The 57,671-nt window shown below is 43.8% G+C and carries 50 protein-coding genes and 2 tRNA genes (2 of these 52 cut by a window edge); 33 read left to right on the top strand and 19 right to left on the bottom strand.

All coding sequences use genetic code 11. The features are described 5' to 3' along the window. Positions 1–1,052 carry the 5' portion of a hypothetical protein gene (locus HY807_04470; protein ID MBI4825657.1) on the bottom strand. Its footprint begins 235 nt before the window's first position, so only the first 1,052 of its 1,287 coding nucleotides appear in the window; the start codon lies at positions 1,050–1,052; the stop codon falls past the left edge of the window. Between the two features lie 379 nt (positions 1,053–1,431). On the opposite strand from HY807_04470, the gene HY807_04465 reads away from it, so the two are divergent. From HY807_04465 to folP, 3 genes are read left to right on the top strand one after another with little or no spacing between them, the layout of a single operon-like run. Further along, complete coding sequence (locus HY807_04465; GenBank protein MBI4825656.1) at positions 1,432–2,475, top strand: radical SAM protein; 1,044 nt, start codon at positions 1,432–1,434, stop codon at positions 2,473–2,475. A gap of 56 nt (positions 2,476–2,531) precedes the next feature. Next, positions 2,532–3,059, top strand: coding sequence for a YceI family protein (locus HY807_04460; protein ID MBI4825655.1), 528 nt, complete (start codon positions 2,532–2,534; stop codon positions 3,057–3,059). Beyond that, on the top strand, positions 3,013–3,915 hold the full coding sequence (folP, locus tag HY807_04455) for a dihydropteroate synthase (protein MBI4825654.1): 903 nt from the start codon (positions 3,013–3,015) through the stop codon (positions 3,913–3,915). The genes HY807_04460 and folP overlap by 47 nt, the downstream gene beginning before the upstream one ends. Before the next feature lie 13 nt (positions 3,916–3,928). Here folP and secG read toward each other — a convergent pair whose 3' ends face one another. After that, on the bottom strand, positions 3,929–4,282 hold the full coding sequence (gene secG, locus HY807_04450; protein MBI4825653.1) for a preprotein translocase subunit SecG: 354 nt from the start codon (positions 4,280–4,282) through the stop codon (positions 3,929–3,931). Position 4,283: 1 nt separating this feature from the next. Then, on the bottom strand, positions 4,284–5,027 hold the full coding sequence (locus HY807_04445) for a triose-phosphate isomerase (GenBank protein ID MBI4825652.1): 744 nt from the start codon (positions 5,025–5,027) through the stop codon (positions 4,284–4,286). Positions 5,028–5,842: 815 nt separating this feature from the next. On the opposite strand from HY807_04445, the gene tsaD reads away from it, so the two are divergent. Then, a complete protein-coding gene (gene tsaD / locus HY807_04440; protein MBI4825651.1) occupies positions 5,843–6,829 on the top strand; it encodes a tRNA (adenosine(37)-N6)-threonylcarbamoyltransferase complex transferase subunit TsaD in 987 nt (328 codons plus the stop codon). Positions 6,830–6,832: 3 nt separating this feature from the next. Here the strand turns inward: tsaD and HY807_04435 are convergent, their stop codons facing one another. The 3 genes from HY807_04435 to ileS form a co-directional block, all read right to left on the bottom strand. Beyond that, a complete protein-coding gene (locus HY807_04435; GenBank protein MBI4825650.1) occupies positions 6,833–8,470 on the bottom strand; it encodes a glycosyltransferase family 39 protein in 1,638 nt (545 codons plus the stop codon). Between the two features lie 245 nt (positions 8,471–8,715). Further along, complete coding sequence (lspA, locus tag HY807_04430; GenBank protein ID MBI4825649.1) at positions 8,716–9,210, bottom strand: signal peptidase II; 495 nt, start codon at positions 9,208–9,210, stop codon at positions 8,716–8,718. Next, a complete protein-coding gene (gene ileS / locus HY807_04425; GenBank protein ID MBI4825648.1) occupies positions 9,210–12,005 on the bottom strand; it encodes an isoleucine--tRNA ligase in 2,796 nt (931 codons plus the stop codon). Before ileS ends, lspA begins: the two co-directional genes overlap by 1 nt. A 201-nt stretch (positions 12,006–12,206) precedes the next feature. On the opposite strand from ileS, the gene HY807_04420 reads away from it, so the two are divergent. The 3 genes from HY807_04420 to HY807_04410 all read left to right on the top strand — a co-directional run bounded on the left by HY807_04420 (position 12,207) and on the right by HY807_04410 (position 16,453). Continuing rightward, a complete protein-coding gene (locus HY807_04420; GenBank protein MBI4825647.1) occupies positions 12,207–14,120 on the top strand; it encodes an ATP-dependent metallopeptidase FtsH/Yme1/Tma family protein in 1,914 nt (637 codons plus the stop codon). 194 nt (positions 14,121–14,314) lie between these two features. Next, a complete protein-coding gene (locus HY807_04415; protein ID MBI4825646.1) occupies positions 14,315–14,926 on the top strand; it encodes a porin family protein in 612 nt (203 codons plus the stop codon). Between the two features lie 150 nt (positions 14,927–15,076). Beyond that, positions 15,077–16,453, top strand: coding sequence for a TrpB-like pyridoxal phosphate-dependent enzyme (locus tag HY807_04410; protein ID MBI4825645.1), 1,377 nt, complete (start codon positions 15,077–15,079; stop codon positions 16,451–16,453). A gap of 74 nt (positions 16,454–16,527) precedes the next feature. Here the strand turns inward: HY807_04410 and HY807_04405 are convergent, their stop codons facing one another. Continuing rightward, the gene (locus HY807_04405; GenBank protein ID MBI4825644.1) at positions 16,528–16,920 is read right to left on the bottom strand and encodes an SWIB/MDM2 domain-containing protein; all 393 of its coding nucleotides are present in this window, start codon (positions 16,918–16,920) and stop codon (positions 16,528–16,530) included. Between the two features lie 170 nt (positions 16,921–17,090). After that, positions 17,091–17,504, bottom strand: a complete 414-nt coding sequence (locus tag HY807_04400) for a DUF2914 domain-containing protein (protein MBI4825643.1) — start codon at positions 17,502–17,504, stop codon at positions 17,091–17,093. Between the two features lie 142 nt (positions 17,505–17,646). Between HY807_04400 and HY807_04395 the strand changes: the two genes are divergently transcribed. From HY807_04395 to miaA, 4 genes are read left to right on the top strand one after another with little or no spacing between them, the layout of a single operon-like run. Next, positions 17,647–18,633: a glycosyltransferase family 2 protein gene (locus HY807_04395; protein ID MBI4825642.1), complete on the top strand. Its 987-nt coding sequence runs from the start codon at positions 17,647–17,649 to the stop codon at positions 18,631–18,633. Then, a complete protein-coding gene (locus tag HY807_04390) occupies positions 18,626–20,101 on the top strand; it encodes a B12-binding domain-containing radical SAM protein (protein ID MBI4825641.1) in 1,476 nt (491 codons plus the stop codon). Before HY807_04395 ends, HY807_04390 begins: the two co-directional genes overlap by 8 nt. 24 nt (positions 20,102–20,125) lie before the next feature. Continuing rightward, positions 20,126–21,850 (top strand): DNA mismatch repair endonuclease MutL, encoded by a 1,725-nt coding sequence (gene mutL, locus HY807_04385; GenBank protein MBI4825640.1) that lies wholly within the window; start codon positions 20,126–20,128, stop codon positions 21,848–21,850. A 13-nt stretch (positions 21,851–21,863) separates the two neighbouring features. Next, positions 21,864–22,817, top strand: coding sequence for a tRNA (adenosine(37)-N6)-dimethylallyltransferase MiaA (miaA, locus tag HY807_04380; GenBank protein ID MBI4825639.1), 954 nt, complete (start codon positions 21,864–21,866; stop codon positions 22,815–22,817). Here the strand turns inward: miaA and HY807_04375 are convergent. The 4 genes from HY807_04375 to HY807_04360 all read right to left on the bottom strand — a co-directional run bounded on the left by HY807_04375 (position 22,801) and on the right by HY807_04360 (position 25,449). Beyond that, entirely contained in the window at positions 22,801–23,676 is an 876-nt protein-coding gene (locus HY807_04375; GenBank protein MBI4825638.1) for an EamA family transporter, read from the bottom strand. The genes miaA and HY807_04375 overlap by 17 nt on opposite strands. A 63-nt stretch (positions 23,677–23,739) precedes the next feature. Beyond that, entirely contained in the window at positions 23,740–24,231 is a 492-nt protein-coding gene (gene coaD, locus HY807_04370) for a pantetheine-phosphate adenylyltransferase (protein MBI4825637.1), read from the bottom strand. Between the two features lie 24 nt (positions 24,232–24,255). Beyond that, on the bottom strand, positions 24,256–24,795 hold the full coding sequence (gene rsmD, locus HY807_04365; GenBank protein ID MBI4825636.1) for a 16S rRNA (guanine(966)-N(2))-methyltransferase RsmD: 540 nt from the start codon (positions 24,793–24,795) through the stop codon (positions 24,256–24,258). A gap of 30 nt (positions 24,796–24,825) precedes the next feature. After that, positions 24,826–25,449: a 3'-5' exonuclease gene (locus tag HY807_04360; GenBank protein MBI4825635.1), complete on the bottom strand. Its 624-nt coding sequence runs from the start codon at positions 25,447–25,449 to the stop codon at positions 24,826–24,828. 340 nt (positions 25,450–25,789) lie between these two features. Here HY807_04360 and HY807_04355 point away from each other — a divergent pair, with 340 nt between their 5' ends. From HY807_04355 to HY807_04345, 3 genes are all read left to right on the top strand, one after another. After that, positions 25,790–27,907, top strand: a complete 2,118-nt coding sequence (locus HY807_04355) for a hypothetical protein (GenBank protein ID MBI4825634.1) — start codon at positions 25,790–25,792, stop codon at positions 27,905–27,907. A 61-nt stretch (positions 27,908–27,968) separates the two neighbouring features. Continuing rightward, positions 27,969–29,429, top strand: coding sequence for a GAF domain-containing protein (locus tag HY807_04350; GenBank protein MBI4825633.1), 1,461 nt, complete (start codon positions 27,969–27,971; stop codon positions 29,427–29,429). A gap of 75 nt (positions 29,430–29,504) precedes the next feature. Next, positions 29,505–31,442 (top strand): HD domain-containing protein, encoded by a 1,938-nt coding sequence (locus HY807_04345; protein ID MBI4825632.1) that lies wholly within the window; start codon positions 29,505–29,507, stop codon positions 31,440–31,442. 6 nt (positions 31,443–31,448) lie between these two features. On the opposite strand, the gene HY807_04340 is transcribed toward HY807_04345, so the two are convergent. Together HY807_04340 and HY807_04335 are read right to left on the bottom strand one after the other, a co-directional pair. Further along, positions 31,449–32,255, bottom strand: coding sequence for a class I SAM-dependent methyltransferase (locus HY807_04340; protein MBI4825631.1), 807 nt, complete (start codon positions 32,253–32,255; stop codon positions 31,449–31,451). Between the two features lie 55 nt (positions 32,256–32,310). Next, on the bottom strand, positions 32,311–33,651 hold the full coding sequence (locus HY807_04335; GenBank protein ID MBI4825630.1) for a B12-binding domain-containing radical SAM protein: 1,341 nt from the start codon (positions 33,649–33,651) through the stop codon (positions 32,311–32,313). A gap of 244 nt (positions 33,652–33,895) precedes the next feature. Between HY807_04335 and HY807_04330 the strand changes: the two genes are divergently transcribed. From HY807_04330 to HY807_04305, 6 genes are all read left to right on the top strand, one after another. Continuing rightward, positions 33,896–35,173: a TonB-dependent receptor gene (locus HY807_04330; protein ID MBI4825629.1), complete on the top strand. Its 1,278-nt coding sequence runs from the start codon at positions 33,896–33,898 to the stop codon at positions 35,171–35,173. A 439-nt stretch (positions 35,174–35,612) separates the two neighbouring features. Further along, on the top strand, positions 35,613–36,560 hold the full coding sequence (locus tag HY807_04325; GenBank protein MBI4825628.1) for a sensor domain-containing diguanylate cyclase: 948 nt from the start codon (positions 35,613–35,615) through the stop codon (positions 36,558–36,560). A gap of 55 nt (positions 36,561–36,615) precedes the next feature. Then, positions 36,616–37,695 carry a PAS domain-containing protein gene (locus HY807_04320; protein ID MBI4825627.1) on the top strand — a complete coding sequence of 360 codons (1,080 nt, stop codon included), beginning with the start codon at positions 36,616–36,618 and terminating at the stop codon, positions 37,693–37,695. After that, a complete protein-coding gene (locus HY807_04315) occupies positions 37,692–38,327 on the top strand; it encodes a response regulator transcription factor (protein MBI4825626.1) in 636 nt (211 codons plus the stop codon). Before HY807_04320 ends, HY807_04315 begins: the two co-directional genes overlap by 4 nt. A gap of 136 nt (positions 38,328–38,463) precedes the next feature. Then, positions 38,464–38,811: a PilZ domain-containing protein gene (locus HY807_04310; protein MBI4825625.1), complete on the top strand. Its 348-nt coding sequence runs from the start codon at positions 38,464–38,466 to the stop codon at positions 38,809–38,811. Between the two features lie 105 nt (positions 38,812–38,916). Beyond that, on the top strand, positions 38,917–39,252 hold the full coding sequence (locus tag HY807_04305) for a PilZ domain-containing protein (protein ID MBI4825624.1): 336 nt from the start codon (positions 38,917–38,919) through the stop codon (positions 39,250–39,252). Between the two features lie 25 nt (positions 39,253–39,277). On the opposite strand, the gene HY807_04300 is transcribed toward HY807_04305, so the two are convergent. Further along, the gene (locus HY807_04300; GenBank protein ID MBI4825623.1) at positions 39,278–40,387 is read right to left on the bottom strand and encodes an aminopeptidase; all 1,110 of its coding nucleotides are present in this window, start codon (positions 40,385–40,387) and stop codon (positions 39,278–39,280) included. Between the two features lie 419 nt (positions 40,388–40,806). On the opposite strand from HY807_04300, the gene serC reads away from it, so the two are divergent. The 5 genes from serC (at position 40,807) to HY807_04275 (ending at position 45,163) form a co-directional block, all read left to right on the top strand. Further along, positions 40,807–41,889 carry a 3-phosphoserine/phosphohydroxythreonine transaminase gene (gene serC / locus HY807_04295; GenBank protein ID MBI4825622.1) on the top strand — a complete coding sequence of 361 codons (1,083 nt, stop codon included), beginning with the start codon at positions 40,807–40,809 and terminating at the stop codon, positions 41,887–41,889. Between the two features lie 18 nt (positions 41,890–41,907). After that, positions 41,908–43,491, top strand: a complete 1,584-nt coding sequence (locus HY807_04290) for a phosphoglycerate dehydrogenase (GenBank protein MBI4825621.1) — start codon at positions 41,908–41,910, stop codon at positions 43,489–43,491. Positions 43,492–43,577: 86 nt separating this feature from the next. Next, positions 43,578–44,894 (top strand): adenylosuccinate synthase, encoded by a 1,317-nt coding sequence (locus HY807_04285; protein MBI4825620.1) that lies wholly within the window; start codon positions 43,578–43,580, stop codon positions 44,892–44,894. A gap of 95 nt (positions 44,895–44,989) precedes the next feature. After that, positions 44,990–45,065, top strand: a tRNA-Lys gene (locus tag HY807_04280). A gap of 20 nt (positions 45,066–45,085) precedes the next feature. After that, positions 45,086–45,163, top strand: a tRNA-Glu gene (locus tag HY807_04275). 89 nt (positions 45,164–45,252) lie between these two features. On the opposite strand, the gene HY807_04270 is transcribed toward HY807_04275, so the two are convergent. The 4 genes from HY807_04270 to HY807_04255 are packed head-to-tail and all read right to left on the bottom strand — an operon-like array spanning position 45,253 to position 47,390. Next, positions 45,253–46,185, bottom strand: coding sequence for a hypothetical protein (locus tag HY807_04270; protein MBI4825619.1), 933 nt, complete (start codon positions 46,183–46,185; stop codon positions 45,253–45,255). 29 nt (positions 46,186–46,214) lie between these two features. Then, positions 46,215–46,700, bottom strand: coding sequence for a hypothetical protein (locus tag HY807_04265; protein MBI4825618.1), 486 nt, complete (start codon positions 46,698–46,700; stop codon positions 46,215–46,217). Positions 46,701–46,740: 40 nt separating this feature from the next. After that, positions 46,741–46,986: a glutaredoxin family protein gene (locus tag HY807_04260; GenBank protein ID MBI4825617.1), complete on the bottom strand. Its 246-nt coding sequence runs from the start codon at positions 46,984–46,986 to the stop codon at positions 46,741–46,743. A gap of 2 nt (positions 46,987–46,988) precedes the next feature. Then, positions 46,989–47,390 carry a hypothetical protein gene (locus HY807_04255; GenBank protein MBI4825616.1) on the bottom strand — a complete coding sequence of 134 codons (402 nt, stop codon included), beginning with the start codon at positions 47,388–47,390 and terminating at the stop codon, positions 46,989–46,991. Between the two features lie 84 nt (positions 47,391–47,474). On the opposite strand from HY807_04255, the gene HY807_04250 reads away from it, so the two are divergent. The 8 genes from HY807_04250 to HY807_04215 all read left to right on the top strand — a co-directional run. Continuing rightward, positions 47,475–47,972 carry a YajQ family cyclic di-GMP-binding protein gene (locus tag HY807_04250; GenBank protein MBI4825615.1) on the top strand — a complete coding sequence of 166 codons (498 nt, stop codon included), beginning with the start codon at positions 47,475–47,477 and terminating at the stop codon, positions 47,970–47,972. A 62-nt stretch (positions 47,973–48,034) separates the two neighbouring features. After that, positions 48,035–48,961, top strand: a complete 927-nt coding sequence (gene cysK, locus HY807_04245) for a cysteine synthase A (protein ID MBI4825614.1) — start codon at positions 48,035–48,037, stop codon at positions 48,959–48,961. Between the two features lie 39 nt (positions 48,962–49,000). Further along, positions 49,001–49,594 (top strand): UbiX family flavin prenyltransferase, encoded by a 594-nt coding sequence (locus HY807_04240; GenBank protein MBI4825613.1) that lies wholly within the window; start codon positions 49,001–49,003, stop codon positions 49,592–49,594. A 71-nt stretch (positions 49,595–49,665) separates the two neighbouring features. After that, a complete protein-coding gene (locus HY807_04235) occupies positions 49,666–50,745 on the top strand; it encodes an isocitrate/isopropylmalate dehydrogenase family protein (GenBank protein MBI4825612.1) in 1,080 nt (359 codons plus the stop codon). A 6-nt stretch (positions 50,746–50,751) separates the two neighbouring features. Continuing rightward, a complete protein-coding gene (locus tag HY807_04230; GenBank protein ID MBI4825611.1) occupies positions 50,752–52,014 on the top strand; it encodes an HlyC/CorC family transporter in 1,263 nt (420 codons plus the stop codon). A gap of 62 nt (positions 52,015–52,076) precedes the next feature. Beyond that, entirely contained in the window at positions 52,077–55,145 is a 3,069-nt protein-coding gene (locus HY807_04225) for a DEAD/DEAH box helicase family protein (protein MBI4825610.1), read from the top strand. Continuing rightward, positions 55,135–56,667 (top strand): DUF4062 domain-containing protein, encoded by a 1,533-nt coding sequence (locus HY807_04220; protein MBI4825609.1) that lies wholly within the window; start codon positions 55,135–55,137, stop codon positions 56,665–56,667. The genes HY807_04225 and HY807_04220 overlap by 11 nt, the downstream gene beginning before the upstream one ends. Further along, a protein-coding gene (locus HY807_04215; GenBank protein MBI4825608.1) for a site-specific DNA-methyltransferase crosses the window boundary here: on the top strand, positions 56,667–57,671 show its start. 1,809 nt of this gene lie beyond the right edge of the window; 1,005 of the gene's 2,814 nt are visible here — the first part of the coding sequence; it begins with the start codon at positions 56,667–56,669; its stop codon lies off the right edge, out of view. The genes HY807_04220 and HY807_04215 overlap by 1 nt, the downstream gene beginning before the upstream one ends.

Below are 57,671 nucleotides of genomic sequence, written 5' to 3'. Positions count from 1 at the left end.
GCTAATGTATCAACATCTCCTTCTCTAAAAGCTTTTTTATAAATCGCCCAAGTCTTTTCAGGGCTTGAAAATCTTTTGTCAGGCTCTGTGATTATCTCTATTCCTCTTTTTTGTGCTATTTTTTTAAGTTCACTCAAAAGTTTTACAGCTTTTGCATCCTGACCGCTTTCTTTGTAAAACTTATAGAACATATATCTTAACAATAGCGAATAGTAACTCTCCGGGTACTTCAGGGTATAGGCTTCCATCGCCTGCTCTGAAGATTCATCCACTGTGCCTGCGGAAGCAGTTACTATAAGCCCATAGTTCAAAAACATTGAATTAAGATTTGCAGGGCTTTGTTTTATATACTCTGCCATATCAGTTTTTACCGCAATAGTTAAGTCATACTGTGCTGTAGGAACTAACACAATCGTCAAGAATGGGGAAATTGCTGAAGATGTCAAAAAGGATGATAGTTTTAGCTTTGGCAAAAGCGGCTTAATCTTTTTACTTAAATTCATCCCGTCTATCTGGTAACTGATAAATCTTGTTAATTCCTCGTTCATGATAATTGAAACATCGTCATGTTCTTTCTCAAGTGAGTAATTCAACTCTTTTAAAAGATTTTGATAGGATTCTTGAGCTTTTTCGGGTTTACCCGTCTTTTCATATATTTCCGCAATATAAAGAAGTTCGATGGAAGGGAATTCATCGCTTCCATTATGAGGCTGTCTTAGTTCATCTAACTTCTGATATTTTGCCAGCGCAACATCATATTTATTGAGCTTCCATGCATAAATATGAGCGAGCAGCAGTTCTTTTTGATACAACTCGGATGATCTTCTCGCTTTACTATCTGTACCTTTATCCTTAAGTTGATTGATCTGTTCTTCGAGCAGTTTTACGGTTTTTTTGTAATCAGCACTAATGTAGGCCTCTGCTATTTCCTTATCCAAAGTGGCAGCTTCAGAAAGAGATACAAAACTGAATGAAAAAAATAAGACTAAAAATAATAAAACGCACCATGCTTTATGGCGATTCCTGGACAAATGCCTTTTTGTGGTTATCATAGGTTACACCTTAGCAAATAACAATCAAGAATTCAAGAAGTTATTCAGTTTTCCACCCTTGTTTGCAGTGGCGGAAATTGATATGATGAAGTCATAGCGGTTCAAATCACAATGAAAGGGGGTGAGGGCAGGATGAAGAAACCATTTAGCAAAGAAGCGCTTCAGAAAGAGGCAGCCTTCTGGGAAAGCCTGAAGAAGAGAGACACCGGGAATCCTGGCAAGGTATGCCGCAAGTGAAAGGGTTGAAAGAGTTCATAGTTGCTGGTCCAGCAGCTAAAGCCGGCAGATATGGCAGGACTTTGCGGCGTTACAATAAAGGCTGTAAGGTTTCTGCCATATCTCTTTTTTAATCATATCTTAAACAGTTCCATACTATATTATGTCCATCAATCATATCTTTGATTTTTTCATACAGTGGCATCTTACCGAAAGATGCAATCTCAACTGCAAACACTGCTATCAGACGGGAAGGAGAACCGATGAGATGACTCTTGCTGAAGTGAAAGATGCGCTTGATGAAATATCAGAGACAATAGATATATGGAAAGAGATATACGGTATAGACTTTTCATCAAGTTTTAACATAACCGGCGGAGAACCTTTGCTGCGCAATGACCTTTTTGAAATTCTCAATGAAATATCTGAACGAAAATTTGATGCCTTTCTTCTTACTAACGCAACTCTTATTGATAAAAAGGCGGCAGAACGGCTTTCATCTGCAGGCGTAAAAGGCGTTCAGGTGAGCATCGAAGGGCCTGAGGCGGTGCATGACGCAATCAGGGGGAAAGGCAGTTATGCGGCTTCGGTCAGAGGCGTAAAAAATCTGCTTGATGCGGGGTTGAAAGTGACACTGAATGTTACGCTATCAAAATTAAATGCGGATAATTTTATGGATATATTCAAAATGTCCTCCGGCCTCGGCGTGCAACGGCTCGGTTTTTCAAGGCTGGTTCCCTCAGGGAGTGGAAAGGCCATCGTTGATAAGATGCTGAGTGCAGAAGAGACGGCGACCCTTTACAAAAAGATATTTGCCATAGAATCCGGCAGGCTCGAAATAGTCACCGGAGATCCTGTTGCTTCACAGTCAATGACGAAAACATATGAAAAAGATGAGAGCACCATACCCTCAGGCGGTTGTGCGGCAGGCATATCAGGCATAACCATCCTTTCTGACGGTACACTTCTTCCTTGCAGAAGATTAGAGGTTCCGATAGGCAATATCCGTCGAGATTCATTAAGAGAGGTATGGGCAGCTTCAGATGTTCTGGAAGCCTTGCGGGATAAAAAGAGATATAACGGTAAATGCGGAAATTGCATAAGGTGGAGTGACTGCAGAGGATGCAGGGCGATCGCGTTTGCTTATTCAAATATTGCCGGAGAAGGTGATTATCTTGCGGAAGACCCGCAGTGTTTTTTAATATAGAACGCAACCTTACTGATAATGCCTCATCAATAGAACAAAAAAGGAGAGCTTTAACTATGGCTAAGTGGATAATAGACCCTGATCACTCTGTAGCAGCTTTTGCAATCAGGCATATGATGATAGCTTATGTCCACGGCCAGTTGAATAAAATATCTGGCACAATTGAGTTTGACACAGGTGATGTAAATAATTTGTCTATGGAATTAGCGATAGAGGCATCAAGTCTTTTTACAGGAATAGGCAAGCGTGATGAGCACCTTAAGAGCGAAGATTTTTTTCACATAGGCAAATTTCCTGCAATCACATTCAAAAGCACAAATTCGGAAAAGACAGGCTTCAACACTTGCAAAGTCTCAGGCGACCTGAGCATCCATGGAATAACAAAATCTATAGCTCTCAATTTTGAATACCTCGGCCCTGTGAATAGCCCTTTCGGCGAGACATGTATAGGATTTACCGCATCAACAAGCCTGAACCGCGAAGACTTCGGCATGACATGGAATCAACCCTTAGATGGCGGAATAATGGTTGGTAAGGATGTTCAGATTAATCTTAATCTTGAAGCGGATCTTATATCTGATTAACTTGAAACTGACCTGGAATAACCACAGCTTTGATCTTTCTGAAAGAACCTGCATTATGGGCATCCTTAATGTCACGCCTGACTCTTTTTCTGACGGCGGTCTTTTTTCCAATAAAGAAGCTGCGATTGAACATGCTGTCAGGATGGAGTTGGAAGGCGCTGACATAATAGATATCGGCGGGGAGTCAACAAGGCCGGGGGCTGCAAAAATATCTGCCGCTGAAGAGATAGAACGTGTAGTGCCGATCATCGAAGTTATAGCCAGGAAGGTTAAGGTTCCTATCTCTATAGATACATACAAGTCAGAAGTCGCAAAGGCAGCTATAGATGCAGGCGCTTCAATTGTGAATGACATCAGCGGGCTGAGGTTTGATAAAAAGATGCCGGGGCTTGTTGCAAGGCAAAAGCTTCCGGTTGTCATAATGCACATAAAAGGCACGCCGAAAAATATGCAGGAGAATCCTTATTATAAAGCGTTAATCCCGGAGATAATCGATTATCTTGCAAGATCGATTGAAATTGCGCTGGAAGCCGGTCTTTCTGATGACAAGATCATCATTGACCCAGGAATTGGTTTTGGCAAGACCGCTGGTCATAATCTGGAGATCATAAGACGTTTAAATGAGTTCGAAGGTTTTGAAAAGCCTATCTTGCTCGGTCCCTCAAGAAAAGCGTTCATAGGCAAAATACTCGGCAGCCTTCCGGCAAACGAGAGAGTTGAAGGAACAGCCTCTGCTGTTGCGATAGGCATATTCAACGGAGCAAACATCATCAGGGTGCATGATGTTAAAGAGATGAGCAGGGTTGCGAGAATTGCAGACGCTATTAAAGGCAAATCAATTCCAGGCAATGTCTAACTAATAGCGTATATTACTTTGCTGCCGGTGTTTCAGTTGCAGGCGCAGCGTCAGGCGTAGCTGTTACAGGCCCGGCCGTATCTGCAAGCGGAGCTTTTGTCTCTTGCTGAACCGGGACATCAGAAACTATGGATGTTCTCTTGATAGAGTAGAACGCAAGGGTTAGAGAAGTAATCATGAACAGGATAGCCACTGAGGTTGTTAATTTTGCAAGGAATGTTGTTGCGCCCCTGCCGCCAAAGAGTGTCTGGCTTGATCCGCCGCCGAATGTCGAACCCATCTCAGCACCTTTGCTGCTCTGTATCAGAACTACAAATATAAGGAAAAAACAGACTAACAGATGTAAGACCACCAAAAATGTATACATTTTATTTTCTTGCTCCTTTTATTATATTAGCAAAACTCTCGGGTTTAAGGCTTGCCCCGCCCACAAGAGCGCCGTCTATCTCAGGTTCAGCCATTAGCTCTCCGATATTCTCAGGCTTTACGCTTCCGCCATACTGTATTCTAACACTAGCAGCATGTTCCTTGTTCTTATTAAGCCATTCTCTGATAAAAGTATGTGTTTCATTTGCAATCTGCGGGGTTGCGGTCTTTCCGGTCCCGATAGCCCATATAGGCTCGTACGCTATCGTAATGCCGTCGAGGGATATATCTTTCAAAGAACCCGTAAGCTGCCTCCCAAGAAGATCAAATGTCCTGCCTGCTTCCCGATCCTGGAGTGACTCGCCAATACAGAGTATCACCTCAAGGCCTTTATCCCTTGCCATCTTTATCTTCTTGTTTACCGTCTCATCAGTTTCTCCGAAATACTGCCTTCTCTCTGAATGTCCGATAATGACCGTGGAGCAGCCGGCAAAGAGCAGCATATCAGCTGATATTTCGCCTGTATATGCACCGCTTTCTTCATAGAACATATTCTGCGCGCCAAGCTTTATATTTGTCGGAAGAAGAAGGTGCGATGCGAGACTGAGAGAGGTGAAGGGCGGCGCTATAAGGATATCGACATCAGATATGCCGTTAACGAGCGGGATAAAAGAGTTTATAAACTCCTCGGTCTCCGCAATGTTCTTCATCATCTTCCAGTTAGCTGCTATATAGGGCTTACGCATAGGTAGATAATTTATATGTAAAAAGCCTTAAAAGTCAAGTTGATTAAGGGCATAAAAAGCCCTGCGCCCTCAGCGAGATATGTGACTTACATATCAAGACCATAGGATATACTGCAATATCGTGTGATTTCACAAGGCAGAATCGGTTATGTTTGTGCAATGATTACTTAAGAAAATTATTTAAATAATCATTATAAACGATGAAGAGCAATCATGTAACTCATTGGTTTTAAAGGATAATACGATATGTGTTAACTGAAAAAGAATGCTGGCCACGGATATTAAAAAAGAAGCTGGGTTTAGAAGGAAAATGATATGAAGTGGGAATACATTAATATTTCTCCCAAGTGTGTTAGCAACATAACCGCTTTATTTACAATATGGTTAAGCCAAAGATTGCCTCACCCGGACTTCAGCTCTGGTGGTTTAATTCACATGAATAGGTATCTGAAATAATTATTAGTTAGGCCTTACCGGCTTCATGATTATATTATATTTCCTAAACGGAACACCTATGTGTTCCACATGGAACATAATGTGGCTATAGGTAATTTAAATAAATTTTATTATTGTTGTGAATATTATCTTGATAACAATCATGACTAAAACCATACAGTCAACATATCCACATTTCCCCAAAACTGCTTTTCGTTTGTTCCATGTGGAACATAATGAAATTTATTTTTATAAATTGACAGGTTAGGGGAATATATGTTATAAGTACATGTACCGAAGCTGCACAAATGCATTAAATACAATTGTATCTACAAAAAAATAATTATTCATTGTTGATAACCTCTTGAAAGATCTATCAGATGCTTATTTTGGGAATTGATACATCATGTGATGATACGTCTGCCTCTATCGTAGAGGACGGCTCTAAAATAGTTTCCAACATCGTGTCAAACCAGAATGCGATCCACCAGAAATATGGTGGGATAGTGCCTGAACTTGCTTCAAGAAGGCACATTGAGATGATATGGCCGGTTGTTGATGAGGCAATGACTGCTGCCAATCTTGGCTTTCATGACATCTCCGCTATTGCAGTATGTCATGGCCCGGGACTAATCGGATCGCTCCTTATAGGTGTATGTTTTGCTAAATCACTCTCATATGTTAATAATCTGCCATTAATTGCCGTAAATCATCTGGAAGGCCATATATCTTCAGTGTTTTTGGAGAGTTCAAGGCCTGATTTCCCATTTATTGCCCTTGTGGTTTCAGGAGGCCATACAAGTATCTACAGGGTTGATAGCTTTGGGAATTACAAAGAAGTAAGCCGAACCAGGGATGATGCGGCTGGTGAGGCATTTGATAAGGTGGCAAAACTGCTTGGATTAGGTTATCCCGGAGGGCCGTTAATTGAGAAACTGGCATCTGAGGGCAATGCATCATCTATTTCATTTCCAAAATCTATTCTTCCTGATAGTCTGGACTTCAGCTACAGCGGCCTGAAGACAGCTGTACTGAACCACATTAAAGAAAATCCTGAATCCAAAAAAGAAGATATAGCCGCAGGGTTTCAGTTGGCAGCCATAGAGATGCTTATAACTAAGACTATAAAAGCCGCAAAAAATGAAGGCATAAAGAGCATAGCGCTTTCCGGCGGTGTCTCGGCTAACAGCCTTCTCAGAACAAAAGTAAAAGAGAGAGCAGAAAGCGAGGGTATTGAGGTTTATCTCTCTTCTATGGAATTAAGTACTGATAACGCTGCAATGATCGCAGCTGCAGGGTTTCACCATTACAATAAAGGAAATTTTGCTGATTTCTCTTTAAATCCAAAAGGTTATCTGCCACTTTAGGTTTCACTTTTTCTTCTTAAATATCACTAACTTTGTAGGTCCCCAAAAATCAAACTGCTCTGACACTTTAAAAACATCATATTTTTGCGCAAATTCATTTTCAGGCAGTAGCGAGCGCAGAATAAATGTTGTATAAGTCACAATATAATCCGGCATCTGTTCATAAATCAAACGCGGAGGAATGGCGTTATTGCCCACCATCTGCTCTTTTTTTAGAGGATAATACTGCAAAGCAACCGGACTTATCAATCCTGCTGTATCCAGTATCTTGCCTTTGGAATAATAACCAAAGGCCCCTATTTCAGGCAGAGCAATGACCGTATTTTCATTAATCTGCTCATTTAGCAGCAAGCTGTATTCTTTATACAACTCCTCCCGTACATCTTGGCGCCAACGGGCAACCGGACTAAGCCAAGCAGGGTCGTATGTCCCTTGCGAAATATTTTTTCCCTGCCACATTCCAGGAGTCAAATTATAATGAAACAATTGGCTGACCACTATAAAAGATAAAAGCGCCACTCCAAAAGCCTCAACCCGAAGTTTTTTCGCCAGAAAATAAATGCCGCTTGCCACAAACAGAATCAAAAAAGGCTCTAGAGGAGTGACATACCAAGGTGCATAAAGCGGATTGCCCAAACTAAATACGGACAAATACAAAACAGGGTATGAAATAATAAGATACCCAATATGTTTTTTCACACTTAAAAACTTCCATCCGAAGCCCACAAAAAGCAAGATGAGTAACAATGGAATTATTAAATTCATTAGGCCAGCGAACTGAAACAATCTTCCCCAAAAGCTATATTGTAACTGTGACCAATATACTGTGATAAACCCCCAAGGGACTAAATAATACACCTTTGCCTTGGCCAAAACAGAATGCGGGACAAAGCTGCCGAAGTAATAACCTGAAAAAAGCAACCAAGGCAACACGATACCCGTTAAAACCATCATATACTTCCAAGCCACGGAAGGGGCTTTAACACATATATAAACGAAACTGGCAAAGACTAAAATAACCCCATCCGGCCTAGTCAAGAAGTGCAGCCCCGCACTCAGGCCAGCCAAAAGCCACAATTCAGCACAGCTAAAATAAAGCGCAGCCATGGCAGTCAAAATATATAAAGGAGTTTCCATTCCACCTGAGGAATAAGTCATGATTGAAGGGTTAAGCACATACAGTAACACGCTAAACAAAGCAAGTACCCGGTTCTCCAGATAACGCGCACAGATCTGCCAAAGAAAAAAAACAGCGACCAAGTTAAAGAAAGTATTGATAATAATTGAAAGCCAGGGCAGATTGTCTATACGCAAGAGAAAGGAAAACAAAGACAATGTCAAAACGTATAATGGGGTAGTTGTCCCCATAACCCGTTCGCCAGAATTATATACAACCCCTTGCCCGGAAACAATATTTCGGACATAACGATAAGTAATGAAAGCATCATCTCCAGGTTGTGGACCGGCATGAAGATGGATAAAGCAAAGTATTATGCCTACAGCAAGCAATATAAGATAAACATTCCCCAGAATGATTTCATCCAAACGCATCCATAACCCAGCTTGCAGACCATCTCGCACAGGTGAAGAAGCTAAATCCTGCAACGTTTTTTTTCTTTGCTTCTTGCTTTTACTGCCCATTAAAGGCCCTTATCCTTTGAAAAAGCAACTAAGCTAATTAATGAAGAGGCACCCAGCTCACGACTGGCTGTTCAATGCTATCAGGTGTTGCAGTGTCTAAGAAAGTGTGTCCAGAGATCTTTAAAGCTGTTGAATTTTTCTTTGCAAAAAAGGCATGTTAATGAACCGTTTTTAAGCTTATTAAAAAAGGCTTTTAAACCGAATATTTTATTTGTATCAAGTTGCTTGCTCATCTCTATCTTTTATTATATCTTATCTAAAGTTTTCTCATCATGTTTTATATCATGCTTTTTGCTGCAAAATATATTAGACCATATAAACAATGTTATCCCGACAGTTAGCGCAGAATCAGCCACATTAAATGCCGGCCAGTGCCAAGCTCCAATATAAAAGTCAATAAAATCAACCACTTCACCTATAGTAGCCCTATCAATGAAGTTTCCGACAGCACCGCCCAAAATCAATGAGATCGCAACGAGTTCAAGCCCTTTAGGGATTTTGGTCAAGTAAACAATAATAAAGATAATAGCAATAATTGTGATTATTAGGAAAAAGGCATTGCCCAAAGATGCAAAAAGACCGAATGCAGCGCCTGTGTTTTTTACCAAAACAATTCGGAGAAATGGAAGGATATCAATTACATTACTTGGATCGACAGTTGCAACTATCAGCTTTTTTGTAATGAAATCAAGTATGGCAACAATAGAAGCTACCAAAGAAATTAATGTGTTTTTCTTCATTATCTCAATGCGTTACGGCATTTTTCACATATCGCTGGATGTTCAGTATCCTTGCCTACAGAGATGCTCCAGTTCCAGCACCTTTCGCATTTATCACCATCAGCTTTTTCAATAGCAACTGCCAGTGCGTCTATGGTTGCACTCTTATGAGCCCCATCCGGAGCATCAGCATCAACAAAGACTTCAGCAGAGGATACAATAAAGAGTTCATGAAGAAATTCCTTATATTTATCGAGGAGTTGACTGGTCTGACTATTTACATAAAGAATGACTTTTGCCTCAAGGGCATTGCCTATGAACTTCTCCTGACGCTTTATCTCAAGCGCCTTGTTAACCTCATTTCTTATATTCATGAGTAAGACCCACCTTTTTTCGAGGTCTGTGTCAAGATAGTCTTTGTTAACCTCCGGGAAATCACTCAGGAATACGCTCTCTTCCTTTTGTCCGGGAATGTGGCCCCATATCTCCTCAGCAGTAAAAGAAAGAATTGGAGCGAGCATTTTAGTTAGTGAAATCAATATGTTATGCAAAACAAACTGCGATGCCCTCCGCTCTTTTGAATCAGCATTAAATGTGTAAAGCCTGTCTTTAAGCACATCAAGGTAGAAATTGCTCATGTCGATCACGCAGAAGCTGTATATAGAATGATAGATCTCGTGGAAAGAGCATGTTTCATAAGACCTGCTGACTTTTTCAGTCAGGCTTTGAAGCATGCTCATCGCCAGCCTGTCCATTTCAGAAAGGTCGTCTTTGCTGAAACTAATCGCAGGATCAAAATCATAAAGGTTTCCAAGCATGAACCTGCCTGTATTCCTTATTTTTCTGTATGCCTCTACAAGCCTGTCAATGATCTCATTCGATATCCTGATGTCATCTCTGTACTCAGCAGAGGAACTCCATAATCTGAGTATTTCCGCTCCATGTTTGCCGGTCAGGTCTTGCGGTGATATGACATTTCCAAGCGACTTTGACATCTTTTTACCCTTGCCGTCAACAACAAAGCCATGGGTCAGCACAGCCTTATACGGCGCCCTGCCCCTTGTGCCGACTGAGGCGAGGAGGGAAGCCTGAAACCATCCCCTGTGCTGGTCGCTGCCTTCAAGATACAGATCAGCGGGGCTCGAAAGCCTCGGGTCCCACTCCATGACTGCAGCGTGGCTGACACCTGAATCAAACCATACATCAAGGATATCCTTCTCCTTCTCAAAATCACCGGAACCGCATTTGTTACACTTGTAACCTTTTGGAATTAAATCATTTTCAGGCTTTTCAAACCATACATCAGCGCCTGCTTTTTCCACTTCATTGACAACATTATCTATGACCGATTTATCTGTAATAAACGCCTTGCATTTTTTACACTGAAATATTGTGATCGGCACACCCCAGGACCGCTGCCTTGATATACACCAGTCAGGCCTGTTCTCAACCATTCCAAGTATCCGGTCCATTCCCCATTTCGGGATCCACTCGGTCTTTTTTATCTCATCAAGGGCTGCCTGTCTGAGGCCGTTCTTCTCCATAGATATGAACCACTGTTCTGTTGCCCTGAAGATAACGGGCTTTTTACATCTCCAGCAGTGCGGGTATGAATGTGATATGTCTTCCGGCTCCCCAAGAAGAGCATTCTCTTCTCTAAGCCTGCTGATTATCCCTTCATTTGCCTTAAATACGAATTGGCCATGAAAATCCTTCTCTTCCTCTGTAAAGATTCCCTTCTGATTGACCGGGGCGTAGACATCAAGTCCGTACTTCAGGCCAACTTCATAATCCTCTTCGCCATGACCGGGAGCAGTGTGTACAACCCCTGTCCCCTGTTCCAATGTCACATGCTCGCCAAGTATCGTCTTAACTTCACGGTCTATCCATGGATGGCTGCATAAGATGCCTTCAAGCTCAGAACCTGTCCATTCACCGTCAGAAACTGTATATTCACCCTCTGTATAACCTATCTTTTCCATACAGGCTTTAACCAGGTCCTGTGCAATAATAAGTTCACCGGCAGGTGTCTTAACATTGCGGTATATGAATTTCGGGTGTAATGAAAGAGCCATGTTTGCAGGGATCGTCCATGGGGTAGTTGTCCATATCACAAAGAAAGTCCCTGCGGCATCAAAGGTGAACTTCCCCAATGAGTCTTTGACCTTGAATTTCACATATATGGAAGGCGATGTTTTATCAGCATATTCCACCTCAGCCTCTGCAAGCGCGGTAACACAGTTCGGGCACCAGTGAACAGGCTTCTTCCCTTTATAAACATCTCCCTGCTCAATGAATCTTCCAAGCTCCCTGACTATGGAAGCCTCATAGTGATAAGACATCGTGATATACGGGTCTTTCCAGTCGCCGAATACGCCAAGCCTTTTAAACTCTTCTCTTTGTATGTCAACAAACTCCTGAGCATACTCCCTGCAGAGCTTTCGCTTTTCAATAATAGGCGTAGTCTCTTTTTTGGAACCGAGTTTTTTATCGACCTGATGCTCTATCGGCAAACCATGGCAGTCCCATCCGGGGATGAACGGCGCGTAATGGCCTTTCATGGCCTTGTATTTTACGATGATGTCTTTAAGTACCTTGTTCAGTGTGTGTCCGAGATGTATATGCCCATTGGCGTACGGCGGGCCGTCATGCAGGATATATCTCTTATCATTGTCCCTGTTTTTTTTCTGGATTCTCCCGTATATGTCATTCTCCTCCCAAAAATGCAGAAGCTCCTGCTCCTTCTTTGTCAGGTTGGCCTTCATGGGAAAGTCTGTTTTGGGGAGGTTTAATGTATCTTTATAATCTGATGCCATAGTCTTTATCCATATCTCCTGTGCCTATCAAAGAATAAGATAAAAAGTTTACATCTTTGAGTATCATGTGTCAAGAAAACCGGCTTGCAATGTCAGGTCATTATATAATGGTGAAATTACTTGGCAAGACCGCAGCCGCCTCTGTATAAATAGCGCCGTATGATATAAATATGTTAAATTATATGCCGGAGATTATTTAATATGATGAACAAGAAAATATTGATATGGGTCATGTTCGCTCTTATGATGATCCTGATGTTTAACATACTGGACACCTCCAAGACCGAAGAGGCGATGCCCTTTTCTGAATTTCTCCTTCAGCTTGAGCAGGATAAAGTTGAGAAGGTGGTTATAGCAAAGCCCGAGAACCTTATCACCGGCACATTAAAAGGCGGCGCTACCTTTAAGACATATGCTGCTGATTATCCTGACCTTGTCAAAGAACTTCGCGACAAGAAGGTCAGCATAACGGCAAAACCCGAATCAACTCCCTGGTATATTAATGTCCTGTTTAATTTCGGCCCTATCATTCTGCTCGTCGTTCTCTGGGTCTTTTTCATGAAACAGATGCAGACCGGCGGCAACAAGGCTTTGTCATTCGGCAAGAGCAGGGCAAAGCTTGTCTCTGAAAAAGGAATGAAGATCACTTTCAAAGATGTGGCAGGTGTTGAAGAGGCAAAGGAAGAGGTCCAGGAGATTATTGATTTCTTAAAGGACCCTCAGAAATTCCAGAAGCTCGGGGGCAAGATCCCAAAGGGCATCATGCTTGTCGGAGCTCCGGGCACAGGAAAGACGCTCCTTGCAAAGGCGATTGCCGGAGAGGCAGGCGTTCCGTTCTTCTCTATAAGCGGCTCTGATTTTGTCGAGATGTTTGTCGGAGTCGGAGCTTCAAGGGTAAGAGACCTCTTTGATCAGGCAAAGAAGAATGCGCCGTGCATCATATTTATTGATGAGATAGACGCCGTAGGCCGTCACAGAGGCGCCGGCCTTGGCGGAGGGCATGACGAACGCGAACAAACTCTTAACCAGCTCCTTGTTGAGCTTGACGGTTTTAACCCTAACGAGGGCATTATCGTTATCGCCGCCACGAACAGGCCTGATGTGCTTGACCCTGCGCTCTTAAGGCCGGGGAGGTTTGACAGGCAGGTCATTGTTCCGCATCCTGACGTAAAGGGAAGGCACGCAATAATCACTGTCCATGCGAAAAACATCCCGATCGACGAGAAGGTAGAGCTTGAAGTTATCGCAAGAGGCACGCCGGGATTTTCCGGAGCTGACCTTGCCAATCTCATGAACGAGGCTGCATTGCTTGCCGCAAGGCAGAACAAGTCCAAGGTTGAGATGATAGATTTCGAGAATGCGAAAGACAAGATCATGATGGGCAAAGAGAGAAAGAGCATGATCATATCTGAAAAAGAGAAGATGAATACCGCCCATCATGAAGCAGGCCACGCGCTTGTCGCAAAGCTTACTCCTGAAGCAGACCCGATCCATAAAGTCAGCATTATACCGAGAGGAATGGCGCTGGGCGTCACTCAACAGCTTCCCATTGACGACAGATATACATATTCCAAAGAGCACATTCTAAATATCCTTGCGGTTCTTATGGGCGGAAGGGCTGCTGAAGAAATTGCCCTGGGGCATCTGACCACAGGCGCTGGCAATGACATTGAAAGAGCTACAGAGCTTGCGAGAAAGATGGTATGCGAGTGGGGCATGAGCGAAAATCTCGGGCCGCTGACATTTGGAAAGAAGGAAGAGCAGATATTCCTCGGCAGAGAGATAGCCCAGCATAAAGATTATTCTGAAAAGACAGCTGAAGATATTGACGCAGAGGTAAAGGGTATAATTTTAGAAAGATACAGACATTCAAAAGCCCTGCTCACCGAGAACAAGGCGACACTCATCAAACTGGCAAATGCCCTGCTGGAGAGGGAAACCCTTGATGCTGCTGATGTTGATGACATCGTAGCAGGCAGGGAACTTAAACCGCAGGAGATAGTAATTAAGATTGTGGAACCGAAGAGACCGGAAGGCCTGGATATCAACAAGGGTCAAACTCCGAATATCGCACCTCAAGGCGATATAAGCGCCGCGCCTGAAGCTACAGTATAGTCCCCTGTTTTCTTTTTATCCAAAGCTATTTTTTTGTTGAACAAATATACCCATTCTGCTATCTTATGTTTTGAAATTAATTCTGTTAAGTAATTTGATGAACCAATATTCCAAAAAAGGAGGTGGGGATTCAGGATTTTGTTTTGCAGAAAGATTCAGCAATCTCTTTATCAACCTATTATTAAGGAGGCCACATGAAAAAGTTTATCGTTATTCTGTTAGCAATGGTATTTGTCTTTACAGCATCTTATGCATCTGCTGAAGGCCCTTATGTAAGCGGCAACCTCGGTGCAACTCTGACAAGTGATTCTACATTGTCAGTTTTAGGTATTAACGCCACTGAACTCGAATTTGATACCGGATGGGCTTTTGGAGGTGCTGTTGGCTATGACCTCGGTAATAATACACGTCTTGAAGGAGAAGTAGCATATCGCTCTGCTGATATCGATAAAGTTACTATTTTAGGTGTACCTGTTGATCCAAGTGGTGAAGTTAATGTATTAAGCTTTCTTCTGAACGGCTACTATGACATTAAAGTGGATGCTCCAGTTACGCCATTTATAACGGGTGGAATTGGTTTTGCAAATATTGAGCTGAGTGATGATGTGGATTCCTACGATGACAATGTGTTTGCTTATCAAATTGGAGCAGGTTTAGGATATGCTGTCAATGATTTAACGACCATAGATTTTGGCTACAGATATATGGGGACATCTGACCCGGAATACGAAGACAGCGGAATCCAGGTAGATTCTGAATACGCCAGTCACAATTTCTATATAGGAGTAAGATACGCGATTAAATAACAAATCATTAAATGTCGTTTAGTCAGGGCCCGGTTATGCCGGGCCCTTTTTTTGTCTCGTTAATTAAACAAGTTCTATTGACAATTCTTCCGTGTAACTATAAAATTTTTTATCCCGCTTTGCCAATAAACTTCTAATAAAGGAGAAGAGATGAAACAGAGAAACATCAACCTGACCTATGAAGAGATGCCGAAGCAGTGGTATAACATCCTTGCTGATATTAAATTGAACCCGCCCATAGGCAGAGACGGAAAGCCGGTCGGCCCGGATTCACTTGCACCGGTATTCCCCATGAACCTGATAGAGCAGGAGGTTAGCTCACAAAGGTGGATAGATATTCCGGCAGAGGTATTAGACATCTATTCAATGTGGCGCGCGACCCCTTTAATAAGGGCTTACAACCTTGAGAAGGCGCTTGGTACGCCTGCGAAGATATATTTAAAGAATGAGAGCGTGAGCCCGGCAGGCAGCCATAAGCCAAACACGGCTGTAGCTCAGGCATATTACAATAAAGCGTTCGGCATAAAGAAACTCGTTACAGAGACAGGTGCAGGCCAGTGGGGAAGCGCACTCGCATTTGCTACGAGCCAGTTCGGGCTTGAGTGCAAAGTCTTTATGGTAAGGATAAGCTTTGACCAGAAACCGCACCGAAAGACCTTGATGCAGGCATGGGGGGCTGAATGCATCCCGAGCCCAAGCAATCTTACAAACGCCGGACGCCAGGTTCTTGAGAAATACCCTGATACCCCCGGGAGCCTGGGCATTGCGATAAGCGAAGCGGTTGAGGCTGCTGTAAGTGACCCGTCAGGCGAGACCCGTTACGCTCTCGGAAGCGTGTTGAATCATGTCATCCTGCATCAAACCATAATCGGTTTAGAGGCGAAGAAGCAGATGGAGAAGGCCGGGGATTATCCTGATATAGTTATCGGATGCGCTGGAGGAGGCAGTAACTTTGCAGGGCTTGCATTCCCGTTTGTCCAGGACAAGATAAATGGTAAAAAGATAGAGATATATCCTGTTGAACCCGCGGCCTGTCCCACACTGACCAAGGGCCCGTTCGTTTATGACCACGGTGACGTTGCCGGCTACACACCGCTGCTTGCCATGCACAGCCTCGGCCACGCCTTTATTCCGCCGCCGATCCATGCAGGAGGCCTGAGATATCACGGCATGGCGCCTACTGTGTGCCAGCTTGTTGACGAAGGCATAATAGAGGCTAAATCCGTTAAACAGTCCGAAGCATTCAAGGCCGGCATTCTCTGGGCAAGGACCGAAGGCATCGTGCCTGCTCCTGAGACAAACCATGCATTAGCGCAGGTTGTGGCTGAAGCAAAGAAGGCGAAAGAAGAAGGCAAAGAGAAGGTCATACTCGCAAACTTCAGCGGCCACGGCATGCTCGATCTCAACGCCTATGAGAGATACTTCTCAAATAATCTTACCGACTTTGAACTCTCTGATAAGGAGATGGAAGAAGCTGAAAAGATATTTAAGGACTATCCGAAGCCGGAGCATCTGAAGAGCAGGTAGATATATTTCAATAAGAAAACTAAAAAGGCGCCCCGATATATCAGAGCGCCTTTTTAGTTTTGGCTATGTAATCTTTAGCTCAGGTGATTGCTGACCAGTTTGGTCATCTCGAACATTGAAACCTGTGCTTTGCCTTTGAATATCTTCTTGAGGGCGGCATCAGCATTGATATTCCTCTTGTTCTTGCTATCCTGAAGCTTGTTCTTCTTGATGTATTCCCAGAGCTTCTTGGTGACTTCTGTCCTGGGGATAGGCTTGCTGCCTACTACTGCGGCGAGATCATCGCTGATATTCATCGGCTTCATGAATGCAGCATTCGGTTTTCTCTTAGCAGTTTTTTTCTTGGCAACTTTCTTCTTGGCGGTCTTCTTCTTGGCTACCTTCTTTGCAGCAGTTTTCTTCTTGGCAACCTTCTTCTTAGCAGTCTTCTTTTTTGCCATGCGAACCCTCCTTAAATTTTGCGGCATTTACTAATGCCGTTGAACTCTGAATATAGTTACAAAAATCATACAAAAGTTTTAAACTCTTGTCAATGAAAAATACGCAATTATCGCAATATGAAAAAGGTAAATTCCCCTGTGGAAAAAACTGTTGGCCTTGAGACAGCCTTGAATGTGACTCTGAAAAATACGCGGGATCATTCTACTATGAACTTTACCTTCCCAAGGACAGTCTTATTGCTGTCCCTGATCACAACCATCCAGTCCCCTTTGAGGCCTGCCAGTTTCTTGCTGGAGTATGTCCGCCATCTTGCCCCTTCCCTCACAGGAAGCGAAATGTTTAAGACCTCTTTTTCACCATAATACCAGGCAAAGGTGATTACTGTGTCTCTGGTAATATTTCTCGCCTCGAGAAAACAGTAAACCTTCTCCAGGTCGGATGAGAAGACCTTTGTAGCTATGGCAGGCTCTCTGCCAAGCATACTCTCGGAGATGAAGAGGCGGGAGACCTCCAGATTGTGAGTGTGCTCTGAGTAAGCGATCGGAGCCGTAATTAAAAGCAAAATAGCTGTAACTGCTATTATCCAGGTTATGTTATTGTGTTTCTTCACCCGCTTCTTTTCCTTTGCTGCTTCACAGGGCTTAATATTAAAAATATACAATGGAATTGTCAATGATACTGCATATTATATGACATATGCAATTGAACGGGATATTTGATTTTATAACTCCATTATTTTTATACTTGGAAAAATGATCTCCATCGTAATCCCCACATATAACGCTTCAAGATTCATCCCAAATCTTCTGGGCTCCATATTCAAACAGGCTGTAGACGATATGGAAGTGATAATAATAGACGACTGCTCAACTGACAATACCGTTGAGCTTGTGAAGAAATATCCTGTCAGGCTGATAGAGATGGCGAGAAACGGCGGCCCCGCAAAGGCAAGGAATAAAGGCGTGAGGGAGGCAAAGGGAGATATAATATTCTTCCTTGATTCTGACGTGGTGGTTTTAGACGGTACAATACGGGCGGTCAAAGACTATTTTGAATACAATCCCTCTGCGAAATGCGTGATAGGTATATGCGACACAAATTCATTGAATAAGGGTTTTGTGCCGCATTACATGGCGATGTTCGAGTATATACATCTCATAGGAACGAAAGGCGGGGAGGTAAGCGTTTTTGCTCCGAGATGCGGAGCCATGAAGAAGGACTTCTTCCTTGAGATAGGCGGCTATAATGAGTCGTACAAAGGGGCTGATGTCGAGGATTTTGAGCTTGCAAGAAGGGTGAACAGGACTGACCCGATAATCCTTAACGATAAGATGCTTGTAAGGCACCAGTTCGCGAACTTCAAACAGGCGATGCGAAACTACTTTAAACGGACCGTCATGTGGGTACACCTCTTTTTTAAGGAGAAGAAGCTTGACAATGCGGGCCCTACCGCCCCGAGCAACGGCATAGCCGCCATGTGCGCGTTTGTCAGTTTTGTGCTTTTACTTCTTATGCCTGCTGTGCCTGTTTTAAAGAATGCTGTTATCTTTCTGTTAATAATCTTCTTTTTTGCTAATCTAAAATGGTGGAACTTCATGCGCAAAGAGGCCGGGCTCTTTTTCGCGGTCAGGGCTCTCTGCCTTAACTACATTCTGGGGATTGATATCATGATAGCCGCTGCCTATGGAGTAGTGAGTTATCCTTTCTCCAAAAAAGGACTGGCGGCAAACAATGAATAATATGGAAAAGAACTTGGTCGTACTCTCATATGCAAACGCAAGCCCGTTCCCTTACCACGCATGGACGCCCCTTGCTATCCTCTCTTTAGGCGCATATCTTGAAGAGCATGGCATTGAGGTCGAGTACTTTGACGAAAGGATACATAAGATGGAACGGTTTAAAGAGTTGGTGAGCAGGAAGCCGCTTATGATAGGCCTTTCCACAATGACCTGCTTCCAGATAAAAAATACCATCAGGCTGGCAAAGCTTGCCAGAAAGATGAGCCCTGATACACCCCTTGTCTGGGGCGGCACGCACCCGTCAATGATGGCTGAGCAGACGCTTGAGTCTGACATGGTTGACTTTGTTGTAAAGGGTGAGGGTGAGCAGACACTGCTTGAACTTGTGCACGGATTGCAGGAAGGCAAAAGAGATTTCAGTGATATTGACGGCCTCGGGTGGAAGGCAGGCAAGAAGATAACATTAAACAAAGACCGTGACTTTCTGGATATAGAAGGCCTACCCTTTCCTTACGAAGGCAAAGGCAAGGAGATACTGCTTGAATATATAAGAAGGTCGGGAGACACGCTTGAAAATATAGGATACGAGTCCTCAAGAGGATGCCCGCATAAATGCGGCTTTTGCTACAATGTATATTTCCATAAAAACGTATGCCGGGTAAAGAGCCTTGAAAAGATACGCTCTGAACTGCTTAAACTCAAAGATCTCGGCGTTAACAAGATGACCTTTTATGATGATACCTTCCTCGCCGGAAGGAAAGACGTAATGGCAAATATTGTCGATCTGCTCGGAGAACTCGATTTCAAATGGATAGCCAATGTGAGGATCAACACCTTTACCCCGGAACTTCTGGAGAAGTTTAAGAAAGGCGGATGTGTCTACCTCTTCTTCGGCGTCGAGTCACCGGATGATGATGTGCTTAAATTCATCAGAAAGGGGCAGAACAGGCGCATGATAGATGAAGGTATCAAGGTCATCTCACAGGGTAATATCCCCACTCTATACTCCCTTTTGATAGGACTGCCGGGCGAGACAGAGGAGCAGATGAACAGAACGCTCGACTTTGCAGATGAGATACGCAGGAGGCATCCGGGAGCTGAGGTTCCTATCCAGCCGTATGTGCCACTTCCGGGGACGTTGATGTATGAAGAGGCGCTAAAGTTAGGGTTTAAACCGCCTACGCATCTTGAGGGATGGAAGAACTTTACAAATGATGAGGTCAGGAATCCCTGGATCAAAAACCCGGGGTTGCTGCATGCCATTTATATCAATTCATTTCTTGCATTCCGTTATGACAGGTTCCTTAGAAATTTCTGGAGCAGGCTGGTCTTCGGGCCTTTGCATAAGCTCTCACTCTGGAGATGGAAACATCGCAATTACAAATTCTTTGTTGAGATCTATATGTATCTGACTTACAAGCGCCTCGGCAGGTTCTTTATCATTCTTGAGAAGATGATCAAAGGTTAAATTTTCCTTAGATGAATTAATGCTATGCCTAAAATCGCCCTTCTTCCTGACAGCCTCATCAACAAAATAGCAGCGGGCGAAGTTATAGAGCGTCCGGCATCGGTTGTAAGAGAGTTGCTGGATAATTCAATTGACGCCGGCGCCGCAAAGATAGATGTCGAGGTGCTGCACGGCGGGAAGAAGCTGATTAAGGTATCTGATAACGGCTGCGGCATGGACAGGGAAGATGTATCCTTATGTTTTCAAAGGCATGCCACGAGCAAGATATCATCTGAAGATGACCTCTTTAATATCTCCACCCTCGGCTTCAGGGGAGAGGCCCTGTCGTCTATAGCATCTGTCTCAAAGGTCACGCTGACTACTGCACCTGAAGGTGCGGGCGTTGGGACAAAACTTGAGATCGGGGCAAGGGGTGAGATTGATATAGCAGATGCCCCGCCTTTAAAAGGCACAGCCATTGAGATAAGGGATATCTTCTATAACACGCCGGCAAGAAGAAAATTTCTCAAGAGTACACCTACTGAACTTTCACATATAATCGAGGCCGTGATCCAGAAGGCGTTTGCCTATCCGGGAATATCCTTTTCACTTTCTCATAATGGCAGCGAGATATTGAATGTTCCATCTGCGCATAGCCTCAAAGAGAGGTTTGGCCAGCTTTATGGCGAAGAGCTTGCAGAAGAGTTTATCGAAATAAATAAGGAAGGTTCCGGTATTAAGGTCTATGGATTTGCCTCAGGAGAGAACTTTACAAGAGCCAGCAGAAGCCACCAGACGATATTTGTTAACAGGAGGCCGGTGAAGAACCTGACTGTAAATCATGCTCTCTATAACGCGTACAGCCACAGCATTCCAAGCGGCAGGCATCCGGCATACTTTATCTTCCTTGATATCGATACCAAAAAGGTTGATGTAAATGTCCATCCTGCAAAACGCGAGGTGCGGTTTGAAAAGCCTGATGAGATACATAAGATTGTCGGTGCTGCAATTTATGAGGCGCTGAATCCAGAAAGCAGTTCAGACGTTGTATATACCTCATCGCATAAAGCGTCTGAAGAACTGAAGGGTCAGGCTTTCAGCTACGGCAGGGACAGCGCAGGGTTCCGAGAATCCCTTGCCGGCCTTGTCAGAGAGTCCCAGACCGACTTCTTCGCATCCGGTATCACTTCTGATGTTCCTGCATACTTTCATATAGGCGAGTCTTTTATAGCACATGGCACAAACGACGGACTGCTTATCATTGACCAGCATGCTGCGCATGAGAGGATACTGTATGAGAAGTTCCTCAACAAGGCCTCAGTTGAAGCTGAATCGCTCTTCCTGCCCCTCAGGGTGGAACTTCCGGTAAAAGAGTTCGGCATAATTACGAAACATAAAGGCTTTCTTAAGGAACTCGGGCTTGAAGTAGAGGATTTCGGCGGGAATAACGTGATAGTCAAATCAATGCCTAAAGAGCTGAAGAAGGCTGACATAAAGTCACTGCTTCTTGATATCGCGTCAAACATACTTGAAGAAGAGACATCCGGCATAAAAGGCGATATAGATAAAGCATCCATGCTTGATAAGATAGCAGCCAGGCTGGCATGCCATACATCAGTGAGGGGAAGTGAGCCGCTTGGGAATGAAGAGATAGCAAGAATGATGGATGACCTTCAGAAATGCAAAGAGCCCGGCAAATGCCCGCACGGAAGGCCGACAAAGATATATTTATCCTTGGATGATCTTCAGAAGATGTTCAAGAGGAAGTAAAAAATATTTACTAATGACCTCTCCTTATAATAAACCCGTCATCATTCTCCTCGGCCCCACTTCCGTCGGCAAGACAGGTGTATCGATCCTTCTTGCAAAGGCGCTTGAGACAGAGATCATCAGCGCTGATTCAATGCAGATTTACAAACACATGGACATCGGCACTGCAAAGCCTTCTCCTGATGAGCTGAAAGAGGTGAAGCATCACCTCATAGATATTATTTCTCCCGGTGAATCGTTCAGCGCAGGGCTTTTCAGAGACAACGCTGTTAAGCTCATCGACGAACTTCATCAAAGAAATAAGATCCCTCTGATCGTAGGCGGAACAGGGTTATATATCAGAACACTGACAGCCGGATTATTTGAGGGGCCTGCGGCAGACTGGAAACTGAGGGATGAATTGCTGGAAACTGAACATCTCAAAGGAGACGGATATCTTCATTCTTACCTGGAAAGGCTTGACCCTGAGGCAGCGAAAAAGATAGAACCGAATGATGTGAGAAGGACCATCAGGGCGCTTGAGGTATCGCTTAATGATAACATGATATCGGAAAAGCAGAAGAGCCATACAAAACCTGAACCGTATACCTTTATCAAAATCGGTCTTACACGCGACAGAAAAGAGCTTTACAGCCTGATAGATAAGCGGGTTAACAAGATGATGCTGGACGGCCTGCTGGAAGAGGTTCTGCGGCTCGTTACGCTAAAGCCGGACAGGACAGCCATGCAGGCCCTCGGTTATAAAGAGATGAGCCTATATCTTGCCGGAGAAGTGCCGCTTGAAGAAGCGGTTGAACTCATCAAGAAGCGGACGAGGAATTACGCAAAGAGGCAGATGACATGGTTCAGAAAAGAGCCTGATATAAATTGGGTGGATCTGACCGGAGTATATGATTCAAACGCTGTGTTTAAAAAAATATTAAATGATATAGAAGTGATTAAAAGAATTATCAATAAAGATCATTAACTTTTTTTTGCCTCAATATCATAATCCCGGATAAGATTATCAGGCCGCCGCCAAGCAGCGCCACGGGCTCAGGCACCTCCTGCAAAAAGATGAACGCAAGGATTATCGCGCCGACCGGTTCGAAGTAACCCAATATCGCAGCTTCATTTGCCTTAACTCTCCTGATGCCGTCTACATATAATATTGGCGCGATAGTCGAATGGAGAAAACCCATCGTTATAAGGTAAGGAAGAGCCTGAAAAGTCATCTCCGAGCCTGCTATAAAGGGGAGAAGCGCAAACACAGCCACTAAGTTCTGCACAAAAACGATAAAGAGCGATGAAAACCTTGAAGCTATCCCTTTCACAGTCAAAATTATAAATGCGTAAGCAACGCCTGAAAAGGCGCCGGCAATGATCCCCCTGGTATTTCCATTGTTCACAGAAAGCATTTCAGTGAAGTCAGGCCTCCCCAACATAACCCATAAACCCATAGATGAAAGCATGATAGCGATCCATGTTGTCCTGAATATCTTCTCCTTAAGAAAGACGGGCGCAAGCATTGCTACAAATATCGGGGCTGTATAATGCGTGAGCACCGAGTTTGCTATTGTCGTGTGTTTGAAAGCAAAGAAAAAGAGAAGCGTGTTAGCAAGAAAAAGGAAGGGGATAAAGGATAAGATCAATAAATGATTTACAGAGCCGGCATTCTTTAAAGAGCCTTTTATCTGCCCTTTTGCTGCAAGCATAAGGAACTGAAGAACAAGAGCTATCACAGCCGGATAAAAAACCGTATTTAGCGTAGGAAGCCCGGCGTTCCTTACGAATATCCCGAGGGAACTCCAGATAAGAATAGCCGCTATGATCTTAAGATAGCCCATGTTGTTTGGTTTTATAAAAGAAATGAAAACGGCATATAAGTTCAGTGCTTTTTGCTTTGTGCCTTACGCCTTTTGTTTCCTGAACTTGTCTTTTAACGCCTTTTCGACAGCCTTTGGCACAAGCCCTTTCAGCGAGCCTCCAAAAAAAGCTATCTCCTTTACAAGGGTGGATGAGAGGAAGATATATTCACCGCTGGGGGTCATAAAAACCGTCTCTATATTTGCATTAAGCCGCCTGTTCATCAGTGCCATCTGCAGCTCAAAATCAAAATCAGATACAGCCCTCAAGCCCCTTACAAGCGCGATGCTTTTTCTGCTGTCCGCGTAATCAACAAGAAGGTTGTCAAAAGACTCTACTCTTGCGCCATTAAGCCCTTTCATGGATGACTTTATCAATTCTATTCTTTCCTCAGTAGTAAAGCACGGCTGCTTCTTCCGGCTCGGAGCAACAGCGACAATGACGCTGTCAAATATCTTTAACGTCCTTTTGATCAGGTCTATGTGGCCGTTTGTAATAGGGTCGAATGTTCCGGGATATATGGCGGTCTTCTTCAAAACATGCCTCCTCTGCCGATTCCATTATACTTTAACATCTTCAGATATCTTGTAAAAACTCAAGACCGTATCTCCGTAATGATAATCTTTTGTTTTCTCAAGCCGTTCAAACATCTGAGGCAGCTCCATTTTAACAAAGTGTTCAGCAATTACAATCCCGTCTTCTTTTAAAATGCCTGACTTACCGATGGCAGACATAGCCTTGTTGATCTCATCTGTATGATAAGGAGGATCAATGAATATAATGTCAAAGCTCAACCCTTCTTCTTCCGCCCATTCAATAAATGACGACACTTTTCTTGATATAACCTTTGTTTGCCCGCCAAGCTCTTTTTTCTCAATAGCCTTGTTGATCTCTACAATATTCTTCTTGGCGACCTCAACAAAAAAGACCTCTGACGCACCTTCTTTAAGAGCAGCAAAACCTACCGCTCCAGTGCCTGCATAAAGGTCAAGGAACCGCGCATTTTCCACCCTGCTTCTAATAATGTCAAAGAGGGCTTCCCTGACCCTGTTTGATGTGGGCCTTAAAGACTTGCCTTTATCATTGTTTCGTTCTTTCATAAATAAATGACCCTAAATGAGGAGATAAATTCACAGATCGTCCCGTGTCAATAGGCTGCCATTACCCTGGTTTTTCAGATATATGTTCTCACACCATACATGGTTGTACGAACCTAAAGACTTCAATGTTCCAAGTCCCTTACTTTTAAGCTTATTCTTTATCTCAAGAAAGAGCTTTGCCTCAGAATCAGCATCTGTGCCTGCACGATGAGGGCATTCATTAACGATCTGATACCTCTCAAGCAAATAATCAAGCCGATGATAAGGATAATCCGGATGAAGCTGTCTTGATAACTTTAATGTGCAAATAGCATTATGAGAAAGGTCAGTATCCAAACGCTGAAGCTCATATCGAATAAACCTCATATCAAACGGGGCGTTATGTGCAACCAAAACAGTATTATGAATAAATCCTGATATCTTCCCGGCAACATCAATAAATAGAGGCGCATCTTCAACCATCCAGTCCTGTATGCCGTGATAAATGGTGTTTGTTATATTGACACAGGGGTTTATAAGTGTCTCTAATTTATCAACAATTTCACCATTAATAATCTTTGTAAGCCCGATTTCACAAATCCGGTCAAATGTCGAAGTTCCTGTCGTCTCAACATCAACAACAACAAATGTGTGTTCATCTAAAGGTCTATCCATAGAAATCAATGAACCATCAAAAGATTATGAACAAGTTTAACCGTTTATCTCTGATATCGTCAATAATAGAGATCTCACAATAATCTTAAAATAAAACATGCAGGTTACATATATTCATACTTTTAAATTACATTATTCCACTTTCTGTAATAACCTTCTTTAAAGAAATATGTATAACATATATATAGATAGGGCTTTACTTTTTTTTTACATTATATTATATTGGTATTGCTCAATAAGAAATTATATAAACATAAACTTTACTTATAGATTTAATTCGGGTTCTCCTTATCCGGAACCAATGAACTAAACTTTTTAAAAGTAGCTTAAGCAAAGGATTATGGCACAAGAGGCAGAACTAAATACAGAATTTAACAACATCAGGCAGTTGAAGCTAAGGGCTGAAGCTGATAATCTTCACAAGATATCTCAGCTGTTTCACTTATCTAACCTGGAAAAACAGCTTGAGGGCGACCCGGAGAAATGGTGGAAGGTTGTAAGTAAAAAACACCTTATAAACGCACTTAACTTCATAAATTTCCAGGACAGCAGCATCCTAATAAACCTGAGACACAAAAAGTACGATAATACTCTCTCTCTCTCTGCTACACCTCAGCCTTGTATAGATGATACATTGAATTGTTTATGGAAGGATTCTTCTTTGGAAAATCAGAATCTTAACTCATATGAATTCACTAACTTCCTGCTCTCTGACGGACAAGAGCTTATTCTGACCAAAGCTGAACTGATAAGCATTGATGAAAACGGGATAAGATTAACTCTGCCAGAAAAATCTTACGAGGTAAGCTCCAGAAAGATCAGGAGAAATTCATGCGAAGGAATTCATGTTCAGTTCATGCAGAACGGGGTTATCTTTAACGGCTCACTCGTTGATTTCAGCGCCATATCCTTTTGTGTTGAACTTTCCTCAGACAAGTCCCAGTCGTTTCATTGGATAAATCCGGACCTGCAGGTCTATATTATCCTGAAGAATGGCGAAGAAACACTGTATTCAGGTATCTGCGAAATAATAAGGCAATCTTCCGGTCAAAAGACCAAAACATTTATCCTGAAACCTCAAAGCAACCAGATCACAAGGGTTAAAGCAAAGGAGTTCAGGAGTCTCAGACAGAAACTTTCACCAACACCAAACATTATATTCACCCATCCTTTTACAAATAAGAGAACGATACTGAAGGTCTTTGACCTCTCCGGTTCCGGCATTTCTGTAGAAGAGGCACAGGATAATTCAGTTCTAATGCCGGGAATGATCTTCACAAAACTCGGCATTGAATTCATGAACAGCTTTGTTATAAATTGCAAAGCGCAGGTCATATACAGAAAGAAAACAGACAAAGGAACCGTATTATGCGGCCTTGCTATATTAGACATGGCGCCTCAGGATCAGGTAAGACTTTCAGCTCTCCTGCATCAGATAAAAGACAGCAATTCATATGTGTGCACCACCAACGTTGACCTGGATGAACTATGGAATTTCTTCTTTGAGACCGGGTTTGTCTATCCGAAAAAATATGCATTTATCCAGAGCCAGAAAAAGAAATTCAAAGAGACATATGAGAAGCTCTATACTCAAAACCCCGATATTGCAAAACACATAATCTACCAGGACAAGGGAAAGATCTACGGACATGTCTCCATGTTCCGTTATTATGACAAAACCTGGATACTCCATCACCATGCGGCAAAGATGTCCCAGCATCATAAAAAAGCCGGCCTCATTGTCGCCGAGCAGCTCGGGCACTATGTTAATGAATTTCACCGTATGTATTCTTCGCATATGCACTTCCTTGCCTGTTATTTCAGGCCGGAGAACAGATTCCCGAGCCGTGTTTACGGCGGAGTTGCCCAAGAATTAAATAATCCTAAAAAGTGCTCAATTGACAAGATGGCTTATTTCCTCGGCAAAAAAAACCTTGATGCAGGAGACCTTCCTGAGGGTTGGGTGCTGGGGCAAACCGCAGCGGAAGACCTTAACGAATTAGATAATTTCTATGAACATACTTCCGGCGGGCTTATGATCCATGCCCTTGACCTTGATTCGTCGATGGCCGATTCGGTAAACATCGACGATGAGTATAAGAGGCTGGGCTTTAAGCGTGAAAGACGCCTCTTCTCATTAAAGAATAACCATGCCCTTAAAGCGATATTCATGGTGAATATATCAGACATCGGCCTGAATATGTCTGACCTCACCAACTGCATTCATGTATTGGCGCTTGATTCGGAAGGGTTCAGCTGCGACATCCTCAACATTGCACTCGCAAAGCTATCAACATACTATGAGCATGACGAAATGCCGGTACTGCTTTTCCCCCATTCTTTTGCCGAAGAACAATCAATTCCTTATGATAAGACTTATAATCTGCTTGTATTAGGCATTGACCATTTCGATCATTACTTCAAACAGCTTGAGAAATTACTGCGTATTATAAAATAAGGTTTTTTATTCCTTAGCTTTTTTTACTTTCCGATATAATTGGATAATCTGAGATTCTCAAATGAAACGAAAAGAAAACTTACTCTTATATAACAGCAAAATCATAAATACTTATTTAAAATTTATAAGGCGCAACTATGATTACATAAATATCAAAGAACTCCTGCACTGCGCAAAGATGGAATCCTACCAGGTTGAGGATCCGGGGCATTGGTTTTCTCAGGAACAGATAAACAGGTTCCATGAAAAGCTGAAGAAGCTTACCGGCAACAGGGAGATCGCCAGAGATGCCGGCAGATACTCTGCATCTCCTGATGTTATAGGCGTAATGAAACAGTATGTTCTCGGTCTTGTCGGACCAAGTAAGGCCTATACACGGTTAGGCAAGGCTGCTTCAAACTTCACAAAAGCATCTACATTTAACACGAGAGATTTAGGCCCAAATAAGATTGAGTTAGTTGTCACTCTTAATGATGGTGTCCGGGAAGAAGCATTTCAATGCGAAAACAGACTTGGTTATATAGAAGCTGTATCTAAGGTATTCAACTATAAATTACCGGCAATAGAACATCCGGAATGTATCTTTAAAGGAGGGGCGAAATGCAGATATATTGTCTCTTGGCAAGAATCGCCGGTTACTTTCTGGAAGAAGGTAAGAAACTATACGGCATTGGCCTTTGCTGTTATTTTATTAGCTTTAAGTTTGATCTCGCCTTTCTTTACTCTGACAACCATGACCCCCTTGTTTTTAGGAAGCTTAATCCTGCTAAGTTGGTATGCTGTAACCACAGAAATTAAAACCTTGAATTCTGCGGTCAATACTTTAAAAGATACTTCAGAGAAGCTTGCTGAACAAGGCAAAATTAATTTTAATTATACCCTGATGATAAATGAAATCGGGGAGACACTTAGCAGGTTTTCAGATATGGACAGTCTTGTAAATAGGGTTATTGAGATATTGGAGAAACGCCTCGACTTTGACAGAGGTATGATCCTTCTGGCAAACCGGTACAAGACCAGGCTTGTCTTTCATTCAGCATTCGGATATTCCGGGGAAGAGATAAAGTTTTTAATGGAGACCGTCTTTCATCTTAATGACCCTGATTCAAAAGGGATCTTTGTAGTCTCTTTTAAAAAACAAACCCCCTTCCTGATAAATGATATTCACGAAATAGAAGGCTATCTCTCTCCCTGGAGCCTTGATTGTTTAAAGAAACTGGGAACAAAATCTTTTATCTGCTGTCCTATAATTTACGGGAAAGAATCATTAGGTATTCTTGCCGTTGACAATATTAAAACAAAGAGGCCGCTTGTTCAAAGCGATATCAATCTACTAATGGGTATTGCTCCCCAAATAGGAATAAGCATGCAGAATGCGATGCTTAGGGATGCAAAAGCTAAACAGTATAAGGCTATTTTGCAGATTCTGACAGCAAATATGGAAGCCCATGAGATAAGTACCCTGCTACCCAACAAAGATTCTCACCATTTGAAAGAATCGAATAAAAAAAACTGGAACTAAGAAAATGAAATCAATGTTTAGTTATAATAGTTAAACAGTTAATTGTCCAACCTATTATTTCAGTATATAGATATAATGAAAAAAGAAAAAGACATCCCTTTATATAATAGTAGAATAATAAATACGTATATAAAATTCATCAAACGTAATTATAGTTATGTCGATGTGAACGATTTGTTGCATTACGCAAAGATGGAGTCCTACCAGGTTGAAGATGTCGGCCACTGGTTTACGCAAACACAGATAAACCGCTTCCATGAAAAGCTGAAAACCCTCACCGGAAATATTGAGATCGCAAGGGAAGCTGGCCGATATTTAGCCTCACCTGAAGCTACCGGATTATTAAGACAATATATTTTAGGTCTTGTCAGCTTACCTAAGGTTTACGAGATAGCTGGGAAAGCCGCTAGTAAATTTACCAGATCCTCTTCTTATTCATCAAAGAAAATTGGTTCCAATCAAATCGAACTCTCTGTCTCGCCTAATACCGGAGTAAAAGAAGAGCCATTCCAGTGTGAAAACAGACTCGGTTATATTGAAGCACTTGCAAAAATATTTAATTATAAATCAAAGAAAATTGAACATCCTGAATGCGTTTTCAAGGGAGGAACATCTTGTCGTTACATTATATCCTGGAATGAATCCCCTGCTACTATCTTAAAAACAATAAGGGCATATGCAACCTTGCTCTTTTCAACTTTCTGTCTGATATCTGCTTTTTTTGCCCCGCATCTTACATTAATTACTTTCCTGCCGGCGTCAGCAATTATCCTGTTACTTATGAGCTGGTATGCAGGCAACTCGGAAATCCGCGAATTGAAGGCCGCTGTAACCAGTCTTGAAGGGTCATCGGAAAAACTTATTGATCAGATAGATATAAACTACAACAATGCCCTAATGATAAATGAGATAGGGGAAGCCTTAAGTAAACAGGCAAACATTGATGGCATATTAGCAAAGGTAATTCAGATCCTTGAAAAACGTCTTGACTATGACAGAGGTATGATCCTGCTTGCAAATCAGGATAGGACGCAATTGATCTTCCGAACAGGTTATGGATATCTTAAGAACCAAGTAAGGTTCCTAAAAAAAGCTGTTTTTCATCTTGATAAACCTGATTCAAAAGGAATATTTGTTGTTTCGTTTAAGAAGCAGGAGCCTTTTTTAATAAATGACATTGATGAGATCGAGGGCCTAATGACTGCCCACAGTCTGGAATTTGCCAAAGCAATGGGCGTGAAATCATTTATCTGCTGCCCGATAGTATATGAAAAAGAAACATTAGGCATACTTGCGGTTGATAATATAAAAAGCAAAAAACCTCTGGTTCAAAGTGATATCAATTTACTGATGGGAATCGCTCCGCAGATAGGAATAAGCATGTACAATGCCTCGCTCCGGGATGCGGAAGCAGAGCAGTTTAAATCAATTCTTCATGTGCTTGCTGCGAGCATTGATGCCCGTGATCCTCTTACGGCAGGCCATTCTGAGAAAGTCACAGAGTACGCTCTTGGAATATGCCATGAAATGAAATTGTCTCACGATTACTGTGAGATGGTCAGGGTAGCTTCCTTACTGCATGATTACGGGAAGATAGGCATTGAAGACGCTATCTTGAAGAAGCAAGGCCCTCTTGAACCGGATGAATATGAAAAAATAAAGACCCACGCTACAAAAACAAACAAGATTCTGCACCAGATAAACTTTCAGGGAATTTATAAGCAGGTTCCGGAAATCGCCGGTTTTCATCATGAAAAAATTAATGGCAGCGGCTACCCTAACGGGCTTAAAGGTGAAGAAATACCATTGGGCTCTCAAATTATAGCTGTTGCAGATTTTTTTGAAGCTATTACATCAAAGCGTCACTACAGAGACCCTATGCACCTCGATATAGCATTTGATCTTTTGGAAAACAAAATTGATATTTTCTTTAAAAGAGAAATCGTAGAAGCGCTTATAAGCTACTATAAGAGGGAATACAAAGATAAACAGCCTGTACAACTTGAGTTATAAATACCTTTAAACTGGTTTCTCCCCTCTGCATAAAATTATCGGGGTATATGTAAATCTTCTGGGGTGAGAAAAAAAACTTTTACACTCCTGTAAAAATTCTTCGTGTCCTCCATCAAACTCTTTAAAATCATAGTTTATTTTTTTTGGAACCACTTCCAGTTTTTTTATCCAGTTATAAGCATCAATATCTTTTAACTCACCAAAAATTACATGGTGAGCAGCAACATCAACGTTGATATTTTTATAACCAAGGTCATATATATAAGAATAAAGTTTTCTTCCTGCATAAGGATCAAAGTTCATTTTTTCCTCAAGAATTTTCATTATTGATGCAATAGTTCTTTCAACGCGTTTTGAATATCCATAATGGTTTAAAGGATTATGATCAAGATCAACTAAGCAGAGTATGCCCCCTGGTTTTAATATCCTATCCGCATTCTGCACTATATCAATGCTATCAGCACGGTAATATTCAAGAACAAATCTTGTCCAGACAAAATCAAACTTCCCTATTACATCCATTGATTCTTTAATATCAAGGCACTTAAACTCAATTCCTTCGCCTTTATAATGCTTTTCTGCATATTCTATTCTATCCTTGGCAAAGTCTATTCCAACTACTTCTCCACCTGGTTGAACAAGTTTATGTAAAACTGAGGTAGTCTTGCCCGAACCGCATCCAAGGTCGGCAACCCTCATTCCAGGCTTAATACCTGCCCAAAGAGCCTGCTTCTCCACTATGCTGGCATCAGTCTTTAAGTCAAGTCGCGTGGTCTCTTCCGCGCTTTCCATTAAATATTTACTGTTAGGCACTGATTAAACTCCTTTTAATTAATTTCATATAGATCATCAAATATCTTACTGTATATCATGGCATATTATAATAATGCGAATTTTCCCAGCCCTTTTTAAAGGCTTTATTTAAATGATATATGGCAATAAATGAATGAAATCTCTTTAGTGAAAAAAGAGATTTGATCATCCTGAAGAGGAAAATATAAGGCGAGTATATTCTACTTTTTATATAATTATTTCCGTTATATATTTCTTTTTCGTTAATTCCTTTAGGTTCATGAACAAGATGAGAAAACCTGAACTTTACCCAATCATCAGGAAAATTAGTGTGCTTCAATCTGCCCTCTGATTGCAAGCGATCGAATAAGCTGGTTCCCGGAAGCGGCGTTAAAATCGTTATCTGTGCAACATCAACTCCAGCCCTGACTATGAAGTCGCTCAGGTCTTCAAAGTACTTCATGTTTTCATAATCATTACCTATGATAAAAGCTCCAAGCACTCCTATGCCATATTTATGAAACCTGCCAATTATATTTTTAAAATTATCTATCCCAATCTTCAAGTTAATTCCCTTTTTCATATCTTTAAGGCTTTCTTTGCTGATGGTTTCAATTCCGACAAGGGCATAGATACAGCCGCTCTTAGCAGCATACTTAAGAACCTCCTCGTTCTCCCCTGTATTAATTGAGGTCTGCATACACCATTTTTTCTTTATGTTTCGCTTCTGCATTCCCTTAAATAACCTTATGGCATTTTCTTCAGAACTCTTGCCATAACCCACAAGATTATCATCAAGAAAGATAATATATTCGTTCTCTATTTTCTCTAATTCATCTAAAATATCCTCTGTTTTCTTTTGTCTGTAATCTTTACCAAGATATCTGGAAACCGAGCAAAAATCACAGCCAAAAGGGCAACCACGAGATGTCTGTATGGTTCCCCAGAAATATTTATTACTTAATAAATCTCTCCTGGGTAAAATATGGTAATCTCTTAATGGCACCGCAGGCCCATTATATTTTTGCTTTAAAACGTTATTCTCAAAATCTTCAATAACCTTCTTCCAGATGAGTTCAGCTTCACCAACAACAACTGCGTCAACATAATTTACTGCTTCATCAGGAAGCACAGAGGCATGAATGCCCCCTAAAACAACTTTGATTCCCTTATTACGATAAATAGCCGCAATCTCATATGCTCTGTTAATATTGGCAGTAAATGATGTGATTCCTACAAAGTCTGCGTCCTTATAACTGAACTCTGCAATATTCTCATCTATGATTTCTATATCCCAGTGGTCAGGGGTCAATGCCGCTACATAGGCAAGGCTTAAGGGTGGATAAGCAGAAAATTTACTAAGTAGCAGGCCGCTTTTCTGCCCAACAGGATTTATAAGAATTAATTTTCTTTTCATTTTTATTTCTCTTTATAAATAAATTAAAACTGTTTATAATAACGTCAAACTTGATATAAGTCAAAAAAACAATTTTGTAATATTATCTGTTAGCTTTTAAGCCTTTTGTTTTTAAACATTATTGTTTGACAAGAATAATTATTATATGGTTTTATAACAAAATATTGGGTCGTTATTTTTTTGTTTTCAGATCACAATAACCGTTCATCATCTCAAATATCTTTAACAAAAAAGGAGGGGTTCAATGAAAAAAACAACACTGTTAAAAGTCATGTCATTCCTTATGCTTTCGTTGTTGATTTTCTGTCCTGCACAAGATGTTCACAGTTCGGGTTTTGCCATATATACACAGGGGGCTGATTCCCTGGGGCAAGGCAATTCCGTTACCGCACATCTTAAAGCCCCGTCAGCCATATTCATCAACCCGGCTCTTATTAACCAACTGGATGGCACACAGTTAGAATTGGGAACGACTTTTATCTCCCCCTCACGTGAATTCACGAGTGACACAGGCGCAACCTTTAAGGCTGAACACAATATCTTTTTGCCAAGCACCCTCTTTGTTACTCGCAAATTCAATGACAAGCTGAGCTTCGGGCTTGGTGTATTCAGTCCATTCGGCCTTGGAAGTGAGTGGAGTCCGACTTGGGAAGGACGATACATTGCTACCAGGTCAGAATTAACTACTATTAACATAAACCCTGTTATTTCATATAGGGTATTACCAAATCTTGCAGTTGCAGCAGGTTTCGATTATGTTTTCCTTGACGCATCATTGGAGAATAAGATAAATTTTTCAGCTTTTTCTCTTGCGGACGGAAACAAAAGATTTGAAGGAGATGGGGGCGGATATGGTTACAATCTCGGCCTCCTTTATAATTTAACTGATGATATCGCAATAGGCGCCTCCTACCGCAGCACAGTTGAGATCGAGGCTGAAGGAACTGCCTCCTTCGACCTGCCTGCAGGTCTTCCAATAGCACCCTTGTTCCCTGATACAAACGGTACGGTTACCATAACACTTCCTCAGCAGATTCATGCCGGAGTTGCTTTCAAAGGGATTGATAAGCTTACCCTGGAAGCAGGCATCAGATGGGAAGGATGGTCTTCTTATGACCAATTTAAAGTTGACCTTGAGAAGGCAGTTGCCGGCAGCAAAGTATCCATTGTACCCAAAAACTGGGACGATACAACATCCGTGCTCTTTGGAGGAGAATACCAGCTGAATGATATGATCGCGCTGCGTGCCGGATATCTTAAAGCAGGCAATCCTGTTCCTGATGAAACATTTGAACCGGCAATCCCTGATGCTGATACAGATATATACACTATCGGAGCGGGCATAAAACGCAACAACTTAAAAGTTGACCTTGCCTATGGTTTTCAGAAAGTTCACGAGCGGCAGAAAAATAACACTATAGATGACAATACAGCTACTCCCTTAAACAGCGCCTTAAGCGCTAATGGAAAGTATAGAACAGCGATTCATATGCTGGGTGCAAACGTATCTTACCGTTTCTAACCAAGCTTAACTCTATCTAAAAAAGGGTTGTGCCTTAATCAGCACAACCCTTTTTTATCGTGTTAAACTTGCCCGACAGAGTGAATTTATTTTTTTTATTCAACTAAAAGCAGCCATTATACCTATTGACACTAACTTAGTTATTGGGTATAAATATCCATCATGCATGTTAACGCTGAAAAAGCAAAAAAAATCGCTGCAATCCTAAGCTGCCTCTTGCAGGAAAACAACATATACTGCAATAACTGTGAAGATGCTAATACATGCAGTTTACTCGGAGAAGCGTTAGTAAGCGCAACAACCAACTAAACTGATTAATGCCTTGGGCTTCTTCTTAATAGTCTGACCTACACCGCACCATTTTCTATTCATCCAAGCCGTATCTCTTCATCATTTCATCAAAATACTGTAATATTAATAAACAAAGGGGCGTTTTCTCATGAAGGACAAAATAAGAACTCCCGAAGAACCTGTTAAAGACCTGCTGAAGCTTCGCCGAAAAGTGGCGATGCTGGAAGCACTGATTGAGGAAAAATCTTTGTCTGAAGAGCGGTACCGTTCACTGGTGGAGTCAACTGAAGACTCCATATACCTGGTTGACCGCGATTACAGGTATCTCTTTATTAACAAAAAACACCTTTCAAGGTTAGGGCTTTTAAAGAACAACTTTCATGGAAGAACATTTGACGAATTTCATTCGGAAGAAGACACAAGAGACTTCACTGAAAAAGTAGACAAAGTATTTAAGACCGGCCGTTCCATTCAGTACGAACACAAAAGCAGAATGGATGATAAATACTTTTTGCTGACACTCAGCCCTGTAAGGGGAAAACACAAGAATATCATATCCGTAACCGTAGTATCAAAAGATATAACCAGACTAAAAGATTTAGAGGAAAACCTTCGCACCCTGTCATTGACCGATGACCTGACCGATCTTTACAACAGGCGCGGATTCTTCGCCCTTGCCGAGCATCAGCTGAAAGTGGCAGACCGTCAGAAAAAAGGCCTTTTTCTCCTTTATGCCGACTTTGATAATTTAAAAAAAATAAATGATAAATTCGGTCATAATGAAGGCAGCAGGGCGCTGGTTGAGACCGCAAAGATCCTCAAAAAACATTTTAGGAAATCAGATATAATGGCGCGTATGGGGGGAGACGAATTTGCAATTATCCCGGTAGTAAGCACCGGGGAGCGTCCTGACAAGATTGCTGACCGTTTAAAGAAATATCTGGAATTATATTATTCAAAGAAAAATTTCGGCTACAAGTTATCAATAAGCATCGGAATAGCATACTACGACCCTGATAAACCCTGCTCAATCCATGAACTTCTTTCAAGAGCTGATAAATTGATGTATGAACAGAAAAAATTAAAGTCAAAGTGACAGCTTCAATCGCTTATCAAGCAGCATGACTTGACAGGCCGGGTTTATTATTAAAATGAAAAGGCCAAAGCAAATCGACGCATTATCTCCGCTCAACAAACAGGACTGGACCGGCATCTTCAATACAATAACCGACATGATCACCATCCACGATAAAGACTTCAATATCATACATGCAAACGATGCAGCAAAGAACAATCTGTACCTGCCGCTTCCGGGCGAAAAAGATGCAAAATGCTTCAAATATTACCACGGAACTCTCTGCCCTCCAACCGGATGTCCGAGTTGTGAATGTGTCAAAACCGGAATACCTTCCTCTTTTGAGCTTTTTGAGCCACATTTAAACAGGAATATTGAGATACGGGCAATCCCACGATTTGACAATGAGAATAACCTCATAGGCGTGATACATATCGTCAGAGATATCTCAAAACGTATCCGCGATGAAGAAGAGATCAGAAAGACAAGCGAAGAACTTCGCAAGCTTACTTCCCACCTGCAGTCAGTGCGTGAAGAAGAGAGAAAACATATTGCCCGTGAGATACATGATGAATTAGCTCAATTACTGACAGCATTGAACATGGACATCTTCTGGCTTCACGGAAAATTACCGAAAGAGCAAAAAACAATTCATGAAAAAACAGCTTCAATGTTGAAGCTCATCGACAAGATACTGCAAACCGTATCAAAAATATCTTCAGAGCTTAGGCCCGGGCTTCTTGATGATCTCGGCCTTCAGGAAGCTATGGAATGGCAGACAGATGAATTCCAGAAACGGACAGGCATCAAGTGTAACGTCGCCTTCAGCACCCATAATATCATTGATCAGGAACGCGCCACTACAGTATTCCGCATATTCCAGGAGACACTGACAAATGTTGTACGCCATGCAAAAGCGACAAGAGTAGCGGTAGCTCTTAAAGAAAAAGACCATGAGCTTACACTGGAAGTGAAAGATAACGGAAGAGGAATAACAGAAACTGAGATAACCAATCCTGATGCTTTCGGGCTGATAGGTATCCGTGAACGCGCGTATTATTGGAAAGGGAAGGTCAAAATATCAGGAAAACCTGATAAGGGCACTACCGTAACTGTCCGTATTCCCCTGAATAATAAAGAGGAACAAAAAATATGATTAAGATACTGATCGTTGATGACCACGCAATTGTCCGTGAAGGACTGAAACAAATACTCTCGGAAACTTCCGACATAGTTGTAACCGGTGAAGCGAATAATGGACAGGAGGCCCTGGAAAAAGTATGGCATAACAAATATGATGTTGTCCTTTTGGATATCTCGATGCCGGGCAGAAACGGGCTTGAGATACTTAAACAGATAAAGCACGACAATCCTGCGCTTCAGGTTCTTATATTAAGCGTATCTCCGGAAGAACAATATGCTGTCAGGGCCTTAAAGGCCGGCGCTTCAGGTTATCTGACAAAAGAGAGCACTCCCAACGAACTGATAGCCGCTATCAGAAAAGTCTCAAGCGGGAAAAAATATGTAAGTTCTTCACTTGCAGAACGATTGGCCTGCCATCTGGAGGCCAAATCAGAGGATTCTCTCCACGAGTCGCTCTCTGACCGTGAATATGAGGTGATGTGTATGATCGCATCCGGCAAGGCAGTCAAGGAGATCGCGGAGAGCCTTTGTCTCAGCGTGAAAACAATCAGCACATACAGATCACGCATCCTGGAAAAGATGGAAATGAAGAACAATGCGCAGTTGACCCATTACGCAATAAGCAACCGGCTTGTAACTGACTAACGCGGTCTTCTAAGTATTAAAAATCCCTTCGCCAATTTTTCTTCTCATAGGACAAATACCTACAAAAAAATCAGACTGCCACTTATATTTGATCCCATAAAAAGGTGTTAGATTTTATAGAAGAAAGGCGGAAGTTATGTTACTTAATAATCCGATAACAAAAAAAGAGGCGGTGCCAGTTAAAAAGGCCGTCAATTACAAAGCTGAATTTGCTTATGACAATATGCATTATCCCGGGGTCATAGTAAATCTGTCTGAAAACAGCCTTTATATGATCTCCTTTCCTACAAACAGTCCCATAAGATTAGCTCCCGGAACAAGGTTGCAGGTAAAACTGGATCCGCCCTATCAAGAGCCAATTTGTCTGCAATGTCAGGTAATATGGTCATATAAAACTCCGCCTCACGGGCTGACACATAGCATCGGCATGGAGATAGTCAATGCATTCCCTAACTATCAAAATTTCCTGAAAGACCTTTCCTGAAAAATCCCCTGCGGTTATTCTTTAACCGGGTTTCCCAAACCCCGTTAATCCCTTCTTCTTTGACTTTTTACTTTATTTTGTTATACTTGGCTTTAAATAACTCTTATGACCGACGATTCAAAAAGACGTTCTAAAAGAAAAACATTCAGATTAAAAGCTGAAATCACACTGGGCGATAGAACTTATAGAGGTTTTATAGAGAACCTCTCCGGGGAAGGGCTCTTCGGTGTGATCATACGTGATGAAGCATTAGAAGACCTTAAAGTTCATATGCTTGTGAATGTAAAATTCGAGTTTCCCACAGGAGAAGTTTTTAATCTTTTCTGTGAGATCAAGAGATTGCAGGAAAATATGGACGCCCTTGTCGGACGAGTATATAATTTCGGCATGGAGATAATCGATCAGTCCCCAGAGTATAAGAAATTTATCTTGACGCTATAGCAAGGTGAATATATTTTTCACCCGATCAACTTCTTCTATTCTTCTGTAACTCTCCATCTTTAAGCAAAACATCTCTGGTTCCGTCTTTATGTATCAATGTCACAGTTGGTCTGAAGAATATAAAATCCTGGTGAAAAGGCGTTGAGATTCTGCCGCCGAATGAACTATTATCACCTAAGGCCATATGAACCGTGCCGAATATCTTCTCTGATTCCAGGATATTATCGAGCCTTACAGCTCTGTCATTTGTGCCAATCCCAAGTTCTGCCAGATTTCTATTCTCTTTTCTTTCAGACAGCTTCTTCTTTAACTCGTTAATATAATTTTCCTTTCCTTCTACCCTTTCAACATTTCCCTTTTTAATATGGAGCGTTACAGGGCTCTTTAATTTGCGGGTAGGAGCCCAATCAAGCACAAGCCTTCCATTAGCCGTACCCTCAAGCGGTGCCAGAAATACTTCACCTGCAGGCAGGTTGCTGAATTTTCCGGATGTTGTGATCATTCCTGTATCTGCTTTTGCCATCCTGTTTTTCTTGGAAAATATTATAGATGTGCCATTTGGCGTAGCTACTTCTATAATTTCTGCTCTTTGAACCCTGTCTGCCATGCGATCTGTCCTTTTCTCCATCTTTTTCCAATCAACACTCATCGCTGTCTTAAACATGGATCCCTCAAAGGTCGGCATGCTTGCATAACGGGTTCCACATATTCTCGTAAGAAAATCTCTGAACCTGGTGTGACTGGTGGAATAATATGAAAGCGCAACAACAGCGTTAACAGCTTCTTCTTTATATCTTTTTACTATACGCTCTGCTTCGTTAAGTTTTACAGGTAATATCCTCTTATTAATAATAGAGTTCAGTATTTTTTTATTAATGAGTTCAGTAACTATGTTATTGCCAAAAGCTTCTCTCCAAAGTTCTTCAGGCGGTTCTGCCCCATGGCTTTCTGTGCTGTTATATTGTAAGTAACCGGCTCTATTACAGAATGTGTTGCCTATATCTGAAACCTTCTTCGAAATAGTTATCAGTTTCCTGCTTTTATTATCAGTAAAGACAAGCAGTTTCTCTTTCTTACGAATTCTGAGATTAATTTTAAAAATATTTTCTATTATTTTATCTTCTTTTGTTTTCATATCAGCAGAATATTAAGAAGCTTATTGTTATTATCTTTATATATTTAATAATAATAGTAATAACATTGTTTATAGTGTTGACTAATATTTAAACACATTGAATTTACAAACAAATAAGACGTTCATTAACAGGTAGAAAAGCCGTCTCTTTTCTTGACATCTTGGTATATAAGATGATACGATTTGAAGCTGGCAGCTTTCATTATAACACTTCACTATACTGATAGTATTATTTGTCCGGCTGAAATTAAAAGGACCAAGAGCCTGAATTCCTTTGATAATGTTCTTGTCTAAGGAATTTAATATGTTTAAAGAAAACTGGCATTAAATAACATAATATAGTTTATTGAAAGAATAAGTTAATAACATATAGAAAAGTCATACTCACCATTACTCCACAGTTTAACAAGAAGGATATTATGTCACGTATATACAATTTTAGTGCAGGGCCTGCGGTACTGCCTCTTGAGGTGATCGAGCGCGCAGCCTCTGAAATGGCAGACTGGCGTGGAAGCGGTATGTCGGTAATGGAGATGAGCCACAGGGGTAAAGAGTTTATGTCCATTGCCGCAAAGGCAGAGGCAGATCTTAGAGTAATAATGGCCATTCCGGACAATTACAAGGTATTGTTCCTGCAAGGTGGCGCTTCAAGCCAGTTCGCCATGATACCGATGAACCTTTTAAGGGGTAAGCCGTCGGCTGATTATATCAATACCGGCGCCTGGTCAAAAAAGGCGATATCCGAGGCAAAGCGTTACAGTAATGTGAATGTAGCAGCAACGAGCGAGGCGAGTAATTTTTCAACCATACCGTCATATAATGAGTGGAAACCCGATCCGGACGCAGCATACCTGCATTATACGCCTAATGAAACGATTGGCGGAGTTGAATTTCATTCAATACCTGATGCCGGCAATGTACCGCTTGTTGCTGACATGTCTTCAACGATCCTTTCAAGGCCGATAGATGTTTCAAAATACGGAGTTATCTACGCAGGCGCACAGAAGAACATAGGGCCTGCCGGCCTTACTATTGTGATCATAAGGGAAGACCTCATAGGTAATGTATTGCCGGGAACTCCAACAATGCTTAATTATGAAACACACTCCAAGTCGGACTCGATGTACAATACACCGCCGACATACAGCTGGTATATAGCAGGCCTTGTCTTTGAATGGCTCAGGGAAAAAGGCGGGCTTGAGGCTATGGCAAAGATAAATAAACGCAAGGCTGATAAACTTTATACCGCGATAGATAACTCGGATTTTTATAGTAATCCCGTGGATAAAAACTGCAGGTCATGGATGAACATCCCGTTCATACTTGCTAAACCGGATCTGGATAAAAAGTTCATTCAGGAGGCCGGGGAGGCCGGACTGGTAGCGCTCAAAGGCCATCGCTCGGTCGGCGGCATGAGAGCGAGCATCTATAACGCCATGCCTGAAGAAGGTGTTGACGCGCTGACAACCTTTATGGCGGAATTTGAGAAAAGAAACAGTTAAAGGAAAAGGAAATAGATCATGAAAGTACTTGTAAGCGACAATATATCAGCAAAGGGCGTGGATATCCTTAAAAACGCAGGCCTTGAGGTAGATGTCAAGACCGGCCTAAAGCCTGAAGAGCTGCAAAAGATAATCGGGGAGTATGACGCACTTGTTATACGCAGCGCCACAAAGGTAACAGCCGAGATAATCGCAGCAGCTGAAAAGCTCAAGGTAATAGGAAGGGCTGGTTCAGGGCTGGATAATGTTGACAGGAACGCGGCTACCATGCGGGGCATAGTTGTCATGAACACCCCGGGCGGAAATACCATAACCACGGCTGAGCACACGGTCGCTCTCATGTTCTCTATGGCGAGGCAGATCCCCCAGGCAACAGCTTCGATAAAGGCTGGAAAGTGGGAAAAGAAGAAATTTAACGGTGTTGAGCTGTACAACAAGACGCTCGGCGTAATGGGGCTCGGCAACATAGGCGCCCATGTTTCCAAGATCGCAAAAGGCGTAGGCATGAATGTTATCGCCTATGACCCGTTCCTCAGCGAAGAGAAGGCGAAAGCGCTCGGCATAATCGGGGTCACATTTGATGAACTGATCGAAAAGTCGGACTTTATCACAGTACATACACCGTTGACCAAAGAGACAAAGGGCTGCATCAATGCAAAGACCATCTCCAGAATGAAGGACGGAGTAAGGATAATCAATGCAGCAAGAGGCGGCATTATAAATGAGAAAGACCTTTATGACGCGCTCAAATCCGGTAAAGTGGCAGCTGCGGCATGTGACGTATTTGAGGTCGAGCCGCCTGCAGGCAATCCGCTGTTGGAGCTTGACAATGTGATCGCAACCCCGCATCTTGGCGCATCGACAGATGAGGCGCAGGACAATGTCGCTGTGGCTGTTTCCGAACAGATAGCTGACTATCTTGTGCACGGGACGATAAGGAATGCGGTCAACATCCCTTCAGTGCCTGCAGATGTTCTGCCTAAGCTCCAGCCGTATCTCGGCCTTGCTGAAAAGCTCGGCAGCTTTCTCTCCCAGACCATTGAAGGCGGCATCAATGAAGTTACAGTTGAGTACAGAGGTGAGGTGGCCGGGCTTGTGCTTGAGCCTATAAAGATCGCTGTGCTCAAGGGGCTGCTCGAGCCTGTGCTTGAGGAGACCGTGAATTATGTAAACGCGCCTTTTATAGCGAAGCAGAGATGCATTGAGGTCAAGGAGATAACCACAGATGATGCCGGAGACTATCACAGCATGCTGGTCATCAGGGTAAAGGCCGGCGCAAAAGAGAGTGTCATATCCGGAGTGCTTCACGGCAAGAAGGATCCGAGAATAATAACAATAGACGGCCACGTGATCGAGGTCAGGCCGATGGGGCATATGCTCTTCCTTACAAACAATGACAAGCCAGGCGTGATCGGAGATGTCGGGACCATGCTCGGCAAGAACAAGATAAATATCGCAAGAATGCAGTTCGGCCGTGAAGGCGAAGGCGGCATAGCCATTTCAGTTGTGAGCATAGACTCTCCGGTTTCACAGGAGATACTTTCAGAGATAAAGAAGCTTCCAAACGTCCTTTCAGCAAAACAGATCTACATACCGAAATAAAACTTAATCCATAACGGATGAACTGATAATGACTAATCAGGTAAAGACTTGCCGCGTATAAATGTCAGTGATCAAAGGAGAACAAAATGTCTAACATAGTTATTGCTGGCGCACAGTGGGGAGATGAAGGCAAAGGAAAGATAGTCGACCTTCTCACCGAGAGCGCTGATGCAGTTGCGAGGTACCAGGGCGGGCATAACGCCGGGCATACCGTAATTATAAAAGATAAAAAGTTTGTCCTGCACCTCATCCCGTCAGGCATCCTGCATAAAGGCAAGACCTGCATCATCGGAAACGGCGTTGTCATAGACCCCAAAGCGCTTATAAAAGAGATTAAGGAGCTTAAGAAGGAGAAACTGTCTGTTGATAACCTCTTCATAAGCGAGAGCGCACACGTTATCATGCCGTATCACACGGCGCTTGAGGGCGCATGCGAGGATTCAAAAGGCAAGAAGATGATAGGAACCACCAGAAGAGGCATCGGCCCGGCATATGTAGACAAGATGTCAAGGTCAGGCATCAGGATGATGGACCTTCTGGACAAAGATATCTTTAAAGAGAAGCTGGATGCAAACCTGCAGATGGTAAACCATATCCTCAGGACTAAATATAAGAGCAAGGGACTTACGGCAAAAAAGATATATAAAGAGTACATGGCATATGCGAAATATCTTGCGCCGATGATCGTAAATACATCTTTACTTGTTAACAAACTGATTGATCAGGGCAAGAATATCCTGTTCGAGGGCGCGCAAGGCACGCTTCTGGACATAGACCACGGGACATATCCATATGTCACATCTTCAAGCGCATCAGTGGGCGGAGCATGCACAGGCCTCGGGGTCAGCCCGATGAAGATCAACGGCGCGCTTGGGATAGTCAAGGCGTACACAACCCGTGTCGGCGAGGGTCCATTTCCTACAGAGCTTCACTGTGAAACAGGCAAGATGCTCCACATAACAGGCAATGAGTTCGGCGCGACAACAGGCAGGCCGAGAAGGTGCGGATGGCTTGATGCCGTGGCTCTGGAACATTCAATAAGGATAAACGGCTTTACTGGGCTTGCGATCACAAAGCTTGATATACTGGACAGCCTTGATGAGATAAAGATCTGCACATCTTATAAATATCGTGATGGAAAAAGTTCAAAATATCTCAGCACAAAGGTTATGCCGCAGAGTAATGAGATGCTCAAGAAGTGTGAGCCTGTATACAAAACTTTTCCCGGCTGGAAGCAGAGCACAAAGGGGCTTACACAATACAAAGACCTTCCAAAGAACGCAAAGGCATATATAAAGAAGATAGAAGAGCTCCTCGGCGTAAGGGCGGACATCATCTCAACCGGGCAGAAGAGAGATGAGGTCATAATCATAAGGAATCCGCTGGTTAAGAAAGGCAAGTAAGTTCACAGGAACAGAGAGCAAAGCGTTGAGGCTTTTTGCAGGTTCCTGATTTTTATATTAAGATTTTGTTAAACTAAATACCGTTTTTTGTAAGTGGGCCGCTAGCTCAGCTGGTAGAGCACCGCCCTTTTAAGGCGATGGTCGTTGGTTCGATCCCAACGCGGCTCACCACTTTAAAGACAGGTTAAGCAGTCCCCATCGTCTAGTCTGGCCCAGGACACCGCCCTTTCACGGCGGCGACAGGGGTTCAAATCCCCTTGGGGACGCCAGCACTTCTTTCAGGGAGGCCATAACGGCCTCCCTCTTTTATTTTAAAAAGAAGAATGTATTGGTTATTGATGGGCAAAAGAGAACATTATCACTTCCCGAAGAGATTCGGCAGGATGAACGTATCATACTTTGTGACGAGGCTTTTGATGTTCAGGTATTTTAGATCGTTGACCCTTGTTGCGCTGAAGCCGAGTTTTTTGAAATCAAGGATGCTGTTTTCAGAGTGGCACTCATTGCATGCGACGCTCACTTCCAGCTTTACAATATCTTTATGAAAATGATCCAGTTCTTTTCTCTTTTTCTCAGGACTGAATGCTTTTTCATTTTTGATAAAGAGCTTTGCTTTCGCAATGTCTGCCTTGTTGAATAATATGCGGCCCTCCCCATTTTCTTCGTGATAAACCGCTATCCTTGATATGAACCCGCTATTTTCCTCTGTACGGCCGGTATCTTTGTTATAGTATGTGCCGTACGGCTGGCCATGGAATACAGCGCCTTCAGGGTTCATCCATTCATAAGTGAGGTTCTGCAGCTTCTCTTTCTTCAGATGGCATACCTCGCAGACTGCATACCCTGTATGCATGTTGAGAAATGCCCTGATCTTTTTGTTTTTGCTGTGCGGATATAATTTATGACATACGGTGCAGGATGACTCGCTCTTTATGTTTGTTATCAGATGCTTTTCTCCTTTATGAAAACCGTTTAAAGAAGAGACCATGCCCTGAATCTTTTCCTTTTCATTCAGATGGCATTTAGTGATGCAGTCAATGCTGCTTATGTTGGTATGAGGTATCTCTTTTATGCCGGTATGGCAATCTTTGCAATCGACCTTGCCGTGCGGAGAGGACGCGTATTTTGCCTCGTCAATATGAAGGAGCTTGAAGTTGTCACCGGCCTCCTGCCTTACGAGGCCGGGGTATTGGTGGCAAGTGAGGCATCCGTCTTTGTCAAAACTCATGGAGATGCCGGGCACGCATAAAAAAATCATCCGGATAATTATGAGGAGGATATGCTTTTTCATTCCAAATTCCTTACAAGATTTGAAAACGTTTAAGAAGGCCTTATAACACCTTTCTTCAGCATCATATCTCTTATCCTGGTGACATGCTCTTTCTCAGCGGCAAGCACCCTGTTGAAATCTGTACTTGAAGATATCTTATTCTCAGACATCATTCCGCTTATAAGGTTGTTAATAAATATCTCAACCATTGTCTCTTCAAGCTCTAACGCTATTTTTAAGGCCTCCTCAAGCGAGACACGGCTCATCCTGATCCTGAAGTTAATATTATTGGCAAACTCCAGCGTCTTCACCACAAAAGGCAGTGCAGGCGGGTGCATATCCGGCGGGAGTTTGGCGCCGTCAAAAAGGTTCAATGTATCTATCAGAAAAATAGAATGCTCAACCTCATCATTATGCAGCGCTTCCCAGAAGCCTCTCTCTTCAGGGAACATCTTCATGAAAGAACCATATATTGATGCGACCGCATGCTCCACGGCGATGCATCCGTTTATCCTGTCTTTTTGCTCGAAATTCATAATCAAAGTATATATCAAAAGCGGCGCATAAGCCAGAGGCCTATTTTATCTTCTCATGAAATTTGGCAAGCATATCCTTCTTCTTTACCCTGCCGTTAAGCGTGGAACCGTCTTCAAACTCAAATACCGGGATGTCAAACCTGTAGAGTTCGTAAAGCTCATCACTTGATTCAATGTTGACCTTATTGATGATGATGTCGTGCCTCTCCTTAAGGCCGTTCAGCATCTCTTCGGCAGCATCACAGAGCCAGCATCCCTCTTTGTAGTAGAAGGTCAGTTTGGCCATCGCTACTCCCTCCACCGCACAGTCAATATTATTGAATCCTCTTTTGTCTCCCACCAGTGCTCCACATCCTCTTTCCACATGATATATTCGCCTTCTTCTTTGAGTTCATGCGTAAAAGATTCAGAATGGTCTTGTGGGTTGCGGAATTTGAAGATGATGTCGCCTCTTATCAGGAAGCTTACAGCCCTGCTGTCTGAACATCCTGCCCAGCCGCCAACTCTTGTCTCGCCTTTTTTATGATCGCCGAGGCGGAATTCGATCCCTTTGGTATCCCTGAGCTTATACTTCTCAGGTACAAATGGAACGCCTTTGTCCTCACACCATTTTTTTATGTCGCCGATGAACCAGTGGCGGAACTCTTTTGCATCCTCATGCGAGTTTCCTGTTGTTATGTCTTTTATCATACACCCTCTCTCTATTGATAATACTATGTCACTAATTTAAACTACTCTTTATAAGTTATCAATAAAAATCAGGGAGGATATAAAATGGCTGCAGAACATACCTTTGATATAGTGAGCAAAGTAAACCTTCAGGAGGTCTTGAATGCGGTTGACCAGTCGATGAAGGAGATACTTCAGAGGTTCGACTTTAAGAACAGCAAGAGCGAGATAGAGCTTGACCAGGACAAGAATGAGCTCACCCTTACTTCTGATGATGAATACAAGCTGAAGAGCGTTATTGATGTGCTGGAGAGCAAGCTTGTTAAGAGGAAGGTCTCATTAAAGGCGCTTGAATACGGGAAGATAGAGCCGGCTGCGTTAAATACCGTAAGGCAGGTCGTAAAGCTCCAGCAGGGAGTCCCGATCGAGAAGTCAAAAGAGATAGTCAAGATGATAAAGAGCGCAAAGATGAAGGTTCAGGCAGAGATACAGAGCGACCAGGTTCGCGTAAAGGGAAAGAAGATAGATGACCTTCAGGAAGTCATGGCGCTGATAAAAGCGAAAGACCTCGGGATCCATCTCGAGTTTGTGAATTTCAGATAACCATTATATAAACGAACCTGAATTGCCATCTTCAGGTTCCTACTTATGCTATAATTCCATTCATGAAACCGAGTGAAAACATATTAACACTTATAGGCAATACGCCGATTGTGAGGCTTAACCACATCCCCGGCGCTGATGATGCGGAGGTCTGGGCAAAGCTTGAAGGCTTTAACCCCGGAGGCTCGGTAAAGGACAGGATAGCCCTCTCCATGATAGAGACCGCTGAGGCGGAAGGAAGGCTGAAGCCGGGCGGAACGATCATTGAACCGACGAGTGGCAATACAGGAATCGGGCTCGCGATGGTCGCTTCAGTAAAGGGATACAGGCTGATACTGACCATGTCAGAGGCCATGTCTCTTGAGAGGAGGCAGACATTTCAGGCGTTTGGCGCGGAGGTCGTGCTGTCGCCTGCTCCTAAAGGGATGCTTGGCGCGGTTGTAGAGGCTGAGACCATCTATAAAAATAATCCGGATTACTATATGCCGATGCAGTTTGAGAACCCCGCGAATCCTGCTATCCACAGAAAGACAACGGCCGTTGAGATAATCGATGCCCTTGGTATTAATATTGACGGGTTTGTATCAGGAGTGGGAACAGGCGGCACAATAACCGGCGTGGGTGAAGTTTTAAGGGAGAAGAAGCCTGATGTATGGATCGCCGCTGTTGAGCCTGCGGGTTCTCCGGTGCTCTCAGGTGGAAATCCCGGCCCGCATAAACTGGCAGGCCTTGGCGCTGGTTTTTATCCCGGCGTACTCAATACGAAAATTTATGATGAAGTCATAACCGTCACTGATGATGATGCAAAGGCCATGTCGCAGCGCCTTGCGAAAGAAGAAGGAATATTCTGCGGCATATCTTCAGGCGCAGCACTGTGCGCAGCGCTTAGGGTGGCGAAGAAGCTTGGCAAAGGCAAAAAGGTTGTCACTGTCTTCCCGGACAGAGGCGACAGGTATTTGAGCACAGGTTTGTTCGGGCCTCAGGTTTAACAAAGCAGTTGAGCCGCCTCAATGTGTTAAAATACCTTAATGAAATCCTACATCGTTGCAATTTCAGGTGCGAGCGGTTCGATATTCGGGCTGAGGCTTGCTGAAGAACTTCTTAAATCCAAAAACAGGGTCTATCTTCTTATCTCCAATACCGCGTTCTTCATTATCAAAACTGAGACAGGTATCAACCTTGCCGGAAAGAATGAATCAGAGATCAACAAAAAGGTGCAGAAGCATTTTGCTTCAAAGAATATTACCTTTTTTTCTGAATCCAACCTTGCGGCGCCTGTCTCAAGCGGCTCTTTTATCACAGACGGGATGTTTGTAGTGCCCTGCTCCATGAAGACGCTCTCGGGAATTGCCAATGGCTATGCCAATACATTAATAGAGAGGGCGGCTGATGTTGTCTTAAAGGAAGGCAGGCGGCTCATCATCTCCCCCCGCGAGACACCTTTCAGCGCAATCCATCTTGAGAATATGCTGAAGCTCTCAAGGATCGGTGTGGGAATAGTCCCGCCGATACCTGCTTTTTACCATAACCCGAAAGATTTGAATGAAATTATAGACTTTATCGTAGGCAAGATACTTGACCGGGCCGGCGCGGAAAATAACCTTTTTAACAGATGGCAGTGAGCTGTAAGATTGTGAGTATCAATATAAATATGGTATAACATTTACTCTATACACATTAAAAAGGAAAGCAGATGACATATAAAATTACATTAATTCCCGGAGACGGCGTAGGCCCTGAAATAGCAGAGGCGACGGTCAGGGTACTTGAGGCAACCGGCATCTCTTTTGAATGGGAAGTGCAGAACGCAGGCGGCGAGGTATATGAAAAAGAGGGCAACCCGCTTCCTGACAGGGTCATTGAGTCAATAAAGAAGAACAGGACCGCGTTAAAAGGACCGATAACAACACCGGTCGGCACAGGATTCAGGAGCGTCAATGTCAGCCTCAGGCAGACGCTTGACCTCTATAGTTGTGTCAGGCCGTGCAAGAGCTATGCCGGCGCAAGGACGAGATATGACAACATTGATATTGTAATAGTCAGGGAGAATACCGAAGACCTTTACGCAGGCATAGAATATGAAAAAGGTTCTGAAGGCGCAAAGGCGACCATCGAACTTGCTGATAAACTCTCCGGTAAAAAAATACGGGAAGATTCGGGCATAAGCATAAAACCTATCTCTGTCTTCGGCACCGAGAGGATAGTCCGTTATGCCTTTGAATACGCCAGAAAGAATAAACGCCGCAAGGTGACCGCAGTCCATAAGGCAAATATAATGAAGTTTTCCGACGGCCTCTTTCTTGAAGTCGCAAGAGAGGTCGCGGCAAAGTATCCTGATATCGAATTCGAGGATAGGATCATAGATAATATGTGTATGCAGCTTGTGCAGAAGCCTGAACTTTACGATGTTCTTGTCCTGCCGAACCTTTACGGAGATATTATTTCCGACCTCGGCGCAGGGCTGATAGGAGGGCTGGGGCTTGCACCCGGCGCGAATATCGGGGACGGATACGCTGTCTTTGAAGCGACACACGGAAGCGCGCCTAAATACAAAGGGCTTAATAAGGCAAACCCGATGGCTGTGATGTTAAGCGGCGTTATGATGCTGAGGTATCTTGGCGAGACAGAGGCTGCGGAGCGGCTTGACAGTGCCATCGCCTCGGTTATTAAGGAAGGAAGGAATGTCACCTATGACATGAAGCCCACCCCTGATGACCCCACAGCCGCGACCACATCCGGGGTTGCAGACGCTGTGATCGCAAAGATGAATTAATAATCTATGGGCCTTGATATCATCATTATTGTTATCTGTCTTGTAGCTATCGCAATACTCTCCAGCTCTGAAGTTGCATTCATCGCAGCAAACAGGATAAAGCTCAAGCATCTGGCAGAGCAGGGAAATAAAAAGGCAGGAACCGTGCTCAAGATACGTGAGGAGCATGACCGCCTCTTCAGCGCAGTGATACTCTCCGGCAACTTATTCACCGTACTCGCGACCTCAGTCGGCACTGTGCTTGCGCTTGAAATTTTCGGCCCGGACCACGCGGATGCAGGAATTGTTGTTTCGACCGGGATGATGACACTGCTTACCGTTGTCTTTGGCGAGCTTGCCCCAAAGACCTTTGCCGTAAATCATGCTGAACGGATCGCGCTCATGATGGCAAGGCCGATCAAGCTCTACATCAAGATAATATCTCCCCTTGTCTTTATATTTAACCATCTCTCCAATATGCTGATCAGGCTTACCGGCGGCAAGGTCGGCTCCACTCCGCAGTTCCTTACTGAAGAGGAGATGAAGTCTATGATAAGCATAGGCGAGGAAGAAGGGGCGATCGAGAAGGAAGAGAAGAAGATGCTCCATAATGTCTTTGAGTTCGGGGACAAGAGCGTTTCCGAGGCCATGGTGCCGAGGACAGAGGTTGTGGCGATCCCTGAAGACGCGGTAGTGGCTGATGTGCTTGACCTTGTAAATGAGAAGGGTTATTCAAGGTATCCGGTCATAAGGGAGAACGTGGACAATATCATAGGGATGCTCTATGTAAAGGATATCCTGAGAAAGATGGCAAAGGAAGAGGTCACTCCGCAGACGAATATCACGGGGCTTGTCAGGGATGCTTATTACATACCTGAGAGCAAGATGGTCACCTCGCTTCTTGATGATATGCAGAAGAACAAGTTCCAGATAGCTGTGGTCATTGATGAGTACGGCGGGACTGCGGGCATCATCACTCTTGAGGACATGATAGAGGAGATAGTCGGCGGGCTTCAGGATGAGTTTGAGGCGATAGAGGCTGAGAAAGAGGTTGAGATAGTTGATGAGAGCACCTTTGTGGTTTCAGGCTCAACGAGTATTGATGAGATTAACAGCCTTGTCGGGCTTCAGCTTGACAGCGAGGAGTTCAACACCATAGGCGGCTTTCTCTTCGGGCTCTTCGGCCATCTTCCAAAGGTCGGGGAACAGGTCAAGTTCAGAAATGTCAGGCTCCTCATACTTGAGATGGACGGCAAGAAGATAGAGAAGATAAAGATCACCAAGATATAATATTTCGGCAGCTCCCCCTCATTTTTCATTATATTTATACGGAAAAACCGTAATCTATGCATATGAATAATAAATTTTTTGAGAAACCAATCCTAAACTCTCCGTATGAATACCCCAAGCGTCACTGGGAACTTGATGTAGACGGCCAACCAACGCAAAAAATCATCGAGACTCGCCGCCGGGCAGAGTTCATTACACCGATACCAAAACCCAGAAAGCGCAAAGACAAAGCAAAACAAGAACAGATGGTTTTTGACGAGGGTAAAGGGCTTTCAACAAAAGCACAGCAGTATGATCCTACGTCGATCATTAATCAGCTGCGCCAACACGTAGACCAATGGCGTGCCTTGACCAATCCTAACCACTGGCAGGTCACCCCCGAAACAGCACGTCTATTGCAACACTGGCGGCATCATTTGTTTAGCGGAATCCGGCCATTTTTTTGTCAGATTGAAGCTGTTGAAACTGCTATTTGGTTGACCGAGGTGGCTCCAAATGATAAGGCGGGAAAAGGTATTCTCGACCACCTTGCCAACGCCAACAATGACTCAAATCCTGACCTTATGAGACTGGCTCTGAAATTGGCAACCGGCGCAGGAAAAACCACCGTCATGGCCATGCTGATTGCCTGGCAGACCATTAATGCGGTCCGCCGTCCCAATAGCAAGAAGTTCACGAGAGGATTTTTGGTTGTTACTCCCGGGTTGACCATTCGCGACCGGCTGCGTGTGCTTCAGCCGAATGATCCTGACAGCTATTATCAGAGTCGGGAACTTGTTCCCAGCGATATGCTTGCTGATCTTGTTCGGGCCAAGATCGTCATTACCAACTTTCATGCCTTCAAACTGCGTGAACGTTTGGAGTTATCGAAAGGTGGACGTTCTCTTCTCCAGGGACGCGGCGAAGATCTTCACACTCTGGAAACTGAGGGGCAGATGCTACAGCGGGTAATGCCGGAACTGATGGGCATGAAGAGCATCATGGTCCTCAATGACGAAGCGCACCACTGTTACCGTGAAAAGCCCACCCACAGTGACGAGGATGAAGAACTGAAAGGCGACGAAAAGAAAGAAGCTGAGAAGAACAATGAGGCCGCCCGACTCTGGATATCCGGACTTGAAATTGTCAAACGCAAGCTCGGTATCAATCACGTTATAGACCTGTCAGCAACACCTTTTTTCCTGAGTGGCTCCGGCTATGCCGAAGGAACACTGTTCCCCTGGACGATGAGCGACTTCTCTCTTATGGATGCTATCGAATGCGGAATCGTTAAGCTGCCCCGCGTACCGGTAGCCGATAATATCCCCGGCAATGAAATGCCGATGTTTCGCAACCTCTGGGAACACATCCGTACAAAGATGCCGAAAAAGGGGCGGGGCAAAGCCGATGCATTGAACCCGCTTGACCTGCCGCCTCAGTTACAAACAGCACTGGAAGCGCTCTACGGGCATTACGAAAAAACATACAACCTCTGGCAGCAGAGCGGAATTAAGGTGCCGCCTTGTTTCATAATTGTCTGCAATAACACCTCTACCTCCAAGCTGGTGTATGATTATATATCCGGTTTTCAACGGCAGAACAAGGACGGCACAAGCCAGCTCGAATTTGGTCGTCTGCCGCTGTTCCGCAATACCGATGAACACGGCAACCCGCTTGCCCGTCCTCACACACTGCTCATTGACAGCGAGCAGCTCGAATCCGGCGAAGCGCTCGACGATAACTTCCGCAGCATGGCCGCTGATGAGATTGAACGCTTCCGCCGCGAGATCGTAGAACGCGGGGGAAAGCTTGCCGATGAAATTCAACAAGGCAAGCAACTCGATGATGTGACTCTTCTCCGCGAGGTCATGAATACAGTGGGCAAGCCCGGCCAGTTGGGCGGAGAGATCCGCTGTGTGGTCTCTGTCTCTATGCTCACCGAGGGTTGGGATGCCAACACCGTAACTCATGTTCTCGGCGTGCGCGCCTTTGGCACTCAGCTTCTTTGCGAGCAGGTCATTGGCCGTGCCCTGCGCCGTCAGTCCTATGATCTCAATGAGGATGGATTATTCAATGTCGAATATGCCGATGTTCTCGGTATTCCCTTCGACTTCACAGCGAAGCCGGTGATAGCGCCGCCTCAGCCTCCACGCGAGACCATTCAGGTCAAGGCTGTTCGTCCTGATCGTGATTCTCTGGAAATCCGCTTTCCCCGTGTTGCCGGTTACCGGGTTGAGCTTCCACAGGAGCGGCTGAGCGCCAAATTCAATGATGACTCTGTGATGGAGTTGACCCCCGATCTGGTTGGTGCAACGGAAACCAGAAATTCCGGGATCATTGGTGCATCAGTTGATCTTAACCTCATTCATACAGGTGATATAAGACCCTCACAAGTCGTCTATGAATTAACGTCACACCTGCTTTTGACAAGGTGGCGCGATGCTGACGGAGAACCCCAGCTGCATCTGTTCGGACAGTTAAAGCGCATAGCCCGGCTATGGCTTGATAACTACCTTGTTTGCACGGGGAAGACATATCCGGCCCAGCTTAAATACAAGATGCTTGCCGACATGGCCTGCGAGCGTATAATGGCGGGGATTAATCGTGAGCATATCGGCGGAAGCCCCATTAAGGCGGTACTCGATTCCTATAACCCCGTTGGTTCTACGCGCCATGTAAATTTTAATACATCAAAAACCGACCGTTGGCAGACGGATGCCCGTCGCTGTCACATCAACTGGATTATTCTCGACAGTGACTGGGAGTCTGAGTTCTGTCGCGTGGCAGAGTCGCATCCAAAAGTAAAGTGTTACGTCAAGAACCACAACCTCGGTCTGGAAGTGCCGTACCGTTATGGCTCAGAGACACGCAGATATATCCCTGACTTTATTGTACTGGTAAATGATGGTCATGGTGATGAAGACCTGCTGCATCTGATCGTTGAGATCAAAGGCTATCGGCGTGAAGATGCGAAAGAGAAAAAGTCTACTATGGACACCTACTGGGGCCCCGGCGTGAACAACCTCGGCAGTTATGGCCGCTGGGCCTTTTCCGAGTTTACCGAGGTTTATCAGATCGAGGCTGATTTTGCCAAAAAGGTTGAAGACGAGTTTAATAAGATGATTGAGAAAACAGTGAACAATGAAAATTAGAGTATTCATCAGCAGTGTGCAGAAGGAGTTAGCCGATGAACGCCGCGCCGTAGCGGATTTCATTCGTAACGACCCGCTGTTGCGCCGTTTCTTCACCGTATTTCTTTTTGAGGAGCTGCCTGCAAGTGATCGCCAGGCAGATTCAGTCTATCTCTCCGAGGTAGAGCGTGCCACCGTTTATGTAGGTCTGTTCGGAAATGAATATGGAAAGGAAGATAAAAAGGGACTTTCCCCTACAGAGCGCGAGTTCGATCAAGCAACCACCCATGGTAAGGTGCGGCTTATTTTCGTTAAGGGCGCGGATGATACCATGCGGCATCCAAAGATGAAAGCGCTGATTGCAAAGGCGGGAGACCAATTGATCCGCCGCCGCTTCACTGCAGTGCCGGAACTCATCGCTGACCTTTATGCCAGCCTTGTTGATTATCTGGAGCAAAGCGGGAGGCTGCGCACACGCCCATTTGATGCAGCAGCTTGTGCAGGCGCTGCGTTGACAGATATATCCCGCACAAAGCTTGCCGACTTTCTCGCCCGGGCCAAAGCCGAGCGTGGTTATCCGATTGGTCCCAAAACTTCGATCATTAAGGCGTTAACTCATTTGAATCTCCTCGACAGCGACCGTCCCAGCCATGCTGCCATCCTTCTGTTTGGCAAACAGCCGCAGCGCTTCTTGTTGTCTTCTGAGGTCAAGTGTATGCACTTTCACGGGACGGAAATCCGCAAACCAATTCCGTCATACCATATTTACAAGGGGACAGTATTTGAGCTTGTAAATCAGGCGCTGGACTTTGTGATGTCCAAGATTAACCGGACTGTCGGCACTCGCGCACTCGGCCCCCAGGCGCCGGTGGAATACGAGCTGCCGCGCGAGGCTGTAGCCGAGGCCATTGTTAACGCAGTAGCACACCGCGATTATACCTCTAATGCCAGTGTGCAGGTGATGCTTTTCGCCGACCGTCTGGAAGTCTGGAACCCCGGCGAGCTTCATCCTCCTTTGACGCTGGAAAGCCTCTCACAGCCTCACCCGTCCATACCTGCAAACCCACTCATTGCCGAGTCGCTTTATTTGACAAAGTACATCGAAAAGGCAGGCTCCGGCACACTGGATATGATCGCGCTATGCAAAGAGGCGGGACTACAGGAACCACGATTTAGCCAGAACGGCGGGCAGTTTATCCAGGTACTGGAACGAGTCAGCGCAAGGTCACAGCCAGAGTCACAGCCAGAGTCAGGGGTAGAGTCAGGGGTAGAGTCAGGGATAGAGTCAGGGATAGAGTCAGGGATAGAGTCAGGGATAGAGTCACGAGTCATTGCTGCTTTGCAGGTAACTCCCTCTCTTGGGATGAAGGATTTATCTATGGCAATCGGTTGGAGCAAGCCAAACCGTTATCTTCATCAGGCTATTCGATTGCTCATGGAGAAGGCCCTTATCGAAAGGACCATCCCCGACAAGCCCAACAGCCGCCTCCAGAAATATCGCTTGACAGCCAAAGGCAGAAAACTATTGGAGAGTAAAAAATAATGGCAAAAAAGAAAACAAACAAACTGACTGTCGAAACTCTCAAGCACGAAGAGGCGAGCCGTAAGAACATCCCATCAGCAGAACATCAGTCGATCATGTACGATGCGGAGAAAAATCCTATCCGTGTGGCTTATGAGCGGCGTAACCGCGACCTTGACCCACAGTTAGTCTGGCGCGGCAAGGATGAGCAGGACTGGTCTGATCTGGTGGTCCATGCTCCTCCGCTTTATATTCAGGAGAAGGTACAGCCGAAGGTACTGATAGATGATCTGATAAAGCGCAGTAAGTCGGACGCAAAGTCCGCCGAGCCTCAGATTGATCTCTTCGCTGACTTCAACGGTCTCCCAAGTGAGAGCGCAAAGACAGAGTTTTATCAGCACGATGCGCACTGGGCCAATCGGATGATACTTGGCGATAGCCTACAGGTCATGGCGTCACTGGCTGAGCGTGAAGGACTGCGCGGCAAGGTGCAGATGATTTATTTTGATCCGCCTTATGGGATTAAGTTTAATTCCAATTTTCAGTGGTCAACCACCAGCCGGGATGTGAAGGACGGGAACGTTGATCATATAACCCGTGAACCGGAGCAGGTAAAGGCTTTTCGTGATACGTGGCGGGATGGGATTCATTCGTATCTGACTTATTTGCGTGATAGGTTGACCGTGGCGCGGGATTTGTTGACTGACTCGGGGTCGATCTTTGTGCAGATTGGGGATGAGAATGTTCATCGGGTGAGGGCGGTGATGGATGAGGTGTTTGGGGAGGAGAATTTTGTGTCACAGATTTCAATTCAGAAGACGGGCGGATTTTCTCAATCTAAGATCGGCAATATCCTGGACCATGTGCTATGGTATGCGCGCTCTGTGTCGTCACTGAAGTATCGACCTATCAACATGCTTATTCCGGAACCGCCAATCGATGATCCAAACTACGTTCTATTGGAATTTCCTGACGGCAGCTTTCGGAGAATGACTCCCGGCGAGCGGACGAGACAACATCCGTTG

This window comes from Nitrospirota bacterium (assembly GCA_016207885.1).
GTDB lineage: Bacteria > Nitrospirota > Thermodesulfovibrionia > UBA6902 > UBA6902 > JACQZG01.
Note: the sequence above shows the minus strand (reverse complement) of the source record. Positions and strands in the feature narration are given on the sequence as shown.

Bases quoted from the DNA above. Each gene is read 5' to 3' on its own strand.
- HY807_04465 (MBI4825656.1), top strand. From the start codon at position 1,432: ATGTCCATCAATCATATCTTTGATTTTTTCATACAGTGGCATCTTACC.
- HY807_04460 (MBI4825655.1), top strand. From the start codon at position 2,532: ATGGCTAAGTGGATAATAGACCCTGATCACTCTGTAGCAGCTTTTGCA.
- folP (MBI4825654.1), top strand. From the start codon at position 3,013: ATGTTCAGATTAATCTTAATCTTGAAGCGGATCTTATATCTGATTAAC.
- secG (MBI4825653.1), bottom strand. From the start codon at position 4,282: ATGTATACATTTTTGGTGGTCTTACATCTGTTAGTCTGTTTTTTCCTT.
- HY807_04445 (MBI4825652.1), bottom strand. From the start codon at position 5,027: ATGCGTAAGCCCTATATAGCAGCTAACTGGAAGATGATGAAGAACATT.
- tsaD (MBI4825651.1), top strand. From the start codon at position 5,843: ATGCTTATTTTGGGAATTGATACATCATGTGATGATACGTCTGCCTCT.
- HY807_04435 (MBI4825650.1), bottom strand. From the start codon at position 8,470: ATGGGCAGTAAAAGCAAGAAGCAAAGAAAAAAAACGTTGCAGGATTTA.
- lspA (MBI4825649.1), bottom strand. From the start codon at position 9,210: ATGAAGAAAAACACATTAATTTCTTTGGTAGCTTCTATTGTTGCCATA.
- ileS (MBI4825648.1), bottom strand. From the start codon at position 12,005: ATGGCATCAGATTATAAAGATACATTAAACCTCCCCAAAACAGACTTT.
- HY807_04420 (MBI4825647.1), top strand. From the start codon at position 12,207: ATGATGAACAAGAAAATATTGATATGGGTCATGTTCGCTCTTATGATG.
- HY807_04415 (MBI4825646.1), top strand. From the start codon at position 14,315: ATGAAAAAGTTTATCGTTATTCTGTTAGCAATGGTATTTGTCTTTACA.
- HY807_04410 (MBI4825645.1), top strand. From the start codon at position 15,077: ATGAAACAGAGAAACATCAACCTGACCTATGAAGAGATGCCGAAGCAG.
- HY807_04405 (MBI4825644.1), bottom strand. From the start codon at position 16,920: ATGCCGCAAAATTTAAGGAGGGTTCGCATGGCAAAAAAGAAGACTGCT.
- HY807_04395 (MBI4825642.1), top strand. From the start codon at position 17,647: ATGATCTCCATCGTAATCCCCACATATAACGCTTCAAGATTCATCCCA.
- HY807_04390 (MBI4825641.1), top strand. From the start codon at position 18,626: ATGAATAATATGGAAAAGAACTTGGTCGTACTCTCATATGCAAACGCA.
- mutL (MBI4825640.1), top strand. From the start codon at position 20,126: ATGCCTAAAATCGCCCTTCTTCCTGACAGCCTCATCAACAAAATAGCA.
- miaA (MBI4825639.1), top strand. From the start codon at position 21,864: ATGACCTCTCCTTATAATAAACCCGTCATCATTCTCCTCGGCCCCACT.
- HY807_04375 (MBI4825638.1), bottom strand. From the start codon at position 23,676: ATGGGCTATCTTAAGATCATAGCGGCTATTCTTATCTGGAGTTCCCTC.
- rsmD (MBI4825636.1), bottom strand. From the start codon at position 24,795: ATGAAAGAACGAAACAATGATAAAGGCAAGTCTTTAAGGCCCACATCA.
- HY807_04360 (MBI4825635.1), bottom strand. From the start codon at position 25,449: ATGGATAGACCTTTAGATGAACACACATTTGTTGTTGTTGATGTTGAG.
- HY807_04355 (MBI4825634.1), top strand. From the start codon at position 25,790: ATGGCACAAGAGGCAGAACTAAATACAGAATTTAACAACATCAGGCAG.
- HY807_04350 (MBI4825633.1), top strand. From the start codon at position 27,969: ATGAAACGAAAAGAAAACTTACTCTTATATAACAGCAAAATCATAAAT.
- HY807_04345 (MBI4825632.1), top strand. From the start codon at position 29,505: ATGAAAAAAGAAAAAGACATCCCTTTATATAATAGTAGAATAATAAAT.
- HY807_04335 (MBI4825630.1), bottom strand. From the start codon at position 33,651: ATGAAAAGAAAATTAATTCTTATAAATCCTGTTGGGCAGAAAAGCGGC.
- HY807_04330 (MBI4825629.1), top strand. From the start codon at position 33,896: ATGAAAAAAACAACACTGTTAAAAGTCATGTCATTCCTTATGCTTTCG.
- HY807_04325 (MBI4825628.1), top strand. From the start codon at position 35,613: ATGAAGGACAAAATAAGAACTCCCGAAGAACCTGTTAAAGACCTGCTG.
- HY807_04320 (MBI4825627.1), top strand. From the start codon at position 36,616: ATGAAAAGGCCAAAGCAAATCGACGCATTATCTCCGCTCAACAAACAG.
- HY807_04315 (MBI4825626.1), top strand. From the start codon at position 37,692: ATGATTAAGATACTGATCGTTGATGACCACGCAATTGTCCGTGAAGGA.
- HY807_04310 (MBI4825625.1), top strand. From the start codon at position 38,464: ATGTTACTTAATAATCCGATAACAAAAAAAGAGGCGGTGCCAGTTAAA.
- HY807_04305 (MBI4825624.1), top strand. From the start codon at position 38,917: ATGACCGACGATTCAAAAAGACGTTCTAAAAGAAAAACATTCAGATTA.
- HY807_04300 (MBI4825623.1), bottom strand. From the start codon at position 40,387: ATGAAAACAAAAGAAGATAAAATAATAGAAAATATTTTTAAAATTAAT.
- serC (MBI4825622.1), top strand. From the start codon at position 40,807: ATGTCACGTATATACAATTTTAGTGCAGGGCCTGCGGTACTGCCTCTT.
- HY807_04290 (MBI4825621.1), top strand. From the start codon at position 41,908: ATGAAAGTACTTGTAAGCGACAATATATCAGCAAAGGGCGTGGATATC.
- HY807_04285 (MBI4825620.1), top strand. From the start codon at position 43,578: ATGTCTAACATAGTTATTGCTGGCGCACAGTGGGGAGATGAAGGCAAA.
- HY807_04270 (MBI4825619.1), bottom strand. From the start codon at position 46,185: ATGAAAAAGCATATCCTCCTCATAATTATCCGGATGATTTTTTTATGC.
- HY807_04265 (MBI4825618.1), bottom strand. From the start codon at position 46,700: ATGAATTTCGAGCAAAAAGACAGGATAAACGGATGCATCGCCGTGGAG.
- HY807_04260 (MBI4825617.1), bottom strand. From the start codon at position 46,986: ATGGCCAAACTGACCTTCTACTACAAAGAGGGATGCTGGCTCTGTGAT.
- HY807_04255 (MBI4825616.1), bottom strand. From the start codon at position 47,390: ATGATAAAAGACATAACAACAGGAAACTCGCATGAGGATGCAAAAGAG.
- HY807_04250 (MBI4825615.1), top strand. From the start codon at position 47,475: ATGGCTGCAGAACATACCTTTGATATAGTGAGCAAAGTAAACCTTCAG.
- cysK (MBI4825614.1), top strand. From the start codon at position 48,035: ATGAAACCGAGTGAAAACATATTAACACTTATAGGCAATACGCCGATT.
- HY807_04240 (MBI4825613.1), top strand. From the start codon at position 49,001: ATGAAATCCTACATCGTTGCAATTTCAGGTGCGAGCGGTTCGATATTC.
- HY807_04235 (MBI4825612.1), top strand. From the start codon at position 49,666: ATGACATATAAAATTACATTAATTCCCGGAGACGGCGTAGGCCCTGAA.
- HY807_04230 (MBI4825611.1), top strand. From the start codon at position 50,752: ATGGGCCTTGATATCATCATTATTGTTATCTGTCTTGTAGCTATCGCA.
- HY807_04225 (MBI4825610.1), top strand. From the start codon at position 52,077: ATGAATAATAAATTTTTTGAGAAACCAATCCTAAACTCTCCGTATGAA.
- HY807_04220 (MBI4825609.1), top strand. From the start codon at position 55,135: ATGAAAATTAGAGTATTCATCAGCAGTGTGCAGAAGGAGTTAGCCGAT.